40 protein-coding genes and 2 tRNA genes (2 of these 42 running past the window's edge) are annotated in these 57,671 nt (G+C 68.3%); 22 read left to right on the forward strand and 20 right to left on the reverse strand.

The features are described 5' to 3' along the window. From kdpC to ASD69_RS07265, 4 genes are all read left to right on the forward strand, one after another. Positions 1 to 303, forward strand: partial view of a potassium-transporting ATPase subunit KdpC gene (gene kdpC / locus ASD69_RS07250; protein WP_056175672.1) — the final stretch only. 303 nt of this gene lie to the left of the window's left edge; only the last 303 of its 606 coding nucleotides appear in the window; its start codon lies off the left edge, out of view; the stop codon is at positions 301 to 303. Positions 304 to 440: 137 nt separating this feature from the next. Beyond that, positions 441 to 3,092: a sensor histidine kinase KdpD gene (locus ASD69_RS07255; protein ID WP_056175675.1), complete on the forward strand. Its 2,652-nt coding sequence runs from the start codon at positions 441 to 443 to the stop codon at positions 3,090 to 3,092. Continuing rightward, positions 3,089 to 3,808: a response regulator gene (locus ASD69_RS07260; RefSeq protein ID WP_056175678.1), complete on the forward strand. Its 720-nt coding sequence runs from the start codon at positions 3,089 to 3,091 to the stop codon at positions 3,806 to 3,808. The genes ASD69_RS07255 and ASD69_RS07260 overlap by 4 nt, the downstream gene beginning before the upstream one ends. A 53-nt stretch (positions 3,809 to 3,861) precedes the next feature. After that, positions 3,862 to 4,704, forward strand: coding sequence for a YwqG family protein (locus ASD69_RS07265; protein ID WP_082576318.1), 843 nt, complete (start codon positions 3,862 to 3,864; stop codon positions 4,702 to 4,704). A 132-nt stretch (positions 4,705 to 4,836) separates the two neighbouring features. On the opposite strand, the gene ASD69_RS07270 is transcribed toward ASD69_RS07265, so the two are convergent. The 8 genes from ASD69_RS07270 to lexA form a co-directional block, all read right to left on the reverse strand. Next, positions 4,837 to 4,913: transfer RNA gene (locus tag ASD69_RS07270), tRNA-Arg, on the reverse strand. 142 nt (positions 4,914 to 5,055) lie between these two features. After that, positions 5,056 to 5,148 (reverse strand) — tRNA-Ser (locus tag ASD69_RS07275). 69 nt (positions 5,149 to 5,217) lie between these two features. Beyond that, entirely contained in the window at positions 5,218 to 5,421 is a 204-nt protein-coding gene (gene csrA, locus ASD69_RS07280; protein WP_055899964.1) for a carbon storage regulator CsrA, read from the reverse strand. A 155-nt stretch (positions 5,422 to 5,576) separates the two neighbouring features. Next, positions 5,577 to 8,210 (reverse strand): alanine--tRNA ligase, encoded by a 2,634-nt coding sequence (alaS, locus tag ASD69_RS07285; protein ID WP_056175684.1) that lies wholly within the window; start codon positions 8,208 to 8,210, stop codon positions 5,577 to 5,579. A 166-nt stretch (positions 8,211 to 8,376) separates the two neighbouring features. Beyond that, positions 8,377 to 8,934, reverse strand: a complete 558-nt coding sequence (recX, locus tag ASD69_RS07290) for a recombination regulator RecX (RefSeq protein WP_082576319.1) — start codon at positions 8,932 to 8,934, stop codon at positions 8,377 to 8,379. 54 nt (positions 8,935 to 8,988) lie between these two features. Then, the gene (gene recA, locus ASD69_RS07295) at positions 8,989 to 10,026 is read right to left on the reverse strand and encodes a recombinase RecA (RefSeq protein ID WP_056175687.1); all 1,038 of its coding nucleotides are present in this window, start codon (positions 10,024 to 10,026) and stop codon (positions 8,989 to 8,991) included. Positions 10,027 to 10,199: 173 nt separating this feature from the next. After that, positions 10,200 to 10,400 carry a KTSC domain-containing protein gene (locus ASD69_RS21150; RefSeq protein WP_082576320.1) on the reverse strand — a complete coding sequence of 67 codons (201 nt, stop codon included), beginning with the start codon at positions 10,398 to 10,400 and terminating at the stop codon, positions 10,200 to 10,202. 227 nt (positions 10,401 to 10,627) lie between these two features. Further along, a complete protein-coding gene (gene lexA, locus ASD69_RS07300; RefSeq protein ID WP_056175690.1) occupies positions 10,628 to 11,275 on the reverse strand; it encodes a transcriptional repressor LexA in 648 nt (215 codons plus the stop codon). 117 nt (positions 11,276 to 11,392) lie between these two features. Here lexA and ASD69_RS07305 point away from each other — a divergent pair, with 117 nt between their 5' ends. Next, positions 11,393 to 12,334: a helix-turn-helix domain-containing GNAT family N-acetyltransferase gene (locus ASD69_RS07305; protein WP_056175693.1), complete on the forward strand. Its 942-nt coding sequence runs from the start codon at positions 11,393 to 11,395 to the stop codon at positions 12,332 to 12,334. Positions 12,335 to 12,385: 51 nt separating this feature from the next. Here ASD69_RS07305 and ASD69_RS07310 read toward each other — a convergent pair whose 3' ends face one another. The 3 genes from ASD69_RS07310 to galE form a co-directional block, all read right to left on the reverse strand. Then, positions 12,386 to 12,883 carry a CinA family protein gene (locus tag ASD69_RS07310; RefSeq protein WP_056175695.1) on the reverse strand — a complete coding sequence of 166 codons (498 nt, stop codon included), beginning with the start codon at positions 12,881 to 12,883 and terminating at the stop codon, positions 12,386 to 12,388. Between the two features lie 542 nt (positions 12,884 to 13,425). Next, on the reverse strand, positions 13,426 to 15,987 hold the full coding sequence (locus tag ASD69_RS07315; protein ID WP_056175699.1) for a TonB-dependent receptor: 2,562 nt from the start codon (positions 15,985 to 15,987) through the stop codon (positions 13,426 to 13,428). Positions 15,988 to 16,524: 537 nt separating this feature from the next. Beyond that, positions 16,525 to 17,607 carry a UDP-glucose 4-epimerase GalE gene (gene galE, locus ASD69_RS07320; protein ID WP_056175701.1) on the reverse strand — a complete coding sequence of 361 codons (1,083 nt, stop codon included), beginning with the start codon at positions 17,605 to 17,607 and terminating at the stop codon, positions 16,525 to 16,527. Between the two features lie 210 nt (positions 17,608 to 17,817). Between galE and ASD69_RS07325 the strand changes: the two genes are divergently transcribed. The 14 genes from ASD69_RS07325 (at position 17,818) to ASD69_RS07390 (ending at position 36,040) form a co-directional block, all read left to right on the forward strand. After that, a complete protein-coding gene (locus tag ASD69_RS07325; RefSeq protein ID WP_056175704.1) occupies positions 17,818 to 19,095 on the forward strand; it encodes a nucleotide sugar dehydrogenase in 1,278 nt (425 codons plus the stop codon). Between the two features lie 5 nt (positions 19,096 to 19,100). Next, a complete protein-coding gene (locus tag ASD69_RS07330) occupies positions 19,101 to 20,108 on the forward strand; it encodes an NAD-dependent epimerase (protein ID WP_056175708.1) in 1,008 nt (335 codons plus the stop codon). A gap of 84 nt (positions 20,109 to 20,192) precedes the next feature. Beyond that, positions 20,193 to 20,810, forward strand: a complete 618-nt coding sequence (locus ASD69_RS07335; RefSeq protein ID WP_056175711.1) for an XrtA/PEP-CTERM system exopolysaccharide export protein — start codon at positions 20,193 to 20,195, stop codon at positions 20,808 to 20,810. Beyond that, on the forward strand, positions 20,807 to 22,396 hold the full coding sequence (locus ASD69_RS07340; protein ID WP_056175714.1) for a hypothetical protein: 1,590 nt from the start codon (positions 20,807 to 20,809) through the stop codon (positions 22,394 to 22,396). Before ASD69_RS07335 ends, ASD69_RS07340 begins: the two co-directional genes overlap by 4 nt. Beyond that, the gene (locus ASD69_RS07345) at positions 22,393 to 23,148 is read left to right on the forward strand and encodes a CpsD/CapB family tyrosine-protein kinase (protein ID WP_082576322.1); all 756 of its coding nucleotides are present in this window, start codon (positions 22,393 to 22,395) and stop codon (positions 23,146 to 23,148) included. Before ASD69_RS07340 ends, ASD69_RS07345 begins: the two co-directional genes overlap by 4 nt. Further along, a complete protein-coding gene (locus ASD69_RS07350; RefSeq protein ID WP_157499069.1) occupies positions 23,135 to 24,481 on the forward strand; it encodes an outer membrane beta-barrel protein in 1,347 nt (448 codons plus the stop codon). The genes ASD69_RS07345 and ASD69_RS07350 overlap by 14 nt, the downstream gene beginning before the upstream one ends. A gap of 16 nt (positions 24,482 to 24,497) precedes the next feature. After that, entirely contained in the window at positions 24,498 to 25,634 is a 1,137-nt protein-coding gene (locus ASD69_RS07355; protein ID WP_056175723.1) for a glycosyltransferase family 2 protein, read from the forward strand. Between the two features lie 97 nt (positions 25,635 to 25,731). Continuing rightward, complete coding sequence (locus ASD69_RS07360; RefSeq protein WP_056175727.1) at positions 25,732 to 27,054, forward strand: glycosyltransferase family 4 protein; 1,323 nt, start codon at positions 25,732 to 25,734, stop codon at positions 27,052 to 27,054. After that, a complete protein-coding gene (locus ASD69_RS07365; RefSeq protein WP_056175730.1) occupies positions 27,044 to 28,207 on the forward strand; it encodes a glycosyltransferase in 1,164 nt (387 codons plus the stop codon). The genes ASD69_RS07360 and ASD69_RS07365 overlap by 11 nt, the downstream gene beginning before the upstream one ends. Before the next feature lie 60 nt (positions 28,208 to 28,267). After that, positions 28,268 to 29,596, forward strand: coding sequence for an O-antigen ligase family protein (locus ASD69_RS07370; protein WP_056175733.1), 1,329 nt, complete (start codon positions 28,268 to 28,270; stop codon positions 29,594 to 29,596). Between the two features lie 114 nt (positions 29,597 to 29,710). After that, entirely contained in the window at positions 29,711 to 31,192 is a 1,482-nt protein-coding gene (locus tag ASD69_RS07375; protein ID WP_157499070.1) for a hypothetical protein, read from the forward strand. Positions 31,193 to 31,208: 16 nt separating this feature from the next. Further along, positions 31,209 to 32,591: a phenylacetate--CoA ligase family protein gene (locus ASD69_RS07380; protein WP_056175740.1), complete on the forward strand. Its 1,383-nt coding sequence runs from the start codon at positions 31,209 to 31,211 to the stop codon at positions 32,589 to 32,591. After that, a complete protein-coding gene (locus ASD69_RS07385) occupies positions 32,588 to 33,259 on the forward strand; it encodes a serine acetyltransferase (RefSeq protein WP_082576323.1) in 672 nt (223 codons plus the stop codon). Before ASD69_RS07380 ends, ASD69_RS07385 begins: the two co-directional genes overlap by 4 nt. A gap of 786 nt (positions 33,260 to 34,045) precedes the next feature. Next, positions 34,046 to 36,040: a choice-of-anchor Q domain-containing protein gene (locus ASD69_RS07390; protein WP_162250622.1), complete on the forward strand. Its 1,995-nt coding sequence runs from the start codon at positions 34,046 to 34,048 to the stop codon at positions 36,038 to 36,040. 107 nt (positions 36,041 to 36,147) lie between these two features. Here the strand turns inward: ASD69_RS07390 and ASD69_RS07395 are convergent, their stop codons facing one another. From ASD69_RS07395 to ASD69_RS07420, 6 genes are read right to left on the reverse strand one after another with little or no spacing between them, the layout of a single operon-like run. Further along, a complete protein-coding gene (locus ASD69_RS07395; RefSeq protein ID WP_056175744.1) occupies positions 36,148 to 36,909 on the reverse strand; it encodes a YdcF family protein in 762 nt (253 codons plus the stop codon). Position 36,910: 1 nt separating this feature from the next. Further along, complete coding sequence (locus ASD69_RS07400) at positions 36,911 to 38,443, reverse strand: oligosaccharide flippase family protein (protein WP_056175747.1); 1,533 nt, start codon at positions 38,441 to 38,443, stop codon at positions 36,911 to 36,913. A 38-nt stretch (positions 38,444 to 38,481) separates the two neighbouring features. Further along, positions 38,482 to 40,266: a hypothetical protein gene (locus ASD69_RS07405; protein ID WP_056175750.1), complete on the reverse strand. Its 1,785-nt coding sequence runs from the start codon at positions 40,264 to 40,266 to the stop codon at positions 38,482 to 38,484. Then, a complete protein-coding gene (locus ASD69_RS07410) occupies positions 40,263 to 41,105 on the reverse strand; it encodes a hypothetical protein (RefSeq protein WP_056175752.1) in 843 nt (280 codons plus the stop codon). The genes ASD69_RS07405 and ASD69_RS07410 overlap by 4 nt, the downstream gene beginning before the upstream one ends. Next, entirely contained in the window at positions 41,102 to 41,902 is an 801-nt protein-coding gene (locus ASD69_RS07415) for a hypothetical protein (RefSeq protein WP_056175755.1), read from the reverse strand. The genes ASD69_RS07410 and ASD69_RS07415 overlap by 4 nt, the downstream gene beginning before the upstream one ends. Positions 41,903 to 41,951: 49 nt before the next feature. Next, entirely contained in the window at positions 41,952 to 50,261 is an 8,310-nt protein-coding gene (locus tag ASD69_RS07420; protein ID WP_162250623.1) for a non-ribosomal peptide synthetase/type I polyketide synthase, read from the reverse strand. A 216-nt stretch (positions 50,262 to 50,477) separates the two neighbouring features. Between ASD69_RS07420 and ASD69_RS07425 the strand changes: the two genes are divergently transcribed. Next, positions 50,478 to 50,930, forward strand: coding sequence for a J domain-containing protein (locus ASD69_RS07425; RefSeq protein ID WP_056175764.1), 453 nt, complete (start codon positions 50,478 to 50,480; stop codon positions 50,928 to 50,930). A 60-nt stretch (positions 50,931 to 50,990) separates the two neighbouring features. After that, positions 50,991 to 51,824 (forward strand): hypothetical protein, encoded by an 834-nt coding sequence (locus ASD69_RS07430; protein ID WP_157499071.1) that lies wholly within the window; start codon positions 50,991 to 50,993, stop codon positions 51,822 to 51,824. A 25-nt stretch (positions 51,825 to 51,849) separates the two neighbouring features. Here the strand turns inward: ASD69_RS07430 and ASD69_RS07435 are convergent, their stop codons facing one another. From ASD69_RS07435 to ASD69_RS07445, 3 genes are all read right to left on the reverse strand, one after another. Then, positions 51,850 to 53,241, reverse strand: a complete 1,392-nt coding sequence (locus ASD69_RS07435) for a TIGR03013 family XrtA/PEP-CTERM system glycosyltransferase (protein ID WP_056175771.1) — start codon at positions 53,239 to 53,241, stop codon at positions 51,850 to 51,852. Between the two features lie 281 nt (positions 53,242 to 53,522). Further along, on the reverse strand, positions 53,523 to 54,236 hold the full coding sequence (locus ASD69_RS07440) for a hypothetical protein (RefSeq protein ID WP_056175773.1): 714 nt from the start codon (positions 54,234 to 54,236) through the stop codon (positions 53,523 to 53,525). A gap of 176 nt (positions 54,237 to 54,412) precedes the next feature. Then, positions 54,413 to 55,537 carry a M4 family metallopeptidase gene (locus tag ASD69_RS07445; protein ID WP_162250624.1) on the reverse strand — a complete coding sequence of 375 codons (1,125 nt, stop codon included), beginning with the start codon at positions 55,535 to 55,537 and terminating at the stop codon, positions 54,413 to 54,415. Between the two features lie 643 nt (positions 55,538 to 56,180). On the opposite strand from ASD69_RS07445, the gene mutS reads away from it, so the two are divergent. Continuing rightward, positions 56,181 to 57,671, forward strand: partial view of a DNA mismatch repair protein MutS gene (gene mutS, locus ASD69_RS07450; protein WP_056175779.1) — the 5' portion only. 1,110 nt of this gene lie beyond the right edge of the window; only the first 1,491 of its 2,601 coding nucleotides appear in the window; its start codon is at positions 56,181 to 56,183; the stop codon falls past the right edge of the window.

Here is a 57,671-nt window from a genome sequence, read left to right on the forward strand (position 1 = left end):
ACCAATCCGGACCTGCGCAAGCGCATGGCCGAGACCGCGCTGGCGGTCGCCGAACGCGACGGCATCGCGTTGTCCGACGTACCGGCCGAGCTGACTACCCAGTCCGGCGGCGGCCTGGACCCGCATTTGTCGCCGCGCGCGGCGCAGGTGCAGGTCGCGCGCGTCGCCAAGGCGCGCGGCCTGTCGGCCGCCGAGGTCGATGCGCTGGTGGTCGCGCACACGCAGCCGCGCCAGTTCGGCGTGCTGGGCGAACCGCGCGTCAACGTGCTGGAACTCAATCTGGCGCTGGACGCGCGGCGCTAGCCCCGGCGCCCGCGTTGCGCCCTTCGCGGCGGCGAGGGCGCAACGCGACGCAAGGCGCCCCCGCGTCGCAAGCACCGACGAGGCGCCGCCCACGTCTTCACTACGCCGCCGATAATTCGGAGCGCACAATGCCGCCCATGACCGATGCCCGCAGCGCCCAGGCCGACGCCCTGATCGGCGAACTCCAACGCCAGGGCGCCGGCCGCCTGACCGTTTTCCTCGGCGCCGCGCCCGGCGTGGGCAAGACCTACGCCATGCTCAGCCGCGCGCGCGAGTTGCAGCGCCGCGGCAGCGAAGTCGTGGTCGGCATCGTCGAGACCCACGGCCGCGCCGAGACCGGCGCCCTGGTCGAGGGCCTGGAGCTGCTGCCGCGCAAGCGCATCGACTACCAAGGCCGCACGATCGAGGAAATGGACCTCGATGCCCTGCTCGCACGCCGGCCCAAACTGGCCCTGGTCGATGAGCTCGCGCACCGCAATGCGCCCGGCAGTCGCCACGAACGACGCTGGCAGGACGTGGTGGAACTGCTGGACGCCGGCATCGACGTCTACAGCACCGTCAACATCCAACACCTGGAAAGCCTCAACGACGTCGTCCACCGCATCACCGGCGTGCGCGTCGCCGAGACCGTGCCCGATGCGCTGTTCGACCGCCTGCGCGACATCGTCCTGGTCGACCTGCCGCCGCGCGAACTGATCGAGCGCCTGCAGCAGGGCAAGGTTTACGTGCCCGAGCAGGCCGCGCATGCGCTGCAGGCCTTCTTCTCGCCCAGCAACCTCACCGCCTTGCGCGAGCTGGCGATGCAGACCGCCGCCGATCGCGTCGACAGCGACCTGCGCGAGGCCCAGACCGCGCGCGGCCTGCCCGGCGTGCCGCTGCGGCGCGGCGTGCTGGTCGCGATCGACGGCCGCGGCCAATCCGAATACCTGGTGCGGATCGCGCGCCGCCTGGCCGAACGCCGCGACGCCCCCTGGACGGTGGTGACGGTGCAGACCGGCGCCGCGCCGCAGGACGCCCAGCAGCTCGAACTCGACCGCGCCTTCGCCCTCGCGCGCCGCCTCGGCGGCGATGCGGTGGTGCTGCACGGCCCCAGCATCGTCGACGCCCTGCTCGACCACGCCGCGCGCGCCGGCGTCAGCGCGATCGTGCTCGGGCGCACGCGCGAGCGCCCGTTCGCGCGCATGTTCAACCGCACCCTTACCCAGCAGCTGATCCAGCGCGGCGCCCACTACGAGCTGACCATCGTCAGCACGCCGGAAGCGCGCGCCAAGGCGCGTCGCGCGCTGCGCCCGCTGCGCGGCCTGCTGACCCGCTCCGACGCCGGCCTGGCGGTGATCGCGGCCGCCATGGCCACCGCGCTGGCGTGGATCGCCGAACGCTGGATCGGCCTGGACGATCTGTCGCTGATCTTCATCGTCGCGGTGGTGGTGGTGGCCGCGCGCACGCGCATGACCGCGGCGGTGATCGCGGCGGTGCTGTGCTTCTTCGCCTACAACTTCTTCTTCATCGATCCGCGCTACACCCTGCTGATCGGCGCCAGCCAGGGCGTGACCACGGTGGTGCTGTTCCTGGTCGCGGCCCTGGTCGCCGGGCGCCTGGCCTCGAAACTGCGCACCCAGGTGCTGGCGCTGCGCGCGGCCAACGCGCACGCGATCGCGCTGCAGACCCTGGGCCGCCAGCTCGCCGCGGCCGCCGATCTGGGCCAGGTTACCCAGGCCGGCCGCGATGCGCTGCGGCGCTCGCTGGGCGCGGACGCGATCGTGCGCGTCGGCGATGCGAGCGCGCACGGCGCCGACCTGCCCGAGCTGAGCGACAAGGACCGCGCGGCCGCCGACTGGAGCCTGCGCCACCGCCAGCCGGCCGGGCGCTACACCGACACCCTGGCCGGCTCGGACTGGTGGTTCCTGCCGCTGGCCAGCGGCGGCGACGGCGGCGTGATCGGCCTGCGCTTTGCGCAAGGCATGGGCCGGCTTGGGCCGGAGCAGCAGCGCCTGGCCGAGGCCATGGCCGAGGACATCGCCCAGGCGGCGGTGCGCACGCGCCTGGTCGCCGACCTGGAGAACGCGCGCGTCAGCGGCGAAACCGAGCGCCTGCGCTCGGCGCTGCTGTCGTCGGTGTCGCACGACCTGCGCTCGCCGCTGGCGGCGATCATCGGCGCGGCCAGTAGCCTGGACAACTACGCCGAGGCGATGAGCCGCGAGGACCGCCACAGCCTGCTGGAGACGGTGCGCATCGAAGGCGAGCGCCTGGACCGCTACATCCAGAACCTGCTGGACATGACCCGGCTCGGCCACGGCGGGCTCACCCTCAATCGCGATTGGATCGGCGTCGACGAGCTGATCGGCTCGGCGGTCACGCGTTTGCAGCGCTACGAGCCGAACGCGCGCTTCGAACTGCGCCTGGAACCCGGGCTGGGACCGATCTGGGTGCACCCGGCGCTGGTCGAGCAGGCCTTGTTCAACGTGCTGGAGAACGCGGCCAAATTCTCCCCGCCGGGCGAGGTGGTCACGGTCGAGGCGCGCCGTGTCGACGAGCAACTGCGCATCGACGTGCGCGACCGCGGCCCCGGCATTCCCGAGGACGAGCGCAAGCGCATCTTCGACATGTTCTATAGCGTCGAGCGCGGCGATCGCGGCCGCCAGGGCACCGGCCTGGGCCTGGCGATCTGCCAGGGCATGATCGGCGCCCACGGCGGCAGCGTCGAAGCCCTGCCCGGTGCGGATGGCCGCGGCACCACGATCCGCATTACCCTGCCCCCCATCGAACCCGCCGCGCCCGCCACCGCATGACCGAGGACTCCGCCGCCAGTGCCGCCACCCAGACCGCACGCGTGCTGGTGGTCGACGACGAGCCGCAGATCCGCAAGTTCCTCGACATCAGTCTGCGCGCGCAGGGTTACGCGGTGGAAACCGCCGACACCGGCGCCGGCGGCCTGGAGGCGCTGGCCACCCACGGCGCCGATCTGGTGATCCTCGACCTGGGCCTGCCCGATCGCGACGGCCATGAGGTGTTGCGCGAGCTGCGCCAATGGTCCTCGGTGCCGGTGATCCTGCTCACCGTGCGCGCCGGCGAAGCCGAGAAGGTCGCCGCGCTCGATGCCGGCGCCAACGACTACGTGACCAAGCCCTTCGGCGTACAGGAGCTGATGGCGCGCGTGCGCGCCCTGCTGCGCTCGCACGCGACCCAGGGCGAAGCGCTGCCGGTGTTCGACGACGGCCGCCTGCGCGTCGATCTGGCGCGGCGCGAGGTCCGCCTGGACGGCGAGAGCGTCGCCCTGGCGCGCAAGGAGTACGCCTTGCTCGCCCTGCTGGTTCAGCACGCCGGCCGCGTGGTCACCCAGCCGCAGCTGCTGCGCGAGCTGTGGGGGCCTACCCATCAGCAAGACACCCACTACCTGCGCATCCTGGTCGGCAAACTGCGCCACAAGCTGGGCGACGACGCGGCGGCGCCGCGCTACATCGTTACCGAGCCGGGCGTGGGTTTGCGGTTTATCGAGCGGCGCTGACTCGGCGCGCGGCAGGCAACCGCGACTATCTCTCTCCTCCAGGAAATCGGTGCATGACCCCTGAGCAGCTGCAAGGCAAGTTTCAGGAACACGGACTCTCCGCCGTTTTCGAGCGGGCCCGGCCAAAGTTGCGCAACGGCATCGCCCTACACGGCGAGGTCGCCGCCGACGCCCTGCCCCTCGGCGTTTCGCGCGTCGGCGGGCAGCCGGACCTGCCTCCGCAGGTGGCCTGGCCGCGACGCGATGGCCGGCCCTTGGCCTTCATCGTGCAGATCGATCTGGCACAGGCCCAGCCCTACGACCGCGATGGCCGCCTGCCCGAACGCGGCTGGCTGTATCTGTTCTACGACGCACAGGAACAGCCCTGGGGCTTCGACCTCAAGGATGCCGACGGCAAGCGGTTGTTGTTCCATGAAGGCGACGCCAGCGAACTGGCGACCTGCCGCTTTCCCGACGACCTGGACGCGGAGTACCGATTCGCACCGGCCCCACTGGCGTTCGCTAGCTGCGCACAGCTACCCGACCCCGAAAGCGTGCTGGCTGATTACGACCTCGACGACAACGAGCGAGAACGTCTCTTCGAGCTTCGTGAGGAGATCGGCGACGGCGAGAGCCAGTTGCTGGGCCACTCGTACAACGTCCAAAGCGGCCAGGAGCTGGAGTGCGAGTTGGTCAGCAACGGCCTGTACTGCGGCGACAGCAGCGGCTACCAGGATCCGCGCCGCAAGGAGCTGGAGGGCAACGCGCCGCATTGGAGCCTACTCATGCAGATCGCCAGCGACGAGGAGAAGGGCATGATGTGGGGCGACTGCGGCCTGCTCTACCTGTGGATCCGCGAGCAGGATCTGCGCGAACATCGCTTCGATCGGACCTGGCTGATCCTGCAGTGCAGCTGATCGATCGGCCTTGGATGGCACCTCGAACCGGCCGGCGCATTTGTCCCTAACACCACGACAGCAACTCAGTCGCGCGTGGCGCAAAGCAAAAAGGCCGACAAGGTTCGCTTGTCGGCCTTTTTGCTTTTTATATGGTGCGCCCGGAGAGATTCGAACTCCCGACCCCCAAGTTCGTAGCCTGGTGCTCTATCCAGCTGAGCTACGGGCGCGCAGTCGAAGAATTATGACGGAACCGCTCTAAATCGTCAAACATTTCGATGCTTTTTCTACGTTCGATTTCGCTCGCATTTAACGCTTACGAGCGAAACCTTCCGCAGACAAAAGCCGCCCCAAGGCGGCCTTCGTGACAACTGGCGGAGACTGAGGGATTCGAACCCTCGATGGAGCTTTTGACCCCATACTCCCTTAGCAGGGGAGCCCCTTCGGCCTCTCGGGCAAGTCTCCGCGGAAACACGTACAGCGTTTGCGGGCGGGAAGCATAACGGCTCATCCCGCGCGCGGCAAACTTTTTTATCAGCCTGCCGCGTTTTTGCCGGAGTCGTCGGCCGGTTCTTCGCCGCGCTGGATGCGCTGGTAGATCTCTTCGCGATGCACAGCGACATCTTTCGGTGCGGTAATACCGATACGCACCTGGTTGCCCTTGACGCCGAGCACGGTGACGGTCACCGAGTCGCCGATCATCAGGGTCTCACCGACGCGACGCGTCAGGATCAGCATTGGAAAACCTCCTCGTGCCGGCAATTCGTTTGCCGGCGTTGGCGACATTCCGCATGCACCATCACGGAAATCGCTTACAGTTTTGTACACAAACGTGAACCATCTTAGCCAGCGGCCAAAATCGGCCGCAAGCGATAGAAGTCACTGTTCGCCGTTCAGATTAACCTACTCTCGACCCAGCCTGCGACACCAGCCAGGGCCTGAGACAAGGCCGGACCGTCATCTCCGCCGCCCTGCGCCATGTCGGCGCGGCCGCCGCCCTTGCCGTTGATCTGACCGGCAACGTGGGCGAGCAGTTCCCCCGCCTTGACCTTGCCGGTCGCGCTTCCATTCACTCCTGCGACCAAAGCCGCCTTCCCCTCGCTGGCGCCCGCCAGCAGGATCACCGCGTCGCCCAGCTGCTGCTTGAGGCGGTCGACCGCCTCGCGCAGGGCCTTGGCGTCGAAGCCCTCCAGGCGGGTCGCGATGATCTTGACCCCCTGGATGTCGGCCGCCGAGGCGGCCAGGTCGGAGGTGGCCCCGGAGGCCGCCTTCGCCTTGATGGCTTCGAGTTCGCGTTCGAGTTTCTTCTGCCGGTCCAACAGCGACCGCAGTTTGTCGGACAAGTCCGACGGGTTGCCGCCGAGCAGGCGAGCGGCCTCTTCCAGGCGCTGCTCCTCCTCGGTGACGTGGTCCAGAGCGCCCTGCCCGGTCACCGCCTCGATCCGGCGCACGCCGGCCTGGACGCCGCTCTCGGAGACGATCTTGAACAGGCCGATGTCGCCGGTACGCGAAACGTGGGTGCCGCCACAGAGCTCGGTGGAGGCCTCGCCCATGCGCAGGACCCGCACACGGTCGCCGTATTTCTCGCCGAACAGCGCCATCGCGCCGAAATCCAGGGCTTCCTGCATGCCCATCTGGTGGACTTCGGCCGCGTAGTTGTGGCGCACGTCGGCGTTGACCTGGCGCTCGATCTCGGCGAGCTCGGCGTCGGTCACCGGGTTGAAGTGCGAGAAATCGAAACGCAGGCGGTCCGGGGCGACCAGCGAGCCCTTCTGGGTCACATGGTCGCCGAGCAGGCGGCGCAGGGCCGCATGCAGCAGGTGGGTCGCAGAATGGTTGAGCACGGTCGCAGCGCGGCGCGCCTCGTCGACGGCGCCCAGGACGCGGTCGCCGCGCTTCAGGGTTCCGGCGGTCAGCTCGCCGAGGTGGCCATGGAACTGACCGGCGAACTTCTGGGTGTCGCGGACCAGGAAGCGGGTGCCGGCTTCGTCGAGCTCGCCGGCATCGCCGACTTGGCCGCCGCTTTCGGCATAGAACGGGGTGCGATCGAGGATCACCACCGCGGCGTCGCCGGCGGATATCTGGTCGACCGGCATGCCATCGCGCAGCAAGGCGACCACTTCCAGGCCGCCCTCGGTCAGACGGTCGTAGCCGAGGAATTCGGTCGGGGCGAGCCTGGCGGCGAGTTCCGCCGGCATCGTGGTCTTGCTGCCGAAGTCGGCGCCATCGCGGCTGTCCCGCTTCTGCTTGGCCATGGCGGCGTCGTAGCCCTCCATGTCCAGGGCCAGGCCGCGCTCGCGCGCGATGTCGGCGGTCAGGTCGGTCGGAAAACCGTAGGTGTCGTAGAGGCGGAACACGTCATTACCGGGGATCACACCGGTCGAGCGCTCGGCCACTTCGTCGAAGATGCGCATGCCCGAGTCGAGGGTCTGCGAGAAACGCTCCTCCTCGGCGAGCAGCGCGCGTTCGACGAACTCGCGCTTGGCCGCCAACTCCGGATAAGCGTCGCCCATCACTTCGACCAGCGCCGGCACCATCAGATGGAAGAACGGCCTCTTCTGCCCCAACATCCAGCCATGGCGCAGCGCGCGGCGGATGATCCGGCGCAGCACATAGCCGCGGCCGTCGTTGGACGGCAGCACGCCGTCGACGATCAGGAACGAACAGGCGCGGATGTGATCGGCGATCACCCGCAGCGACTTGTTGTCGAGATCGGCGGTGGAGGTGAATTCCGCGGCGGCCTGGATCAGGCGGCGGAACAGGTCGATTTCGTAATTGCTGTGGGCGTGCTGCAGCACCGCGGCCAGACGCTCCAGGCCCATGCCGGTGTCGACGCAGGGCGCCGGCAGCGGCATCAGGCTGCCGTCGGGCTGGCGGTCGAACTGCATGAACACCAGGTTCCAGATCTCGATGTAGCGGTCGCCGTCCTCGTCGGGCGAACCCGGCGGGCCGCCAGCGATGTGCTCGCCGTGGTCGTAGAAGATCTCGGTGCAGGGACCGCAGGGGCCGGTGTCGGCCATCTGCCAGAAATTATCCGACGCGTACGGCGCGCCCTTGTTGTCGCCGATGCGCACGATGCGATCGGCCGGCACGCCGATCTTCTTGTTCCAGATATCGAAGGCTTCGTCGTCGGTGTGGTAGACCGTGACCAGCAGGCGCTCAGGCGCCAGGCCCCACACGCCGGTCAGCAGCTCCCAGGCCCAGGCGATCGCGTCTTCCTTGAAGTAGTCGCCGAACGACCAGTTGCCCAGCATTTCGAAGAAGGTGTGGTGGCGCGCGGTGTAGCCGACCTGGTCGAGGTCGTTGTGCTTGCCGCCGGCGCGCAGGCAGCGCTGAACGTCGGCCGCACGTACGTAGCCGAGCTTCTCGCTACCGAGAAACACGTTCTTGAACTGGACCATGCCCGAGTTGGTGAACAGCAGGGTCGGGTCGTTGGCCGGCACCAGGGGCGCAGACGGAACGATGGTGTGACCCTTGCCACGGAAGAACTCGAGGAAATCGCTACGGATTTCGTTGGTGGTTTTCATGCCTGACGCGCGAACTCGATAGGACCGGGCCGGACTGGCGGTCCAGGGCCTCTGCCCTCACGATGGGGGCGTCGACTGGAACAGGCAACCCAAAACCCGAAAGCCGCGTAGCCTAACAGGCTCCGGCCCCTGTTGCGCGGAGTCCGCAAGCGTTTTCGGCTTGCGTTCAGTCGTCGGGATCGAAACGAGTCGCTTTCCGCACCCGTTCGCCGTCGAAACCCCGGCGTATCAGGAAGTCGGCGGCCTTGCGGCGCAGGGCCAGATCCTCCCCGGCAGACCCGTCGGACGGCCCGCCGAAGCGGCGTCGGACCAGGTCGCGGGCGTTCTCCAGCCAATCGCCCTCGTAGCTGTCCAGCGCGCGGGCAATGGCCTCGCTGTCCAGCCCGTGGGTGGCCAGCTCGGCGCGGACTCGGACCGGGCCGTACCCGCTGCTGGCGCGGCTGCGCACCAGACTTTCGGCGAAGCGGGCGTCGTCCTGCCAACCCAGGCCGGACAAGGCCTCGATGGCGGTCTCGACCTCGCCGGCGTCCATGCCGCGCGAGGTGAGCTTGCGTTGCAACTCCTTCCTGGAGTGCTCGCGCCGGGTCAGCAGACCCAGGGCGCGTTGGGTCGGGCTCTGCTCGCGACCGCCGCGGCGACGTCCGCTGCGCCCGCCCTCGGGGCGGTCGCCATCGGTGGAGCCGGGACTGGGCTCCGAGTCATGCAGCGGTTCGTCTTCGTGCATATCCGATCGGGCTCAAGCCAAGGGTGCCGACGTCGGCCGCCGGCACCGGCTGCCTCAGTCGTCCTGGCCTTCGGCGTCGACTTCGTCGCGCTTGACGTCGGTCGGGACGAACTTCTCGCGCAGAGCGGCCTCGAGGCGGTTGGCGACCTCGGGATTCTCCTTGAGGTACTGGCGGGCGTTTTCCTTGCCCTGACCGATACGCTCGTCGCCGCAGCTGTACCAGGCACCGGACTTTTCGACCAGCTTGGCTTCCACGCCCATGTCGATCAGTTCGCCCTCGCGCGAGATGCCCTCGCCGTAGAGGATTTCGGTGACGACCTGCTTGAACGGGGGCGCCAGCTTGTTCTTGACCACCTTGATCTTGGTCTGGTTGCCGATGATCTCGTCGCCCTTCTTGATCGCGCCGATGCGGCGGATGTCCAGGCGGATCGAGGCGTAGAACTTGAGCGCGTTGCCGCCGGTGGTGGTTTCCGGGCTCTGGCCGGGCATCATCACGCCGATCTTCATGCGCAGCTGGTTGATGAACACCACCAGGGTGCCCGAGCGCTTGATGTTGCCGGTCAGCTTGCGCAGTGCCTGGCTCATCAGACGCGCCTGCAGGCCCGGCAGCTGGTCGCCCATCTCGCCTTCGATTTCGGCCTTGGGGGTCAGCGCGGCGACCGAGTCGATCACCACGATGTCCACCGCCGCCGAGCGCACCAGCATGTCGGCGATTTCCAGCGCCTGTTCGCCGGTGTCGGGCTGCGACAGCAGCAGGTCGTCGACGTTGACGCCGAGCTTGGCGGCGTAGATCGGGTCCAGCGCATGCTCGGCGTCGATGAAGGCGGCGGTGCCGCCCTTCTTCTGGCATTCGGCGATGGCTTGCAGGGTCAGGGTGGTCTTGCCCGAGGATTCCGGACCGTAGATCTCGACCACGCGGCCCTTGGGCAGGCCGCCGATGCCCAGCGCGATGTCGAGCATCAGCGAACCGGTGCCGATGACCTCGGCCACTTCGACCGCGCGGTCGCCCATGCGCATCACCGAGCCCTTGCCGAACTGCTTCTCGATCTGGCCCAGGGCGGCCGACAGGGCGCGCTTCTTGTTCTCGTCCATCGTGGTGTCCTTAAAGAGTCGGTGTCGTGTTGGAAGGCAATGTAGAGGACGCGGGTCTCAGAGGTTGAGATCGTCGCGCCTGAAGAAAATTTATCTACCCAGCAGAGGATTTGGAGTCGGCCTACGGCTATGGGGAGGGTCAGATTTCCCCGCATAAACGTGTCAGGACCACGCTAGCCTTGATATCTATCTCTGATGTGGTCGTTGTAATAGCCGCCCTTAGACCTGGCTCGCATAAGGCCATCGTAAACATGCTGTGGAACACGATAGAAATCGTACGAGTGCCCCTCAACAAAACGAATCCGAAGCCTCATGGTGGAGGGGTCATAACCCACTGCAGAAATTGCTGACGAAGAAACACCTATCATCTGCATGAACTAGGCCCTCCAATGCCCTTCAACCCACTCGTGCCTGCCAGTAGCGTAGTCATAGCGCCAGTGGGCACGGACCCATGTCTTCTTGCCCATAGCAGGCATCGTTTGCATGTTTTGCATCCGATCAAGCGGTTTGAGAGGTTTGAGAGGTTTAAGTGGCCTGAGCGGCTTAGCGCCCCTGAACGAGCCGGATCTCTTTGTAGCCATCTGGCACCTCCTAAGCGCGCTCAACGGTTGGGCCGGACCAGACCGCAGTACAAACCCTCGATCGCGAAATCCTGATCGGGCTGGACCTCGATCGGCGCGTAATCGGGATTGCGCGGCAGCAGGCGGATGCGGTCCTTGCCGATCTTCAGCAGCTTGACCGTGATCTCGTCGTCGATGCGCGCGACCACGATCTGGCCCGAGCGCGCGTCGCCGGTGCGGTGCACGCCGATCAGGTCGCCGTCGAAAATGCCCTCGTCGCGCATCGAATCGCCCTTGACCTTGAGCAGGTAGTCGGGCGACGGGAAGAACATGTTGCGATCCAGCAGCACGTAGTTGTCGGCGTCGAGCTGGGCGCCGGAGCCGATCGGCCGCCCGGCCGCGACCTGGCCCAGCACCGGCAGGCGCAGGGCTTCGTCGTTGGCGGCCAGCAGCGCCAACCGGCCCTGCTGCGCCGGCGGCGGCTGCAGCACGCGGATGCCGCGCGCGCGGCCCGGGGTGCGTTCGATCGCACCGGCGGCCTCGAGCGCCTCCAGGTGGTACTGCGCGGCCCGCACGCCCTTGAAACCGAAGGCCTTGGCGATCTCGGTCTGCGACGGCGGGAATCCCTCGGCTTCGATCCGTTCAGCGATCAGCGCGAGCATGGCTTGCTGGGTATCGGTCAGGTCCATGGTTAGCAGTATTACTACTAACAACCCCTGCGAGCAAGACCGCTCATCCGGATTTTATTTGACTGAGTCAAACATATTGATCAGATTACAGACTCGCCCCCACCCCGCGCATCCGCCATGGCCATCGAAGTCGAAACCGCCCAAGTCGACGCCGTCCGCTCCTTCAACCGCTTCTACACGCGCCAGATCGACGTGCTGCGCGAGGACCTGCTGGACAGCCCCTATACGCTGACCCAGGCGCGCGTGCTGTTCGAACTCGCCCAGCGCGAACCGGTCGCCGCGCGCGCGATCGGCGAGGAACTGGGCCTGGACCCGGGTTACCTGAGCCGGATCCTGCAGGGCTTCGCCGAGGCCGGGCTGGTCGAGAAGACGCGCTCGCGGCAGGACGCGCGCAGCTACGAGCTCACCTTGTCGGCGCGGGGTCGCGAGACCTTCGCCCTGCTCGATCGTAATTCCCACCAAGCCACCGCGGACATGCTGGCGGCGCTGCCGCCGCTGCAGCGCGAGCGCCTGCTGCGGGCGACCGGCGACATCCAGCGCGCGCTGACCCCGCAGGCGCTGCCGCCCGCGCAGCGCGTCCTCGTCCGCGAGCATGGCATCGGCGACATCGGCTGGGCGATCGAACGCCATGCCCGCCTGTACGCCGACGAGTACGGCTGGAACGGCGAGTTCGAGGCCCTGGTGGCCAAACTGTTCGCGGCTTTCGCCGGCGAGCACGATCCCCGCTACGAGCGCTGCTGGGTCGCCGAACTCGACGGCGAGCGCATCGGCTGCGTGTTCGTGGTCCGCAACCAGGACCAGGCCGACACCGCGCAACTGCGCTGCCTGCTGGTCGATCCGCGCGCGCGCGGGCTGGGCGTCGGCCAGCGCCTGGTGGATACCTGTCTGGAATTCGCGCGTGCGGCCGGCTATGCGCGCATGCGCCTGTGGACCAACGACCTGCTGAGCGCGGCGCGCCGGATCTACGAAGCCCGCGGCTTCCAATTGATCGAGCAGTACCCGCACCACAGTTTCGGCCACGATCTGATCGGGCAGGTGTGGGAGCGCGATCTGGATTGAGCGCGACAACGGGCGATGGCGCCTGGCAGCGGGCCGGACGCCGGTGAGGAATCAGGTCGCCAGCGCCAGCATGCCCTGCAGCGACGCGGCCACGGTCTGGCGGCGCACCGCCTCGCGGTCGCCGGCGAAATGGAAGACCTCGGCCTTGGGATAGCCGCCGCGGCGCTTCCAGGCGATCCAGACCGTGCCGACCGGCTTGTCCTCGGTGCCGCCGCCGGGGCCGGCGATGCCGGTGACCGCGACCGCCAGGGTGGCGCCGGTATTGGCCAGGGCGCCGGAGACCATCTCGATCACGGTCTCGCGGCTGACCGCGCCGAACTGCTCCAGGGTCTGCGGGCGCACGCTCAGCAGCGATTGCTTGGCTTCGTAGCTGTAGGCGGCCATGCCGCATTCGAACCAGCCCGAGGAACCGGCGATGTCGGTCAGGGTCTTGGCGATCCAGCCGCCGGTGCAACTTTCGGCGGTGACCAGCATGTGGTGGTGGCTGCGGGCGGCCTCGCCTACCTGTTCGGCGAGGTCTTGCAGGGCGGCATCGGAGACGTCGGTCATGCGCGCACTATAACGGCCCGCCGCGCCGACGCTTTGCGGGATCTGGCAACGCTGGGGCGGCGCGAGTGGAACGCCGGGTCCGGGCCATCGCCACGCCAAGGACCGTCGCTTCCTGTGGGAGCGGCGTAAACCGCGATCGCGCGACTTCGGCCATCGCGAAATCGCGGCTCACGCCGCCCCCATAGAATGGCCCTGCTTTGGGGTAGGAGCGACGTAAGTCGCGACCGGGAGGCCACGAAGCGAAAGCGCCACTCGAAGCCGTCGCGGCCTGTGGGAGCGACGCAAGCCGCGATCGCGCGACTCCGGCCACCGCGAAATCGCGGCTCACGCCGCTCCCACAGAATGGCCCTGCTTTGGGGTAGGAGCGACGTAAGTCGCGACCGGGAGGCCACGAAGCAAAAGCGCCAATCCAAGCCGTCGCTGCCTGTGGGAGCGGCATCGAAGGCCATTGGAAACGACGACGCGCGGGCCTTGCGGCCCGCGCGTCGCGGTGTGCGCCCTGCTTCCGGCCGGCGTTGCGCCGATCCGCAAGCGCGATTAACTCAGTACGAGACCCGGAAGGTCACGCCGTAGGTACGCGGCGCGCCCAGGAAGGCGTTGAACGAGTTGAAAGCGTTGTTCGGCAGCGGCGACACGTTCTGCAGCGGGGCGTCGAAGCCGACCTGGGCGTATTCCTCGTCGAATAGGTTCTGGCCCCACAGCTCGACCATCCAGCGGCGGTCGCGGCGGCCGATGGCGATGCGCGCGTTGACCACGGTGAAGGCGCCCTGGTCCTTCTCCGGATCCAGATCGGAGCCGGTGTTGTAGTCGGACATGTACTTGGCGCCGACGTTGAAGCGCGCCACCAGGTCGCTGGCGAAGTTCCAGTCGTAGGTGATCGAAGCCGAGCCCGACCAGTACGGCGCGAAGCTGACCTGGCTGCCCGGCAGCTTGTACAGCGCACCGGCCGGGGCCGTGCCGCCCGGAGCGACGAAGTCGCCGCCCGGACGTTCGTCGCCGTAGCGGGTGTCGGCGTAGGTCAGGCCGCCCTGGATCATCAGGCCCTTCTGCGGCTGCCACAGGATCTCGGTGTCGATACCCTGCGAGATCACTTCCGGAATCGAGCGCACCACGAAGCTGGTGCCGAGGAAGCTGTTGAGCTGGAAGTCCGAATAGGTCTGGTGGAACAAGGTGGCGTTGAGCAGCAGGTTGCCGTCGGCCCAGGTGGTCTTGGCGCCCAGCTCGAAGCTGTTGACGAACTCGCCCGGGAACGAGGTGTCGTCGACCGGACGGATGCCCTGCCCCGCGCTGGACAGGCCGTTGGCCGACTGCACGCGATCGAGGTTGAAACCGCCGGCCTTGTAACCGCGCGCGCCCGACACATAGGTCATGACGTGGTCGTTCCAGCGGTAGGCCAGCTTGAGCGTGCCCGACCATTCCTTCTCGTCGCTCTCCTGATGGGTCGCGCGGCCGTTGTGCAGCGGATTGGCCCAGGGCAAGCAGCTGTAACCGATGATGTTGCTGATGATCGCGGCCTGCTGGGCCGGCGGCAGCGAGGCGAACGGCAATCCGCGCCCGGTCAGCGCCGCGGCGATGCGACCCTGCGCGGCCGGGCTGACCTGGCCGTTGGGACCGAAGTACGACGCGCAGCCGGGGCTGCCGTTGGGGTTGCTGTAGCGCGAATCCAGTTCCTTGTTCTCCTGGGTGTAGCGCACGCCCAGGGTGACGTCGAGCGCGTCGGTCGCATGCCAGGTGTTGTTGGTGAAGAAGGCCTTGGTCTTGGCGTTCTGGCGGTACTTGTCGTCGGCGCCGAAGCCGGCGAAGGCGGTGCCGAACGGGCGCCCGGTGGTCTGCGACAGGAAGGTCGCGGCGGTCGGCGACTGCGCCAGCGCCGGATTGATCAGCGCCAGCAACGCGGTCGACAGGTAAGGCTCGTAGGCGTTGCCGATGCGGTAGGTCTCGTTGCGGTTCAAGTCTTCGTCGGAGAAGAAGAGGCCGAACATCCAGTCGACCTTGTCGGTCGAACCGGTCAGGCGGAACTCCTGGCTGAAGGTCTTGAACTCGGTCAGCGACTCGTCTTCGTCGGCGTTGCGGTACAGCAGGTCGGCGCTGCTGAAGTCGAAGTCCAGGCCGTTGATCGCGCGCCATTCGCGCTTGGCGGTGATCGAGGTCAGGGTGGCGTTGTTGAACCAGGGCGTGATCCAGTTGACCTCGGCCGAGACGCCCTTGTCCTTCATGTCCTGCTCGGTGCTGCGGTTGCTGTAGGCGATGCGTGCGTACGGGTCGGCGACCGGGGCCACGCCGGAATCCGGCGACAGCGCGTCGATGATGGCGCCAGTGCCGCCGCGCACCGTGGTCACGCCCACGCAGCAGTTCTCTTCGCGGCTGGTGAAGTCGCCGATCAGGTTGATGTCGAGATTTTCGGTCGGCTCCAGCAGCAACTGCGCGCGCAGGGTGTGGAAGTTCTGGTCGAAGTCTTCCTTTTCCTGGCGCGGGCCGGCGCCGGTACGCACGTCGACGAAACCGTCGCGCTCGCGCTTGGCGCCATAGATGCGGAACGCGGCGTTGTCGCCGATCGGCGTGTTGAAGGCGCCGGCCAGGCCGAGCGCGCCGTAGTTGCCGATGGTGAACTCGCCCTCGACGCTGGTGTTGTAGTCCGGGCGGCGGGTGATGACGTTGATGACGCCGGCCGAGGTGTTCTTGCCGAACACCGTGCCCTGCGGGCCCTTGAGCACTTCGATGCGCTCGATCTCGCCCAGGTCGCCGAAGCCGACGCCGTTGCGCGGGCGGTAGACGCCGTCGATCACGATGCCCACCGACGATTCCAGGCCGGCGTTGTCGCCGACGGTACCGATGCCGCGGATGCGCGCGGTGGTCTGGGCCTCGCTCTGGGTGCTGGTCACGGTCAGGCCGGGCACCAGCACCTGCAAGTCCTTGACGTCGCGCACGCCGGTGTCCTGCAGCAGTTGCTGCGGCAGCGCGGTGATCGCGATCGGCACGTCCTGCAGCGCTTCCTCGCGCTTCTGCGCGGTCACGGTGAGGCCGGAGAGCGTGGTCGCCTCGTCCTCGTCCTTCGCGCTCGCGTCCGGCGGCGCCTGCTGCGCGTACAACGGCGCGGCGGTCATCGCCGCCAGCGCCGCGGCTACCGCAAAAGCGAGACGCCGACGTCCATGGTTCCGTGTTCCCTGGCTAGCCGACTTGCGTGCACTCATCGCGACCTCCCCTGACATTGTTAAACCGCCGGCACCTGCCGGCGGAGATCTGGCCCTGCGAATTGACGACCCTGACTACTGCGCGAACCGCGCAGGCACGCCCCCTAGACGCGCCCCCCGTGCGAACCACCACGTCAACGGCGTCGCGATTACGACATACGCCGGATCATTGACGCTGCGCACAAAAGCAAAGATAGCGGAAGCTAGCACGCCCGTCGCCTGCGTCATGCCGCGCAGCAGCAATCGCACGACCGTTCGTCCGAGTCGTGTGGCAGGGGGCGTAACCGTCGCCATGACGCGGGCGGTCGAACGCACGCGCGGCCAGTCGAGCGCGGCGCCGGCTCGCCGATCGGTCCCCGGATCGGTACCGACGAGGGCCCTGGCTGATCGGGCGCTGGCGCCGACGCCGGGGACCGCTCCCGAGCACAGGCCCGGTCGCGACCGCGCGGCCTAGGTCATCGTCTTGCGCGACGCCAGCGGCGAGGACTTCGTCTTTGCCGTCGGACGCTGGTAGCCGTCGGGATTCATCGACTGCCACCGCCACGCGTCGCGGCACATGGCGTGCAGGTCCAGCCGCGTCCGCCATCCGAGCAGGCGCCGCGCGAGCGAGGGATCCGCATAGACCTCGGCGACGTCGCCACGGCGCCGCGCCACGATCTCATAAGGAATGCTGCAGCCGGACGCGCGTTCGAAGGCATGCACCAGCTCCAGCACGCTGATCCCGCGACCGGTTCCCAGGTTGACGGTCAGGTTGCCATCTCCGCGCACCAGGTAGTCCAGCGCGACCACATGCGCCCGCGCCAGGTCCATGACGTGTATGTAGTCGCGGACTCCGGTGCCGTCCGGGGTCGGATAGTCGTCGCCGAAGATGCTCAGCTTGCCGCGCCGCCCCGCCGCGACCTGGCAGATGTAGGGCATCACGTTGTTGGGGATGCCCGCGGGGTCCTCGCCGATCAAGCCCGAAGGATGCGCGCCCACCGGGTTGAAGTAGCGCAGGTTGGCGGCGCGGAAGCAGCCGTCCGCGTGGCACAGGTCCTCGATCAGCTGCTCCATCACCAGCTTGGTGCGGCCATAGGGGTTGGTCACGCCCAGCCGCGCCTGCTCGTTGATCGGAACGCTCTCCGGATCGCCATACACGGTGGCCGACGAGCTGAACACCAACCGCATCACCCCCGCATCGTGCATGGCGCCGAGCAGGTTGATGGTGCCGCTGATGTTGTTGTCGAAGTAGGCCAGCGGCCGCTCGAACGACTCGCCGACGGCCTTGAGCGCGGCGAAGTGGATCACCGCGTCGAAGCGATGTCGCTTGAACAACCGGGTCACGGCCGACTTCCTGCGCAAATCCAGGCGCTCGCACTCCACTGGCGCGCCGACGATGCGCTGCAGGCGCAGCAGTACGCGCGGCGAGCTGTTGGCGAAATTGTCGGCGATGACGATGCGATGCCCCCGCTCCGCCAACGCGGTACAGGTGTGGCTGCCGATGTAGCCGGCCCCACCGCATACCAAGACGCACTTCGTAGTCTGGCCGGCCATCTGGGTACGCCGCTGCTGCCGTGGTTTCCTGGACAACGCGGAACGCGGCTGCGAGCGTCCAATCCCGCGTCCGTTCGCCCGCTTCACCGCTCCGCTCGTCGCCGGCTGTCCGCGATCGCGCCCGACTGGCGTTAACCCTTAGACCGGATACCGCACCACGGGCTCGAAAGTCGACCGTCAGGGGAGGTCTGCTTGGCAAGTAATGCCACATTGGCCTCGTTGGACGAGGCCCGTATCGCAATCCTAGGCTTGGGCTATGTGGGCCTGCCGCTCGCCGCGGCATTCGGAAAGCGCTTCCCGACCGTCGGATTCGACATCGACGCCGCGCGCGTGGCCGAACTCCAAGCGCATCGGGACCATACCCGCGAGGTCTCGGCGCAGGAGCTGCGCGAGGCGGCGCAGCTGGAGTTCAGCAGCGATCCGTCGTCGCTGGCCGGCTGCAACGTGTTCATCGTGACCGTGCCGACCCCCATCGACGAGTACAAGCGCCCCGACCTGCGCCCACTCGAGTCGGCCAGCCGCACGGTGGGCCGGGCGATCGGGCGCGGCGGCATCGTGATCTACGAGTCGACGGTGTATCCCGGCGCGACCCAGGAGATCTGCGTGCCGATCGTCGAACGCGAATCGGGCCTCACGTTCAACCAGGACTTCCATGCGGGCTACAGCCCCGAGCGCATCAACCCGGGCGACCCCAACCACCGCCTGGAAACCATCATGAAGGTCACCTCCGGCTCGACCCCGGAGGCCGCCGATCTGGTCGACGCACTGTACGGGCGGATCATCAAGGCCGGCACCCACAAGGCTTCCAGCATCCGCGTGGCCGAGGCGGCCAAGGTCATCGAGAACATCCAGCGCGACGTCAACATCGCCCTGATCAACGAACTGGCCCTGATCTTCCATCGCCTCGACATCGACACCCACGAGGTGCTCGAAGCCGCCGGCACCAAGTGGAATTTCCTGCCGTTCCGTCCGGGCCTGGTCGGCGGCCATTGCATCGGCGTGGATCCCTACTACCTCACCCACAAGGCCCAGCAGATCGGCTACCACCCGGACATGATCCTGGCCGGGCGCCGCATCAACGACGGCATGGGCAGCCATGTCGCGCGCCGGGTTGTGAAGCTGATGCGTCAGCGCAACCAGGACATGACCCAGGCGCGGGTGCTGGTGCTGGGGCTGGCGTTCAAGGAGAACTGCCCGGACCTGCGCAACACCAAGGTGGTCGACATCATTCGTGAACTCCACTGCTACAACGCCCGGGTCGACGTGCACGACCCCTGGGTCGACGCCCGGCACGCGCACGAGGAGTACGGCGTGACGCTCGTCGCCGAGCCCGAACCCGGCCGCTACGACGCCGTCGTGCTGGCGGTGGCGCATGCCGAGTTCGTCGCCATGGGCGCGGAGCGGATCCGCGGCCTGGGCGTGCCCGGGGCCGTGCTCTTCGACGTCAAGCGCGCCTTGCCGCGCGCCAGCGTCGACGGCTGCCTGTGAGCGCCATGCGCGTACTGGTCACCGGCGCGGCGGGCTTCATCGGCGCGAAGCTGAGCGAGGTGCTGCTCGCGCGCGGCGACGAAGTGCTCGGCTTCGACGACCTCAACGCCTATTACGACCCTAGCCTGAAACAGGCGCGCTTGGCGCGCCTGCTGCCGCAGCCGAACTTCCGCTTCGTACTCGGTTCGCTCGAGGACCGCGCGGCCGTGGACGACGCCTTCGCCTCGTTCGGGCCGCAGCGGGTCGTGAATCTGGCCGCGCAGGCCGGCGTGCGCTACTCGCTGGAGAACCCGCGCGCCTACGTCGATAGCAATGTGATCGGGTTCCTGAACATCCTGGAAGCCTGCCGCCACCGCGCCATCGAGCACCTCGTATACGCCTCGTCCAGTTCGGTGTACGGCGCCAATCGCAAGCTTCCGTTTTCGGTCGAGGACAACGTCGACCATCCGGTCAGCATGTACGCCGCGACCAAGAAGGCCAACGAGTTGATGGCGCATACCTACAGCCACCTGTTCGGGCTGCCGACGACGGGGCTGCGCTTCTTCACGGTCTACGGCCCCTGGGGCCGGCCCGACATGGCGCTGTTCGTCTTCACCCGCAAGATTCTCGCCGGCGAACCCATCGAGTTGTTCAATCATGGTCGCCACAGCCGCGACTTCACCTACATCGACGACATCGTCGAGGGCATCGTCCGCACGCTGGACCGCATTCCAACCGCCGATCCGGACTACACCGCGGCGGCGCCCACGCCCGCCACGTCCGGCGCGCCCTACCGGCTTTACAACATCGGCAACCACCAGCCCGTCGAACTGCTGCGCTACATCGAGGTGCTCGAGGGCTGCCTGGGACGAACGTCAGAACGCCGCCTGCTGCCCCTGCAGCCGGGCGACGTGCCCGACACCTGCGCCGACGTGACGGCGCTGCGCCGGGATGTCGGCTACTCGCCGTCGACCCCGGTGGAAGTCGGGGTCGCGCGCTTCGTCGACTGGTACCGCGACTACTACGGGGCTTGAAGGAACGGGCTTCCGATACCGCTGGATCTGGCCGGGCGCATCGGTGCTCGGCGTTGTTCAAGAGGGGTCAATCGGAGAATCGCCATGCGCGTTGCAGCCGCCCTTTGGGCCTTGTGTCTGCCCCTAATGCTTGCCGGTTGCGTCAGTTCCGGCAACCTCGCGTCGGGCGCCCCGCCGGCCGCCGCCCCGGTCGCGGACGAATACCAGATCGGCGTCGACGATCGCGTCCAGGTTTCGGTGTGGCGCAATCCCGAGCTGAGCATCGTGACGCCGGTCCGCCCCGACGGCATGATCTCGGTTCCGCTGGTCGGCGATGTCATGGCCGGCGGCCGAACGCCGGACGCCGTGGCCAAGGAGCTGCAAGGCAAGCTCGCGACCTATGTGATCGAGCCTCAGGTGACGGTAATCATCACCGAACTGCGCAGCCACGAGTATCTGTCGCGGGTGCGGGTCACCGGCGCGGTGCGCACGCCGATTTCGATTCCCTTTCGCCAGGGCATGACCGTGCTGGACGCGGTCCTCGCCGCCGGCGGCGTCACCGAGTTCGCCGCGGCCAACCGCTCCAGCCTGCACCGCAAGAGCGGCGACGGCGCGCAGGCCTATGGGGTGCAGCTCGACCACATCCTCAACGCCGGCGATCTGAGCACCAACTATAAGGTCGCCCCCGGCGACGTGATCACGGTACCGGAGCGCCTTCTGTGAACAATCCGTACGGGCAACCGCTGTTGCCGGGCTCCTCGTCGGAACGCCTGCCGACGCTGACCATGCTGTCGGTAGCGCGCAGGGAATTCCGGCGCTACCTGCTGCCGCTGGCCACCATCTTCGCCGCCATAGCACTGCTGTTCCTGGCCTGGGGCCTGGTCAATCCGTCCACGTACAAGTCGTCGGCGATGGTGCTGGTCCAGGACAACACGCCGATCGCGCCGCTGATGCAGGGGCGCACCACCGCCCCCAACGAGGTCGCCCGCGCCGTGATCTCGCGCGAGGTGCTGTTCGGCAGCCGGGTCATGGCGGACGTGCTCAAGGCAGGCGGCTGGCTGAAGTCGAATCCCAGCCCCTTGCGCAAGCAGGAGCTGATCAACTCCATCATCAACAGCACCGACATCGCGGTCACCGACCGCGCCCAGACGCGCTCGACAGATCCCAAGCTCAGCCTGGTGAAGATCACCTATTCGGACTCCGATCCCAAGCGCGCCTATGCCGTGACCAAGCGATTCTCGGAAGCGCTGATCGAACAGGTGCTGGACTCTCGGGCGCGCGCGAGCCGCTCCGCGTATCAGTTCATCGACGCGCAAGTGGACAACTACCAGCGCGCGTTCTCCGAGGCCGACCGCAAACTGCGCGAGTACCGCAGCGCGAACCCGGACGCGATGCCTGGCGTCGACACCGACGTTTCCGCACGCATCGCCGAGTTGCGCCGCGCCGCCGACAACGCCGCCATGGACCTGGCCGACGTCGGTGCGCAGGAGCGCCAAGTGATAGGCCAGCTCTCGCGCGAAAGCCAGCTCAACACCATCTCCCGCTCCACCCGGACCAACGTCCAGCTCGCCACCCTGCAGGCGGAGCAGGACCGTCTGATGCTGAGCTATACCGCCCAGCACCCGGACGTGGTGCGGGTCCGCAACCAGATCCGCGAGCTGCAGAGCAACCCCTCGGCGAACTCCGGCGGCGCCGCGGTGTTGCCCGGCGATACCGGCTCGATGAACCCGGTCTATCAGCAGCTGCGCGCCCAGCTGGCGGAAGTCCGCCGACAGGGCGCGGCCTCGGCCTCGCGGCTGGCCACCGCGCAAGCGCTGTTGCGCGAGGAGCTGGAACGCAGCCGCAGGATCATCGGCGACGAAGGCACCGTCACCGCCCTGACCCGCGTGCACGACATCAATAAGGAAATGTTCGACGACCTGCTCAAGCGACGCGAGAACGCGCGCGTTTCCATGAGCCTGGACGCCGACGGCCGCAGCCTGGGTTTCCAGATCCTCGAACCCGCCTCGATTCCGCTGCAGTCCACGGGCTTGCGCCTGATGCATTTCGCCGTGGCCGGCCTGCTGCTGGCGATCGTGATCCCGCTGGTGATGCTGTCGATGCTGGTCAAGCACGATCCGCGCGTACGCACGCCGCTGCAGATCGAACGCGATGCGGGCCTGCCGGTGCTCGGGGTCATTCCGCTGCACCTGACTTACGACCAGACCGCACAGCACGCCAAACGGATGAAGATCGGATCGATCCTGTTCGCGCTCGTGCCCCTGATCTACGGTGTCGTGTTCGTCCTGAAAATGACGGATGTCCTATGAACGACTTCAATCGCCACGCGGTGGACGCATCGGCCCATATGACCGACATCGGACCTGGAAAAAGAAGTGTCGTGCGCCGCGACGGCGGCACGGCGCTGACGCCCGAGCAGTTGGTCGAGCGCTCGATCATCCCCTTCGCCGACGGCGCCAACCGGCAACTGGTCAACGCCTTCCGCGAGCTGCGCACGCGCCTGCTGGCGACGGCGACGGACAACTTCATCACCCTGGTCACGCCGGTCGGCCCGGCCTGCGGCGGTAGCTTCGTGGCCCGCAACCTCGCGCTCACCATCACTCTCGACCAGGAGCGCAGCGCTCTGCTGATCGACTGCAACCTGCTGCATCCGGTCCAGCACGCCGTGATGAAGATCAACGACAACCGCGGCAGCCTCATCAAGTATCTGGAGGACCTGGACGCCGACGTGGACGACATGATCTACAGCACCGTCATCCCGCGCCTGAAGCTGATTCCGGCGGGGCGCTCGGCCCATAGCGAAATGGAGACCGAATACTTCTCCTCGTTCCGCATGCGCCTGTTGCTGGATTCGCTGCGCAGCAGCTACTCCGATCGCTACATCGTCCTGGACAGCCCGCCGACGCTGGGAGCGCCCGATGCGCGCATCCTGTCGGAACTGGCCGACGTGGTAGTGCTGGTCGCGGGATACGGCCGCAACACCGCCGCCGAGATCGCCGCGGCCGCCGCCAACTTCGACCCGGCCAAGTTCGCCGGCGTGATCTTCAATGAGAGCGCCTGACCACCGCGCTGCGTGCATCGCCCCGCCGCGGACGCGCGCGCGACGGACCCGGCTGCATCTGGCGATATTGGCGGCGGCGGCGTTGGCCGGCAGCGCGCACGCCGCGCGGCTCAACTACCGTATAGAAGTCGAAGCGCTGCACAGCGACAACATCAACCAAAGCGAGGACAACCAGGCCGAGGACACGGTCCTGGTCCCGCGCATCAAGTTCGACCTCAAGGAGGAAGGCGCCACGGTCGAGCTGCAGGCGCGCGGCGAGTTCGAGCGCCGCCGCTACTTCGGCAACCAGTTCGACGACGAGAGCCGCAGCGAATTCGCCGGTCAGCTCAACTGGTCGCTGCTGCCGCAGCGGATGAACCTGGTGGTCGAGGACTACCTGAGCGAGGAGCCGATCAATTTCCGCGGCGGACGCTATCCGGGCAACCTGCAGCGGGTGAACATCCTGCTCGGCGGGCCCAGCTTCTTCGCCCGGATGGGCGATGCGACCCGCTTCCAGTTGGACCTGCGAGGTGTCAGCACGCATGCCGAAGTGGCGCCCGATTTCGACGGCGAGCGCTATAGCGCGGCCGCCTCCCTGCAACGAGACCTGAGCCCCACATCGAAGGGCTCGCTCAACCTGACCTCCATGAAAGCGAGATTCGACGATGCCCCGACCGCCGTCGACTACACGCGCACCGACGCTTTCGTCCGCTATGAGGGCAGGCTGCGCAAGGTCGAGTACGAGCTGGATCTGGGCCATTCGCGCCTCAATCGCGACAGCGGCGACGACCCCACCACGACGATCGCGCGGGCGACGGTGCAGTGGCAACCCGACTCGCGCAACCGCTTCCGTCTACGCGCCCGTCATCAGTTCGCCGACCAGGTCCAGGACCTGGTGGTGCGGCTGCGCGACCCCGACGAAAGCCTGGTGCCGGATCTGGTGGATTCGTCCTCCTCGCTGGTGTCGTCCGGCGTGTACCGGCAGCGCGACGTCGAGCTCGACTACCGCCATCGGGGCGAACGCGTCGGCTTGCGCGTGCGCCCGCTGTACCGGGAACTGCGCTACATCGACCGCGGCGATGCCGATCGCCGCGAGCGCGGCGCGTTCTTCGAAGTCGACTACCGGCTGCGCCCCTTGGTCAGCCTGTTCTTCACCGGCTCGGTGCGCAACCGCGAGTTCCTGAGCCGCAACGAGGAAGATCGCGATCGCGTGTACAGCCTGGGCGTCAACTATCAGCTGACGCGGCACTGGGGTTGGCGCGCCGAGGCGGTCCGGAACCAGCGCAAATCCAACGTCGCCGATCAGGAGTACACGGAGAACGCCGTGTTCCTGACGCTGTGGTGGCAGCGCTGACGGAGGGCTTCGGAGCATGCTCGAGCTTCTGTTCTGGGCTTCGGTCGGGTTGCTGGCCTACGTCTACGCGGGCTACCCGGTCCTGGCGATCGCGATCGCGCGCGTCCGGCCGCGCGCGACGCGCAAACAGCCCATTACCCCGTCCGTCACCGTGATCATCACGGCCTACAACGAAGAGAAGGACATCGCGCTCAAGGTCCGCAACGTGCTGGCCCTGGATTACCCGCAAGGGCGGATCGACGTCATCGTGGCCTCGGATGCCTCCAGCGACGGCACCGACGACATCGTGCGCGGCCTCGGCATCGCCGGGGTCCGCCTGCTGCGCGTGGAGGGGCGCCAGGGCAAAACGACCTGCCAGAACGCGGCGGCGGCCGCCGCCTCCGGCGATATCCTGCTCTTCACCGACGCCACCACCCGGATCGCAACGGACGCCCTGCGCGCGATGGCGCGCAACTTCCATGACCCCGCGGTGGGCTGCGTCGCCGGCCGCCTCAGCTATGTCGCGCAAGGCGACGATGCCACCGGTCGCGGCGGCACCTCCTACTGGAACTACGAAATCATGCTGCGCATGGCCGAGAGCGACATCGGTTCGCTGATCGGCGTCTCCGGTTGCCTGTATGCGGTCCGCCGCAGCGCCTATCGCGACATCGCCCCGGAGCTGATCAGCGACTTCGTGGTCGCGATGCTGGTGCGCGAGCAAGGCTTGCGCACCGTGCTCGAACCCGACGCGATGTGCTACGAAACCGCCCTGGACCACCCCGATCGCGAGCTGGCCATGCGCGTGCGCGTCGGCATGCGCAGCCTCTCGGCCTTGGCGAGCCAGAAGCGCTTTCTCAACCCGTTCAGGTTCGGCGCGTTCGCCTGGCAGCTGTGGTCGCACAAGCTGCTCCGGTACCTGTCGCCGGTATTCTGGATGCTCGCCCTGCTCGCCAACGCGGCGCTCGCGCTGCAGGGACGCTACGCATGGCTGTTGGCCTTGCAGCTCGCGTTGCTGTCGGCGGGCCTGCTCGGATTCGCGTCGCCGCGTCTGCCCGGCAAATCGCGCCTGCTCGCCAAACCCTACTACTTCCTGCTGACCAACCTGGCCTCCGCCGTCAGCCTGTTCCGGTTCCTGCGCGGCGAACGCATCGTGACCTGGACGCCGCAACGCTGAGCGCACGCGTCGCGCCCCTCGGCCGTCGCCCCGCTACTGGCCGTCGACGGCGCCACGCGACGTTGTTTTTCATGAACCGGAGCCAGGTAAATCGACCATGCAGTCGCAGGCAAGCCATGTCTATGCCAGCTCCGAAGACGCCACGGCGGCGATCGCGCGCGACTCAGCCTATGCGGAGCTTGCGGCGACCACGCAACAACCATTGCAACGGGTCGTGTATGTGGTCTCGCAGTTTCCGAGCTGGTCGGAGACCTTCATCGTTCGCGAAATCGCCACCCTGATCGAGGTTGGGGTCGACGTACGCATCCTTTCCCTGAAACGTTCCGGCGAAACCATGGTTCAGGCCGACGCCGCGACCTTGCTGGATCGCGTGCGCCAGCCGCTCGGTCCGCTGCCGACCCTGTGGAACAGCCTGCGCGTGCTGTTCACGCACCCCGTGCGTATCGGCGGCGCCGTCGCCACCGTGGTCGCGGACACCTGGCGCACGCCAGCGATCCTGGCCAAATCGCTGGCGACCCTGGTCAGGAGCCTGAGCCAGATTCCGTGGCTGCAGGCCTTCGACCCGCAATTCATCCACGCCCATTGGTCCACCTATCCGACCACCGCGGCCTGGGCGCTGGCGCGCGCCATGCGGCGTCCATTCGGCTTCACCTGCCATGCGCACGACGTCTTCAGGAACCATCATCTGCTTCCGCGCAAGATCGCCGATGCGGCGCTGGCGGTCACGATTTCGCGCCACAACGTCGGCTGGCTCGATCGCAACATCTCCGCGCTGGCGCCGCGCAAACTGAAGGTCGTGCATTGCGGCGTCGATCTGCGGCAGATCTCCGCGAGGACCCGCGAGCCGTCCGGCAACAGAATCCTGGGCGTCGGCCGCCTGTCTCCGGAGAAGGGCTTCCACACGCTGATCGAGGCCCTGGCGATCCTGCGCGACGCAGGCACGCCGTTCCTGTGCACCCTGGTCGGCGAAGGTCCGGCGCGTCAGGAACTGCGGCGCCTGATCGATCGCCACGAGCTGCGGCGGTATGTGGAGTTGGCCGGAGCGCAGCCGCAGGAATATGTGCGCGCGGCATTGGAACAGTCCACGGTATTCGCCCTGCCCTGCCAGATCGCCGCCAACGGCAGCCGCGACGGCATTCCGGTGGCTCTGATGGAAGCGATGGCCGCGGGCTGCCCGGTCGTCAGCTGCCCGGTATCCGGCGTGCCGGAGCTGATCGGCAACGAAGTGCATGGGCTGCTGGCGGCCGAGCGCAACGCCGTTTCGCTGGCGCAGGCACTGCAGCGCTTGCTGGACGACGCGCCGCTGCGCAAACGACTGGCGATCGCCGCACGTCAGCGTATCGAGTTGGAATTCGATGCCCGCAAGGAAGCGCTCAAGCTGCATGATCTGATGACGAGGGCCGTCAACCATGCGGCGTGAACGGCTCCTGGTGGTGATCGACGGCATGGAAGTGGGCGGCAGCCAGCGCCAGGTTCAGCATCTGCTGATGGGCCTGGACCGGCGCCGATGGGCGCCTGAGCTGGCCTTCTTCCGCTGCGATTCCTTCCTGGCCGACGCGATCCGTCGCGACGGAGTGCCGGTGCACTACCTGCCTAAGCGTCGCCGGATCGACCCGGCGTTCCTGCTGGCTTACGCGCGCCTGCTGCGCGAGCGCGACTACGCCATCGTGCACGCTTTTTCCCTGACCGCCGAATGGGCGACGGTCCTGGCCCGTGCGCTGTCGCGGCGCCGGCCGGCGCTGGTCGCCTCCGAGCGCAGTTTCGCGCTCGACCGGCCGGCCTGGTTCTGGTGGCTCAAGCGCTACGTCCTGGGCCGCAGCGCCGCCGTCATCGCCAACTCGAACGCGGGCGCGCGCGCCACCGCCCAGCGCACCCGCGCGCCCGCGGCGAAATTCGTGACCGTCGCCAATGGCGTCGGCGTGCCAGCGGGCCTCTGCGACGAGGAGCGCAGTCGGATCCGACACGCGCTAGGGGTACCGGACGGGCGCGCGTTCGGCTTGTTCGTCGGCCGGTTGGTATCGGTCAAAAACCTGCCCTGCCTGATCCGCGCGCTGGCGACGATGCCGCCCGGCGCGCGCCCCTGGATCGCGCTGGCCGGCGACGGGCCACTGCGAACCGTCATCGAACGGCTCGCGACGGACCAGGGCGTGGCGGCGGATCTGGCCTTCCTGGGCGAGCGCTCGGATGCGACGGAACTGATGCAGGCCGCCGATTTCCTGGTGCTGCCTTCCCACTTCGAAGGCCTCTCGAACGCGCTGCTGGAGAGCATGGCCGCCGGCTGCGCGGTGATCGCCTCCGCCGTGGGGGGCAACCTCGAACTGATCGACGACCAGCGCAACGGCCTGCTGTTCCGTCCCGACGACGCCGACGCCTTGGCCGCCGCGATGTCGCGCATGGCCGACCCGCTGCTGCGCTCACGGCTCGCGCAGGCGGCCTTGCGACACGTGATCGAGCACCACAGCCAGCAAGCGCTGGGCGCCGCGACCTCGGCCGTTTACGAACGCTGCCTGCCACCGCAGGATGTCAAAGCCAGCGGCGCGCCAACGCGTCCCGCGCGCGGAGAGGCGAAATGAATACCGAATCCGCATGCGCGGCAGCCGGGGCCGACAGCGTCGGCGGGACGGGTTGAGCCGATGCGCCTGCTCTATGCCATTCCCATCGTGCTGCTGCCGAACACGGCGCACCTGCCGCCGGATGTCAGCGTCGGCACGTCGGTCGCCCTGCTGGTGATCGCGATGCTGATGGGCGGGCGCGAGCCGGCCTATCTGATGCGTCCGGCCTATCTGGTTCCGCCCTTGCTGGCCCTGTTCCTGGCCATGCTGATCGGTTTCATCGCCGCCCACTGGCACGACCTGGCCAATGCGGAAAAGGACCTGCGCGAAGCCAAGGTCGCCGTCCTGTACCCCTTGCTGTACCTCGCCTACCGCAAGTGCGGCCTGGACATGCGACAGACCCGGCAGTTGATCCTGCTGGTGCTGCTGGTCGCGGTGGGCGCGGGACTGGAAGCGGTGCTGCAGGGGCTGTCGTTCAACCTGGGAGAGTTTTCCGAAACCCAGCGCGCCACCGGTCCCTTCGGCCAGATCAAGATGGCCAACCGCGCCGGCGTGTTCTTCGCCATGTTTCTGCCGATGCTGTTCGCGCCGGTCCTGCAGTATCGGCAGCGCCGGTGGGTACGCTGGGCGGCGTTCGCGGGCGCCGCCATCCTGGCCATGGCGATCCTGCTGACGTATTCGCGCCAGTCCTACCTGATCGGCCTGTTCTCGATCATGATCCTGCTGGTATCGCGCAGCATCCCCGCCGCGATGCTCGCCGGCCTGCTGATCGTGGCGACCTCGGCGACCTTGCTGCCCAGGAGCGTCGTCGACCGCGTCCAGCAAACCCAGCAGGTCTCCGGCACCGGCTCGGTGACGCTCGATGTCAGCACCACCAGCCGCTTCTCGATCTGGAACGGCACCATCGACATGTTGCGCGACCATCCCGCCGGTGTGGGCCTGGGGCGCTTCAGCGAGCATATCGGCGACTACACCAACTACGCCGGCAAGGATGCGCACAACGGTTTTCTGCTGACGCTGGCCGAGTGCGGTCCGCTCGGCCTGTTGGCGCTGCTGTGGGTGTTCTGGCGGCTATGGCGGCTGGCGGCTTCGTTGCGCCGTTCCGCCGCGGCCGTGGCGCCGTCGCAACCACGCACGCTGGAGCTGGGATTCACGTTCGCGGTGATCTCGATGGCGCTGGGCAACCTGTACGGCAGCCCCTTCTTCGACAGCGTCGTCATGGCCAACTTCTGGATCCTGTGCGGCCTGATGGAACGCTACGGAATCATGAAGGCGCAGGCCGGCCAGATCCCCGCGGCCACTGGCGGGCCCGAGCCGGCGCCCATTCCCGCCGGCCAACGCTTCCCGCTCGCGGCGCGGGCGCTGCCGCGACTGGCTGCAACGGCGAGGTCCCGGCGTTCGTTCCGTTGAAGTTCGGACGCGGACCAGGGGAACAGCATCAGCATCTGCCGCCGCCAACTCTGCCGCACCCGCACGCATCGGCGAACGCCGCGACTGGCATTGGCGGCGTTCGCGCTCGCCTCCTTGACCGCATGCGCGGACGAAGCCGAACCCGTACCGGAACTGTGTCCCTCGGGCCGCCGCGACGCTTCCGATATCCCGATCGCGACGACGTCGGCGGGCGGAACGACCTACTACGTCCGCACCGACGGCGGCGATGCGGCCCAATGCAACGGTCGCGCCGATGCCGCCTATTCCGGCGCCGCCAACGCCGACTGCGCCTGGAACAATCCGGCCATCGCCCTGCCGGCCTCCGGCCCCGCGCGCATCGCCGGCGGCGACACCCTGCTGATCGGCGCCGGCAGCTACCGGATCGGCGACGGCGGACCTATGCAGCCCATCCCCAGCGGGCCCAGCCGCGCCCAGCCGACACGTGTGCTGGGCCGGTCCGGCGCGACGCCGACACTGGTCGGCGTCGCGGGCACGCATCGCGTGCTCAACCTGGACGCCAGTTCCAATCTGGAAGTCGGCCACCTCGAAATCACCGACGGCAGCGATTGCGTGTACCGCCACTCCGCCCCCGCCGCAGCCTGCACCGACGCCATGCCCTGGGCGCGCGTCGGGCTGTACGCGCGCGCCTCTCACAACGTCTGGCTGCACGACCTCGATATCCACGGACTGGCGGCGCGCGGCATCAATGCCGGCGGCCTGCGCGACTGGACGCTCGAACGCGTCAAGCTCAACCGCAACGGCAGCGCGGGCTGGGACGGCAACATCGGCGAGGGCGGCTCCAACGCCGGCAGGATCGTCCTGCGCAAGGTCGAGATCGCCTGGAACGGCTGCGGCGAACGCATGGCCAGCGGCGCGCCCTGGGCCTGCTGGGCGCAGCGGGGCGGCGGCTACGGCGACGGCCTGGGCACCACCGACACCGGCGGGCAATGGCTGATCGAAGACGCCTACGTCCACCACAACACCTCCGACGGACTCGATCTGCGCTACATGGACGGCGCCGACGCGACGCGGGTGACCCTGCGTCGCATCCATGCCATGGCCAATGCGGGCAATCAGGTCAAGGTGAAGGGCAACGCCCTGATCGAGAACTCGGTGCTGGTCGGCCATTGCAGCTACTTCAAGCACAAGTTCTTCATGACCGAGCAGGACCTGTGCCGCGCCGATGGCAGCACCCTGCAACTGGTGACGACCGGTCACGACACCGTCGTCGTGCGCCACAACACCCTGATCGGCGAAGGCGCGGTGCAGATCGGCCGCAGCGAGGGCAATCCGACGGACCGCATCGCGATCACGAACAATCTGGCGATCGGAGCGCCCTACTACCTGCAGCCCGACCAATTGAGCGGGTTCAGCGGCGGCAGGAGCTGGTCCATCACCCGCTACACCGGCAACCTCGGCTGGCACCTGCGCGATTGCCCCGGCGACACGATCTGCGACCGCAACCCCCGCCTCACCAATATGAGCCTGAGCGCCTTCGATGCCGTGCCGCTGGCCGGCAGCCCCGCGCGCGGCCAGGTCGGCGCGGTGACCTGCGCCCAGGCGCCGACCCATTAGCGCGACGGAATCCAGCATGGGCCTGACCGACAAGATCTACGCTCGTCTCCCGGCACGCGGCCAGGACATCGCCGCATCGGCGTTCGGCCTGTATCGCCATTGGTTGCGCGCGGGCCCCGGCTACGCCGAATTGCTGCGCGGATACCGCGATCGCGACGCCTGGCCGCTGGACAGGTTCGCCGCCTACCAGGCGGAGCAACTGAAGACCCTGCTGGGCCATGCCGCCGACCACATTCCCTACTACCGACGGACCTGGAGCGAGCAGGAAAAGGCGGCGGCGCGCGCGGGCCGCCTGGCGGAGCTGCCGCTGCTGGCCAAGGATCCGATCCGCCGCGATCCGCAGGACTTCGCCCGCGACGATGCTCGCCCGCTGCTGCGCTACCGCTTTCTCACCAGCGGCTCGACGGGCACGCCGGTGCAGACGCTGTGGACGGCCAGGGAAGCACGCGACGCCAGGGCGCTGCGCGAGGCGCGATCCGCGAACTGGGCCGGCGCGTCCTTCAACGAGGGCCGCGCGACCTTCTCCGGACGCATCGTGGTGCCCGACTCGAACAGCGACGGACCTTTCCATCGCTACAACCGGGTGGAGAACCAGATTTACTTCTCGGCCTTCCATTTGAACCGCGCGAATGCCGACCAATACGTGGCGGCGCTGTGGCGCCACAAGACCCAGTGGCTCACCGGCTACGCCGTGTCCTACTACCTGCTCGCGCGCCACATCCTGGACCGAAAGCTCAGCGTCCCCGCGTTGAAAGCCGTGATTACGACCAGCGAAAAGCTCACGCCGGACATGCGCGCGGTCATGGAGCGGGCCTACCGATGCCGGGTGTTCGAGGAGTACGGCACCGTCGAGAACGCCGTGTTCGCCAGCGAATGCGCGCACCAGCGCCTGCACCTGAGCCCGGATGCGGGCGTGCTCGAGATCCTGCGCCCCGACGGCAGCGCCTGCGATCCGGGCGAGGCCGGAGAAGTCGTGGCCACCGGCTTCGTGCGCCGCTACCAGCCCTTCATCCGCTATCGCGTCGGTGATGTCGCGGCCTGGGACCCGGCCCCCTGCGTCTGCGGACGCCAGATGCCGGTGCTGAGGGAAGTGCTGGGACGGATAGAGGACGTGGTGGTCGGCCCGGACGGGCGCCAGCTGGTCCGCTTCCACGGCATCTTCGTCGGCCAGGACCACGTCGTCGAAGGACAGGTCATCCAGGAAGCGCTGGACCGCATCCGCGTGAAGGTCGTCCCGGCCGCAGGCTTCGACCAAGCCGATGCCGACGACATAGAGCGGCGCGTGCGCCAGCGCCTGGGAAACGTCAGCGTGATCGTCGAACCCGTCGAATCGATACCGCGATCGGCGAACGGCAAGTTCAAGGCCGTGGTTTCGCAGCTCAAGGCGAACGAGCGATGAGCGACAGCGCGCCCCCATCCAAGCAGGCGACGGGGACGGAAGACGCGCCCCCGCAACGCGCGCAGCCGGCAGCGCGCATCAGCTACGCGCAGTATCGATTTCTGGTGCTGTCCGATCTGTACCGGATCACCGGCCACGCCAAGCCGAGCGCGTTGCTGCGCTACCTCTTCCACGGCGAGTCCTACCGATACAATTTCTGGATGCGCACCTGCGCGTACGCGAAGGGCCATCCCTGGCTCAGGTACACGCTGTATCCGTTCGCGCGCCTCGTGCTCGGGCACCTGGTCTACAAGCTGGGAATTTCCATCCCGTCGGGCACCGCCATCGGCAGCGGCTTCTACATCGGTCACTTCGGCGGCATCGTCGTGAGCCAGAAGGCCACGATCGGCCGCAATTGCAACATCTCCCAAGGCGTGACCATCGGACGCGCGAACCGCGGCCGCCATCGCGGCTATCCGGTCCTGGGCGACAACATCTACATCGGTCCCGGCGCGGTGATCGCCGGCAGCGTGCGCATCGGCAACAACGTGGCGATCGGCGCCAACTGCGTGGTCACGATGGATATCCCCGACGACTCGGTCGTGGTCGGCGTACCGGGCCGGATCATTTCCCGGGAAGGCTCGGCCGGCTACGTCAATCGGACCGATTACGACGGCAAGCTCGGCTAAGCGCCACCCCTTTCCGCCGCCCAAGACCGCCCTCGCCGACCTCGGCCGCGCCCGCATCGGCGCCGCGTCATTCGAGCCGTCCCACGCGCCCGCATGGGTCCTCGCTTAGAGCACGAACGTTCGTCGAGACGTCGCATTCAGTCTGCTGTCTCACCGAAAAATGCGACGCAACCGCTTTCAACGCAGTCAGATTAGTCGCTGCGGGGTGAAGACGCGTCGGGACCTTGGCACGCTCTATTCCGGGTCTATCGGTACCGGCATCTCGGCAACCCCGCCATCACGCGCTTAAGTCCGCGCCAGCCGGACACAGCCGTGAGTGGCCGCGGATTGGGCCTCAAACACCCTGTTCAGCATTTATATCCCCGAACCCCAGCTGAATATGACCAGCTGCGTCAGGTTCTGCGTCACAAAAGACACTCTTGGTCGACTTGTGACGCGTGACGATCATGTGAACTGTGATGGACAGCACAAAACATGTCCTCCCCCATCCCTAGAGTCCGCCCCCGGCCACAAAGGAGGTGCCACCACATCGCCATCCCGAACCCTACGGAGTAGCAAGTCTAAATGTCCCTATCGACCCTTCGCAGCCGCAAGCTGCCCAGAGCCCTACTTTCTTCGCTCCTGCTTCCGTCCCTTGGCCTCGCCGCTTTCGGCACCGCCCAAGCCGCAACCTTCTACGTCCGCACCGATGGTGGCGATGCCGCCCAGTGCACCGGCCGCGCCGACGCGGCTTATCCCGGCAGCGGAACCGGCCAGGCCTGCGCCTGGAAGAACCCCAACATCGCCATGCCCTCCTCCGGTAGCGCGCGCATCGCAGGTGGCGACACCCTGCTGATCGGCGCCGGCACCTTCCAGATCGGCAGCGGCGGCTACATGCAGAAGATCCCGAGCGGCCCGAACGCGTCCACGCGCACGCGCATCCTCGGCAAGACCGGCACCAAGCTGGTCGGCGTCGCCGGCACCCATCGCGTGCTCAACCTCGACGGCAGCTCCAACGTCGAAGTCGGCAATCTCGAAATCACCGACAACAGCGACTGCGTCTACAACCACTCCAACGCCGCGGCCGCCTGCACCAGCGCGATGGCCTGGGCCCGCGTGGGCGTGTACGCCACCGCTTCCAACAACGTGTGGATGCACGACGTGAACGTGCACGGCATGGCGGCGCGCGGCTTCAACGCCGGCGGCCTGTCCAACTGGACGCTCGAACGCGTCAAGATGAACAAGAACGGCAGCGCCGGCTGGGACGGCAACGTCGGCACCGGTTCGAATTCGGGCCAGATGATCCTGCGCGACATCGAGATCGGCTGGAACGGCTGCGGCGAGCGCGTCGCGACCGGCGAACCCTGGGCCTGCTGGGCGCAGACCACCGGCGGTTACGGCGACGGTTTCGGCACCGTCGACACCGGCGGCCAGTGGCTGATCGAAGACGCCTTCATCCATCACAACACCTCCGACGGCCTCGACCTGCGTTACATGGACGGCGCCGACGCGACCACCGTGACCTTGCGCCGCATCTACTCGGTCGCCAACGCCGGCAACCAGGTCAAGATCAAGGGCAACTCGCTGATCGAGAACTCGGTCCTGGTGGGCAACTGCACCTACTTCCGCGGCAAGGACTTCATGGCCTCGGGCGACCTGTGCCGCGCCTACGGCAGCACCCTGCTGCTGATCCTGACCGGCAACGACACCGCGACCGTGCGCCACAACACCATCGCCGGCGAAGGCGATGCGCAGATCGCCTACGGCGAAGGCGCGTCCAGCGACAAGGTCAACATCCAGAACAACCTGGTGATCGGCTTCCCGTACTACGCCAACACCGCCACCGCGACGCTGTTCAGCGGCGGCAGCGCCCCCGCCGCCAAATCCTTCTCAGGCAACATGGCCTGGAAGGTGCGCAGTTGCCAGACCGGAACCACCTGCACCCAGGACCCGAAGCTGACCAATATGACCCTGGCCGCCTTCGATGCCGAACCGCTCGCCGGCAGCCCGGTGACCGACAAGGCCCCGATGGTCAGCGGCGTGTCCACCGACTTCCTGCTGCAACCGCGTCCCTCGGGCGCCGCCAACGACGTGGGCGCCTACGAGGTCCAGGCCGGTGGCACTCCGCCGCCGCAGCCGCCGACTCCGACCTGCACCCGCGCAGCGCCGACCGTGAGCCTGAGCGGTCCGACCGCCGCCGTCGCCGCCGGCACGGAGAACAAGTACACGCTGAGTCTGAAGAACAACGACAGCAGCGCCTGCGCCAACACGTCGTTCGCCATCGCCCGCACCGTTCCGAGCGGCTGGACCGGCGAGTTGTCGTCGACCGCGATCACGCTGGCTCCGGGCGCCAGCGGCGCGGCAACCCTGAGCGTGATGTCTAACCTCACCGCCAGCGCCGGCAGCTACGGCATCGGCGCGGGCGTCAGCAGCAACGTCGGCGCCACTCACACCGGCAACGCCTCGATCACCTACAGCGTGGCCGCGGCCGTCGTCGGCCTGACCGAAACCGTGAGCACGAGCAAGGCCAGCTACAAAGCCGGTGAAGTCGTGTCCATCACCGCCCGTGTCCTCAAGAACGGCGTGGCGGTCTCGGGTGCCAACGTCGCGTTCGATGCGCTGAAGCCTAACGGCGTCAACCACGTCCTGCTGAGCGCCACCACCGACGCCAGCGGCTATGCGCGCGTGTCCTTCACCTCCGGCACGGGGCCCAGCTCGATCGGCACCTACAAGCTGTCGGCGGTGGCCACCTCCGGCGGCCTGAGCAAGACGGCGACCACGACCTTCGCGGTCGCCAAGTAAGCCTACGCAGCGTCGTAAGCAAGAGCCCCGGACGTCCTCCGGGGCTCTTTTTTTGCGAGACGGCAAGAACGTCGCGGGGACGCTCGCAGCCCAAGCGGGTGCGGACCTCAACGAGACGCGGGCGCCTCGCGATGATCGCGCCAGCGGTAGTACGCCAAGCCCACCCACTCGTGCAGGGCCAGCTCGGTGTTGGCGAGCGCGCTGGTTCGCGGCACCAGCGCCCACGGCAGGCGCGACGGCAGCCGGCGCGCGTCCGTGCCCAGCGGACACACCTCGAAGCCGGCACCGGCGAATGCCGCGCGCGCGCGCGGCATGTGGATGAGCGAGGTCACCAGCACGATACGCGCAGGCAGCGGCGGCGACATCCGCGCGGCGTGGCGCGCGTTGCTCCAGGTGTCGTCGGATTGGGCTTCCAAGCGCAGGGCCGCCGCCGGCACGCCCTGCATACGCGCGTACGCCGCCATCAGTTCCGCCACGGCCACCCCTCCGCGCCCGCCGCCCACCAGCACCAGTTGCCGTCCTTCGCGCGCGCGCCACCAGGCCACCGCGCGGTCCATGCGTCGCCGCGACGCCAGGTTGAGTACCGCGAAGTCGGTATCGCTGCGCGGGCGCCCGTCGCTGCCACCGCCGAGCACGACGGCGATCGCCGGCGGCGCATCGCGGCAGGCGATCGGCTCGGCGAGCGTTCGCTGCAGCGGCTTTCCGAGCAAATTGGCCGCCAGCGGCGTCATCGCCGCGAGCGCGACGGCCGCCAGCGCGACGCTCGCGACCAGGGGCCAGCGCAGACGCTGGCGACACAACCAGGCCCAGGGCAGCGCCGCCCCCGCAAGCAACAGCCATGCGAGCGGGGATAGCAGCCAGGCCGCCACGTCAACGCGACCGCGACCGCGACCGCGACATCAAGGCCATCGTCATTCCACGCAGCTTCCGATCCAAGGCCAGAACCGGAATGGCATACAGCAGCACGAACAGCAGGGCGGCCACGGACAGTCGCGCCCAGATGGCATGCAGCCCGAACAAGTCGGTGCCGCGCGCCACCGCCACCAGCACGGTCAGGCAGCCGAGCGACAGCGCGACCGCATGCAGGTCCGGCAGGCGCGCCAATCCCTTCGGGCAGATCGCGAACTGGGCGAAGGCCAGCGCGCCGTAGGCGATCGCGGTGGACCACACCGCCCCCATGTAGCCCAGGCGCGGAATCAGGATCAGGTTCATGACCACGTTCAACGCCGCCGCGCCCAGGGTGATGATCAGCACCTGCACGGTCTTCTTCTTCAACTGCAGGCCGTAGTTCGAGATGGCGAGCACGGCGTACAGCGACACGGTGATGCCGATCACGATGAACACGATGCCCGACGCGGCCTTGTCTCGACCGCTCAGCGCCACCAGCAGGTCCTGCCCCGACACCAGCAGAAACGCGATGATCGCCACTACCGCGTAGGTCATCGGCAGCAGCACCTTCTCCTTGAGCGCGCGCACGGCCTCGTTGCCGCCGGTTTCGTAGGCGCGCATGACCACCGGTGTGAACGCCTCGGACAGGGTCGCGTCTATGAACACGTTCAACTGCATCGCCAGCGAATAGCCGATGGCGTAGATGCCGACCGCGGCGAAATCACCGGTGATCTGCTTGAGCAGCACGCGATCGACATTGGCCAGGATGCTGAACGCCAACTCGTGCGCCATCAGCGGCAAGCCGTAGATCAGGCCGCTGCGCACGGCCTGCCAGTCGAGCGCGTCGCGCGCCACACTGACGTTGCGGTACATCCAATGCGCGAGCCAGGCCAGCACCAGCACGGTGGCGACGATCTTGCCGCCGTAGACCGCCAGCGCGCTTCTTTGCACCAGGATCACGGCGCCCAGAACCAACACCAGTTCGAGCATGCGCCCAATCACGCGCATGGCCATGACGATGTCCGAACGCTCGCTGGCGCGTATCACCATCTGCACGATGTTGACCGCCGCCAGCATCGGCATCATCAGCACGGCGCACCAGACCAGCGGCGAGAACGCGCCCTGCCCCAGCCAGGACCAGAGCGCGATCGCGCACAACCCAAGTAACCATAGCGTTGCGGACAGGATCAGCGGCAGCAGCACCATGTTGGTGCCGAACTCCTGCATCCGCCGCGCGCTCCCGTCGTAGGGATAAAAGCGCACGATCGCGTGCGGCGTGCCGAGCTTGATGATCGCCACGCCCAGCAGCATCAGGGTGTCGTAGTACCTCAGGATGCCGAACTGGGTATTGTCGAGAAACCGGGTCAGGATCGGGAACGAGATGAAGCCCGCCAGCATCACCAGACCGTTCGAGATCGAATAACGCAGGTAATGCGTGACGATGCCTGGTCGCTCCCGCGGCGGGGCACGCAGGCCTTCGTCCGCGCCCGTCGCGCTCTCCGTCGAACTATTCATCGCGAGCGACCGCGATCGTCATGGACGCTCATTTCGCATCACCTCGGAGGAGAGCCCGGATGGGCCGGGCCGCAGACTGGAGGCGGACCGGGCGAAGCCGCCGGATCCACCGCACCCGGGACCGGCGCGCGAGCACGCGTGTCCGTCGCGGACCGCTCATCGAGCACGCCCACGTAGGCAGTCCTGTTCGGCGGACGTCCGAGCACGTCCAGGACTTCGACGCCGCCCGCCACGTTGTAGGTATGGCAGCCATCGACGCTGCGCGTCAGATAGGGGGCCAGCCGCGACAGTTGCCGCTCGCGATAGGTCGTGGGCCCCAGCTCCAGCACTTCGTTGAACACGACGGCATTGCCGTAGCCGGGCCCGCAGTCTTGAGCCGGCCGGATCAGGCTGCCGTTGCGCTGGAACAGCCGCCCGGCCATGCGGGCGCGGCGCACATCGCAGACGATGGGCGAGGCCGGATGCGGCGTGTACGGCCCCTCCAGCCGGTCGGCGACGAACAGGAACAACTCGTCGCAGGTGTTGTTCTGGTTTTCGGCAACGTTGGCGAACAGGTACCAGTGGCCCTGATGATGGTGCAGGCTCGGATCCACACAGACGCGCCCGACCACAAGGTCGTGCACCCGCTCCCATCGCAAGGGGAAGTCGCTGGCGCGGTACAGGCTGACGCGGCGGTCGTAGCCGGACTCGACCGTCATGTGCCACTGCCCCTCCCAGGCGAACACTTGCGGGAAGGACAGATGGCCGGGCTCGTCCAGCGCGACGCCGAGCGAGCGCGCGCCTCCCGCGCCCAGCTCCACGCAGGCTATGGTCGCCTTCTTGAGCCGCGGCTCCAGCATTTCCTCCACGAACAGCAGCCTGCGTTCCTGCGCCATCACCACGAAGGGATCGCCCCACCAGCCCTTCGGCGCTTTCAGCAAGGCATGCGATCCGATCGTCGGCGAGTGCGGATCCAGCGGCGCTCCGCCCAGGCGCAGCACCAGCGTCCAGCCGACGCGGGCGTTCCTGAACCAACCGGTCATCCAGCGCGGAGAAGCGCGCAGCATCGACGCGAAGGCATGCAGCCCGGCGGCCGGTGCCAGCGGCGCCAACGGCTGCAGCTCCAGGCTCGCCATCGCAGGCGCGCCCGCGCCGAGATCTCCCTGCGCCAGCCGACGCAAGGCGCGCAACAGCAAGGCCGGCAGCTTGCGGAATGCATCCTCGCGCTGCTTGAGAAACGAAGTCGCCCGGGTCCTGCCCCAACTGGCCGCGAGGTCGACGGGCGTCTGGTTCGGCGCGTGCAGGACCAGGACCATCCGCGTCGCCGTTTCACGGCGCAGCATCGGACCGAGCAACTGCAAGCCCGCATGGCGATCGTCGAGCAGGCTGGCGTCGACCCGCCAGCATGCGCATTTCGTCTGGGCGGCCAGCGCCGACGCCCAGGATTCCGTGCCCAGCACGATCAGCAGATCCGGGCGCGCGCCAGCGATGCGCTCGACCAGGGTGGCCTCGTCTCCCGGACCGGCCGTCGCGAGAACGGCGTCCCCGTGGGGACCCGACGGCATCGGCATCGCGGTCAGGCTGCGGGTGGGGCCTAGCAAGGCGCGCTCGAACGCGATCAGGGCGCGCACGCTCGCGGGCACGCCAGCGACCTTCGCCAAGCTCGCCCCGGCCGCGCTCAGCGTGGTCAGTTCGATCCAGTCGTACCCGGCCACCAGGCCATGGAACGCGCGTACCCATCCGGGGACCTGTGGCGGCCCCACCAGCGTTACGCGCAAGGGCCGTGTGGCGCCGACCGGCGGAGCGTACAGCGGGGTTCGTTCGCGCGCGCCGACGGCTTTCATCCGGCGGGGCTCCGCGGCAAACGGCTCATCCAGCTTGCGATCGCCTCGATCAGGCGCTCGCGCTGATCCCGTCCGAAGTAGGTATGGTCGCAGTCGGGCCAGTAGTGCAGGTTCACGCGCGGATCGCGCGCCGCCGCGCCGAACGCCCATTCGAACTGGCGCGGATGCAGGAACCGATCGGCATAGCCGCCGCTGAAGATGCACAGCAGGCGGACGTCGCGCGCCAGCATCGCCGCGAACTGCTCGCGCGCTTGCGCATGGCTGGGCCAGCTGCGGAAATCGGTGGAGTCCAGGCCGGCGTTCCCGCGCATGCGCCCTCGCAGCTTGCGGGCGAAATGCCGCCATTCCCTGGGCAGGCGGCGCAGGAGTTCGAGCGCGCGCGCGTAGTAATACCAGGGGCCGGTGTAGCACAGGCCATCCAGCAGCAACACCGCCGACACCCGCGTATCGACGTTGGCGACATCCCATCCGGTGTCGGCGGCGCTGCAGATTCCGCCCACCGCGAACACGCGACAGCCGTGCAGAGCTTCGAGCTGATCCAAGGCGGCGATCGTCGCCTGGGTGGCGTCGCACTCCGGCAGGCGCGGCGCCTCTCCGACGCCGGGAATGTCGTAACGGAAGGTTCGTATCCCCAGCGCCGCGAGACGATGGGCCAGCAGCGCGTGCAAACGGAACGGTCCGGATCGCGGCTGCAAACCCGCGCTGGGCAATAGCAGCGTCGGCCCGGCGCCGGGAGCGCCGCTGAGTACGCCATGCAATCGCCCATCTGGGCCGAAGCGCACGAACACCTCGTCGGCCGCGACGGGCGCAACGGGCTTGGCATCCAACACGGCATTCATGCCCATGCTTCCTCGCGCACCGCCAGCCCCAGTTTTCCGACCACCTCGCGCACCTGGGGCGTAAGAAAGAACGCCGCGTCCATCGCCGCGCCCACGCTGAAGCTGGGGGCGCTGGCAGGCAGCGACAGGGTCCTGGCGATGCCGGTCGGCAGCGCCTCCGGATCCTTGCGAACGACCGCCCACACGGGCACCGCGCGCCCCAGGCCCTGGTCGATGCGCGTTTCTCCGAGCTCTACGCGCAGGCGCGACGGCGCGGGAAAGCCCATCAGCTGGCCGTCCGCGGGATCGGTGCTGCGGGCGACGCCGGCACGCGGCGGCGGACGCAGCGCGCGTTCGCGCGCATCGCTCTCCACCAGCTCCCGCAGCCAGGCCGCACCGTCGATTATCGGCTCCCAAAGCACGACCAGATCGGCGTCACCGCCCCGCTCCAGCCAGCCGCGCACGGCCAGCGCGCCACCGCGCCATGCGACCAGCGCCAGCCGCTTGATCGAGGTGCGCTGACGCAGCGCGGTCACCGCCGCTTCGAGATCCCGATGCATCGAGCTCAGATCCAGATCCTCGCCGGTACCCGCCGAATCGCCGGTGCCATGGAAGTCGAAACGCAGGGTCGGCAGGCCCAGGGCCGCGAGTTCGCTGGCGACCTCGGTGATGAAACGACGGCTGCGCGGCAGTTCGTGCAGCAACGGCGGTACCAGCACGACGCCGGTCGCGGGCGCGCCCGGCACGCCATGCAGCGCCGCGTACAAGCGCCGCGACGGCGTACCCAGCCAGAACGGCTCCCAACCACCCAGGCTCATTGCGATCGCCTCCGTGGAATCTCGAGACTGCGGGTGCGTGCGGCGCGGTTCATAGGCCAGACCCTTCTTTCAAACCGAACAGGCGTCGCAAGCCGCTGCTGATGCGTCCGCCCATACCGCTGGCGGGCGCGGCGTTCTGGGTGGCAACGGGCAGGCCCGCCGCGACCTGGGCCAAAGTCTCCGCGCCCAGGCGGATCAGCTTGATGCGCTTGCCGGTATCGCGCTCGACGCGATTGGCCATCTGCACCGCGAGCATCGAATGTCCGCCCAGTTCGAAGAAGTTGTCGTCCGGACCCGCGGGTAGGCCCAGCAGTTCGGACCAGATCTGCGACAGGTAACGGACGCGAGGGTCGGCTGCCGCCCCAGTCGCGCTCGGAGCAGGCACGACGGCCTGTTCCTTATCGACTGGCAGCAGCAGCGCGTTGCGGTCGATCTTGCCGTTGGGCAAGAGCGGAATCTCTTCAAGCACGACGAAGTGCTGCGGCAACATGTAGGCCGGGAGCAGTTCCCGTAGGTGCGCGCGCAACGCCGCCTCCTCGATGGTCGCGCCCGGAGCGGCCACCAGATAGGCGACCAGACGCTGGTCGTTGGCGCGATCCTCGCGCACGATCACGAGCGCGCGCGCGACTTCCTCGCGCGCGGCCAGATTGGCCTCGATCTCGCCCAGTTCGATGCGATAGCCGCGCACCTTGACCTGGTGATCCAGACGCCCCAGATGCTCGAGATTGCCGTCCGCGCGCCAGCGGCCGCGATCGCCCGTGCGGTACAACAGGGCTGCGCCGTCCGCCTGCGCTGCATCGGCGAACGCCGCCGTGTAGCGATCGACCACGAAGCGTTCGGCGGTCAGCTCGGGGCGTTCCAGATAGCCCTTGGTGACGCCTTCGCCGCCTATGCAGATCTCGCCCGGCACGCCGTAGGGGCACAGCTCGCCATGCGCGTCCACGATCCACACGCTGGTGTTGCCTATCGGCCGCCCGATATGGATGTCGGGCGCTTGCCCGGCGGGGGCCGGGACGATGCGCGCGCAGGTGGACCACACGGTGGTCTCGGTGGGCCCGTAGACGTTCCACAAGGATCCGCAGCGCGCCAACAGCGACCTGGCCAGATCCAGGCCCATCGGTTCGCCACCGCACAGCGCCTTGAACCCCGGCGCGCCGCGCCAGCCCGCATCGATCAGCAGGCGCCAGCTCGACGGCGTGCCCTGCATCACCGTCGCGGCGCTGCTTTCCAACAGCGCGCGCAAGGCGACGCCGTCGCCGGCGGTTTCGCGATCCGCCAGCACGATCTGCGCGCCCACCGCCAACGGCAGCAGCAATTCCAGCACCGCGATGTCGAACGACAGCGTGGTCACCGCCAACAGCCGGTCCTGCGCGTCCAGTCCGGGTTCGCGACGCATGCTGTCGAGGAAGTTGGACACGGCCCGATGCGGCACGATGACGCCCTTGGGACGGCCGGTGGATCCCGAGGTGTAGATCACGTAGGCCGGATCCTCGGGCTGCGCGGTGTGCTCGTCGCGACCCGGCCGCGTCGCCTCCGCCGTCGCGAACAGGGACGCATGCTCGTCGAACAGCAGCACCGGCCTGCCGCGCAAATCGAAGCGGGCGGCGTGCTCGCGCGTGGTCAGGAGCAGCGCCAGTCCGGCGTCGGCGGCCATGTAGGCCAGGCGCTCTGCGGGGAACTGCGGATCCAGGGGCACATAGCCCGCGCCGGCCTTGAGGATGCCCAGCAGCGCCGCCAGCATGTCCGGGCCGCGATCCAGGGCCAGACCCACCAGCGCGCCGCGACGGACGCCATGCCCGCGCAGCACCTGGGCGATGCGATTCGAGCGCGTCTCCAACTCGGCATAGCGCAACGACACCGGACCTGCGCGCAACGCGACCCGGTCCGGCGTGCGCTCGCATTGGGCCTCGAAGTATTCGTGCATCCTGCAGGCGCGGTCGTAGGCGATCGCCGTTGGCTGCAACGAGGCCAACTCCGTACGCGCCTGCGCGTCGACCAGCGGCAGGCTCGCCAGATCCGCCGTCTCCCGCTCCACCGCGGCGCGCAGCAGGGTTTCGTAGGCGCTTAGCCAGCGCTGGATGGTTGTCGCGTCGAACAGGTCGCGGTTGTATTGGCATTCGAGCCGCAAGCGACCGTGGACCTGCACGGCGTTCACGAACAGCTCGAAGGTTTCGAAGCTGCGCGTATTGCTGTCGAACTCCATGGATACACCGTGAAACGAAGCGCATTCCTGGTCCATGGCCTGGTCGAGGTTGAACAGCACGCTGACCAGCGGTATCCGCGCCGGATCCCGCCGCAGCCGCAGCTTCCTGAGCAGCGTGCCAAAGGTGTAGCGCTGGTGCTCCAAGGCATCGAGCAACATGGCCTGCGCGTCGTCGATCGCCTGCGCGAACGACTGTGCGGATTCGAGCTCGAAGCGCAGCGGCAGCAGATTGACGCAATGCCCAACCAGGTGGTCGGCGCCGCAGACCGCCTGCCCCGCGGCGGGAATCCCGACCACCACTTCCGATTGCGACGACAGGCGCGACAGCAGCGCGGAAAAACCCGCAAGCAGCGTGGCGAACATGCCGACGCCACGGGCCGCGCCGGTCCGCCGCAGCGCATCGAGCAAATCGGCATCGAGCACGTGATCCAGTCGGGCCGAGGCGAAGCTGCGGCTCGGCGGCCGCGGCCGATCGGTGGGCAGCTCCAGCACCGGCGCACCCTTGGCGTAGCGCGAGAGCCAGTAGGCCTCGTCGGCGAGCTGCGCCGCGTCGCCCTGATGCTCGGCTTCCGCCAATGCGTAAGCGACGAACGAGGAGGCTTCGGGCAGGCTCGACGCCGGCGTTCCGAAACGCTTTCCGTACAGGGCGCCCAGCTCGCGCACGATCGCCCACCACGACCATCCGTCGCAGACGATGTGATGGGCGGTCAGCAGCAGCAGATGCTCGTCCGCCGCGAGGCGCAGCAGCTGCGCGCGAAACAGCGGCCCCTGGTCCAGCACGAACGGCGTTTCCACCGCGAGCCGGATGCGCTCGTCGACGGCCGTCCGTCGCGCGATCGGGTTCAGCGACGCCAGGTCTTCGACCGGTAACGGCAAGGCATGGCGCTCCAGCACCCGGAAGCTTGCGCCGTCCGGCCCGATGCTTGCGCGCAGGGATTCGTGCCGGTCCACCAGTTCCTGCAGCGCCTCGCGCATGAATTCCAGATTCAGCGCGCCGCGGAACTGCAGCGATACCGAAAGATTGAAGGCCAGCGACGCTTCCCGCCCGAGCTGGTCGGCCAGCCAGATCTCGCGCTGCGGCTCCGTGGTCGGCGCCACGCGCGCGCGGATGCCGCCGCCGAACGGCTCGTAGCCGGCTCGCGACGCCTGCGCGACTTCGTCGCCGGGCACCACGGATGCGGGCAGGTCCCTCACAGCGGCAAGCTCGGCAAGCCGCGATGGCGGCGAAGGCATCGGCGCCTTCGCGGTTTCCGCCTCGGAGGCCGCGGCCGGCGGCACCGGCGTGCCCGCCGGCTCCGCCGGCAACTGCGCGTCCAGCATCGTCGCCAGGCGACCCAGGCTGCTGCATTCGCTCATCAGCTGCCGGAACGTCAGTTTGACCGCGTAGGCCTTCTGCAGACGCAGCGCGACCTGGGTCAGCATCAGGCTGTCCAGACCGAGCTCCATGAAATTGGCTTCGTCGTCGGCCTCGGACAGGTCGAATCCGACCACGTCCTCGAACAGGGTCGAGAGCTGCGCGACCAGCCGCGCATGGCGATCCGGTAGGGCCGCGGTCGCCCGCACGGTCGCGGCCTCGGCGGCGGGTACGGACGCAAGCGCCTGCGCGAGATTCGCGCCTGGGAGCGCGACGACATTCGAGGCCGCCGCGGCCTCGACCCAGTAGCGCTGCCGTTCGAACGGATAAGTGGGCAGCAATACGCGCCGGCGTGTAGGCCGACGGTCGAACGCCGCCAGGTCGATCGCGATACCGCGGCACCACAACTGGCCCGCCGCGGCGAGGATGCTGGCGACCTCGGTCGCGGGGTCGTCGGCCAGCGACGGCACCGCCGTGGCCTGCTGCTTCGACATGGCCGGATGTTGACGCGACAAGGCGCACAGGGTGGCGCGCGGGCCGGCTTCCAGCAGCACCTGCGACGGCGTGTCCAGCACCCTGCCCACCGCCGCGGCGAAGCGAACCGGCTCGCGCAGGTGCGAGGCCCAGTAATCGGGGGACGTGGCGGATGCGGCGTCCAGCCAATCGCCGGTCGCGGTCGAGACGATCGGGATCAGCGGCGCCGACAGCGTCAGGGCGGCGACTTCGGCGCGGAACGGCGCCACCACCGGCTCCATCATCCGCGAATGGAAGGCGTGCGAGGTGCGCAGAGCACGGCAGGCCACGCCCTGCGCTTCGAGTTCGAGCTGGAAGCGCGCGATCGCGTCGAGGGCGCCCGATACCACCACGCTGCCAGGCGCGTTCTCGGCGGCCAGCGACAGATCGGCGGGCAGCCTGGCCAGCAATGCGTCCAAGGGCAGCCGGACCGACAGCATGGCGCCTGGCGGCCGCGCCTGCATCAGCGCGCCGCGCCGCGCGACCAGGTTCAGCGCATCGGCCAAGCCGAACACGCCGGCCAGCGTCGCGGCGACGAATTCTCCGACGCTGTGTCCGATCATCGCCGTCGGCACGATGCCGTGGCTCATCCACCACTGCGCGATCGAGTACTCGATCGCGAACGTCGCCGGCTGCATAATCGCGGTCGGCAGCAGCGCCTCGGGGTCGTTCGAGAACACGCGCTCGCGCAGGTCGAAGCCGAGCTGCGCGAGCAAGGCGTCCGCGCAGGCGTCGAATGCCGCCTGGAACGCCGGCTGGGTGTCGTACAGGCCGCGCCCCATGCCTGGATAGGTCGCGCCCTGTCCAGGGAACAGGAACACGACCTCGCCCTGCCGCGCCGGCTTGGCGCGCGCGGCGGCGACGGCGATGTCGGGGCCGCGCAGTTGCGCCACCGCGGCGGCGGCGTCCTCGGCGACCACCGCGATGCGATGCGCGAAGGCTTTGCGGCCCAGCGCGAGCGTCCACGCCGCGTCGGCCAGGTTCAGGCCAGGCGCGCCGTCGAGATGGTCGGCCAGGCGCGTCGTCGCGCGCGCCAGCGCCGTCGGCGTGCGTGCGGACAGCGCCAGCAGTTGCGGCCCTCGCGCCGGGTCCGACGGCGGCCGGCTCGGCGCCTCCTCCAGCACGACGTGCGCATTGGTGCCGCCGACGCCGAACGAACTCACGCCTGCGCGACGCGGCGTGGCGCCGGCCGGCCAGTCCGTCAGGGCGTCGTTGACGACGAAGGGCGAACCGGCGAAATCGATGACTGGATTGGGCGACTTGAAATGCGCGGTCGCCGGTATGCGCTGCTCGGCCAATGCCAGCGCGGTCTTGATCACGCCGGCCGCTCCCGCGGCGATAACCAGATGGCCGACGTTGCTCTTCACCGATCCGATCCGACAGAAGCCGCGCTCGTCGGTGCCCCGGCGGAATGCGCGGGTCAGGCCCTCGATTTCGATCGGGTCGCCCACCGGCGTGGCGGTGCCATGGGTTTCGACATAGCCGATGCTGCGCGGATCCACCCGCGCCCGATCGTGGGCCATGGCGATGACCGCCGCCTGGCCTTCGCTGCTCGGCGCGGTGAAGCTGGCCTTGCCGGCGCCGTCGTTGTTGACCGCGCCGGCGCGGATCACCGCGACTATGGGGTTGCCGTCCGCCTGTGCATCGGACAGTCGCTTGAGCAGCACGATCGCCGCGCCATCGCTGAACACGGTGCCCTGTGCGCTCGCATCGAACGGCCGGGTGTGGCCGTCGGGCGAGAGCATCGATCCTTCCTGATAGAAGTAGCCGCTGCGCGGCGGGCAGGTGACGCTGATGCCGCCGGCCAGGGCCATGTCGCAATGGCCTAGCGTCAGACTGTCGACGGCCTGGCAGATCGCCACCAGCGAAGTCGAACAAGCGGTGTGCACGCTGACCGCCGGGCCGGTCAGGTTGAGCTTGTGCGCGACCCGGGTGGCGATGAAATCCTTTTCGTTGTTCAGCATCACCTGGAAGGCGCCGACCTTGTCGACCAGTTCCGGGTGCGCGGACACATGCCGCTGGAAATAGCTGGCATTGAACATGCCGCCGAACACGCCGACCGGCGCCGCGGTCGCGTCGGGCACGTGGCCGGCGCGTTCCAGACATTCCCATGCCAGCTCGAGGAAGATCCGCTGCTGCGGGTCCATCAACTCGGCTTCCTTGGGGCCGATACCGAAGAACGCCGCGTCGAACTGCTCGACGCCGTCGATCACGCCGCGCGCCGGCACGTACGCCGGATCGTCGCGATCCTGCGCGCTGACGGCGGGATCCAGTTCCTCCGGGGCGAAGACGGTAATCGAATCGCGCCCCTCGCAGAGGTTGCGCCAGAACGCCTCGACGTCCGCGGCGCCGGGGAAGCGTCCGGCCATGGCCACGATCGCGATGGGCTCGGCGGCGTCCCCATGCGCCTGCATGCGACGGGCCGACGCATAGCGCGCCGGAGCGATGTCCGTCGCGTCGCCGCTTGCAAGCGACGCGGCCAGCAGGGCCGGCGTCGGATAGCGGAACAGTTGCGCGGTCGGGATGGCGACGGCCGGCGTGCCGGCCTGCTTGAGCCGCTGCAACAGCCTGGCCGCCGACAGCGAATCGCCGCCCAGCTCGAAGAAGTTGTCGTGGCGCCCGACCTGATCGACGGCGAGAGTGTCGCCGAATGCGGCGCACAGCGCAGCCTCGAGCGCGCCGATCGCGGGCTCGAACGCATGCGCGAGCTCGGGGCGCTGCCGAGCCGGCGCCGGCAGCGCGCGACGATCGAGCTTGCCGTTCTCGGTCAAGGGCAACGCCGCGAGTTCGACGAATACGCTGGGGACCATGTAGTCCGGCAAGGCCGTCGCGAGATGGGCGCGCAGGGACGCCTGGCTAGCGCGCGCCTCGGCGGGCACGACATAGGCCACCAGCCGCGCCTCGCCGCCGGCGCGATCGTCGGCTGCGATCACGGCGCAGGCGCGGACGCACTCGTGCCTCGCCAGCACGCTCTCGATTTCGCCGGTCTCGATGCGAAAGCCGCGGATTTTGACTTGATGGTCGCTGCGACCCAGGTACTCCAGATCGCCGTCGGCGAGCGGACGGGCCAGATCGCCGGTCTTGTACAGGCGTACGCGCTCGCCTTCGGGCGAGGTCCAGTCGAAAAACCGCTCGGCGGTCAACGCCGGGCGATTGAGATAGCCGCGGCTCACGCCGGCGCCCGCGACATGGATCTCGCCGACTTCGCCGACGGCGACCTGTGCGAGTGCGGGATCGAGCACATACAGATGCAGGTCGGGAATGGGCTCGCCGATCACGCTGCCTGCGCTGCGCTCCAGATCCGCGCGGGTTATCGGCCGGTAGGTGACGTGCACCGTGGTTTCGGTGATGCCGTACATGTTGATCAGGCGTGGCGACCGGTCGCCGTGACGCTCGAACCACGGCCGCAGCATCTGCAGTTCCAAGGCTTCGCCGCCGAACACCACATAGCGCAGCGCCAAGCCGGAAGGCTCGGTCGCCGACGCGAGATCGGCATGGATGAGGCCGCGGAACGCCGCCGGCGTCTGGTTGAGCACGGTCACGCGCTCGCGCAGCATCAGCGCATGGAACGCCTCCGGCGATCGGCTGGTCAGGAACGGCACGACCACGACGCGGCCGCCGTGGATCAGCGCGCCCCATATCTCCCACACCGAGAAGTCGAAGGCGTGGGAATGGAAGAAGGTCCACACATCGTCGGGGCCGAACTCGAACCAGGGCCGGGTCGCCAGGAACAGGCGCGCGACGTTGGCATGGGTGACCTGACAGCCCTTGGGCAGGCCGGTCGAGCCGGACGTGTAGATGACGTAGGCCAGATGCTCGGGCCGCGCCAACGGCTCGGGATCGTGCACGGGTTCGGCGGCGAATTCGGACCAGTCGCCGTCCAGCATCAAGGTCGTCGCGTCGGTCGCGGGCAAGGTCAGTCTCTGTGCCGACGAGCTCAGCAGCACGGCGGGACGCGCGTCCTCGAACATGAACTGCACGCGATCGCGCGGATAGGAGGCATCGATCGGCAGATAGGCCCCGCCCGACTTCAGGATGGCGAGCAGCCCCACCACCATCTCCAGCGAACGTTCCAAGCCGATCGCCACCAGCGTCTCCGGCCCCACCCCGAGGGAGCGCAGGCGATGGGCGAGCTGGTTGGCGCGATGGTTCAGTTCGCGATAGCTCAGGCTGGCGCCGTCGCAGCTGACCGCGATGGCGTCCGGGCGCGCGGCAGCCTGCTGTTCGATCAGTTGCGGTATGCAGACGAGCGGGCGGGAGGGCGCAGAACCATCGGATAGCTTGTTCATACCCATGTTTTCCCTGCCCGCGCTCGCGGCACCTGGCGATCCCACCGTGATGACATCCCAGTCGTATCCCCTGACCTCGGCACCCGGCAGGCAAGGATCGCGCGTCGATGTCATGACAAACGCCGTGAGGGTGGTCATGCGGCCATGCGCGAATCGCAGGCAAATCGCCACCCACGCCCGCTGCGCGCGTTACGATAGGAAGATGGGAGGTCTCCGATGAAAGCCGACCTGACACTGCTGTACTCCGAGTTGGGGCTGAGGCCCAACTGCAGTCTGGAGGAGCTCCAGCTCGCCTATCGCAGGCGGATTTCCGAGCTGCACCCCAGGCGTCCGGGCGCCAAGCCGCCATTGCAGGATTCGGCTTACCTGTGCGACCTGATCGGTCTGTACACCACGGCCACGCGCTTCCATCGCCGCTACGGACGTCTGCCGGGAGAAGCCCCGCATCGGATCGGCGGCGGCCCGGCGCATGGCGGCTTGTCGCGGGCCCATGCAGCCGGCAGCCCGCGCCCTTTCGAACATCGGCCTTCCGAGTTCCGTCGTTCCGAGCACCACTATTCCGAGCAGGGTCCGCCCGCGCCGGCGCGGTTCGCCCTGGTGCTGGCCATCGCCTTGCTGATTCTCCTGTTCGCCGTGTTGGCGCTCGCCTCGGGAGAATGGCTGAGGTAGCGGGCCCGGCCGCGCGTCCGCGCCCGCTCGCGTCGATGCGCACCAAACGCGGCGGCGGCCGTGCTGTCCGCAGGCACCGCCCGGGCCCGTTTTCCAGGAGGTGGGCGCACCGGCACCCGTCACGTACAGGCGACTGATCAGACGATGGACGCCAGCAAGATCCCGCTCACCCCCAGTGCCATCGCCTGGCCGCTGGCCGCCGCCACCGCTCTGCTCGTGGCCGCCAATCTGGGCCTGCAGGCCTATCGGCTGATCGCGCACCAGGAACATGTCGTCGGCCTGGCGATGCTCAGCATGGACGGAGAAAACAATCTTCCGGCCTTGTTCTCGACCCTGCTGCTGTTCGGCGCCGCGCTGATCCTGACGCTGATCGCCGTGCTGGAACGACGCCACCAGGGCGCCGATGTGTCGAAATGGGCCCTCCTCGCCGCCGGCTTCGCGCTGATGTCCCTGGACGAGGCCCTGTCCTTCCACGAAAGAACGATCGCGCCCTTGCGCGCGCTGCTGGGCGGCCAGCACCTGGGCATCTTCTTCTTCGCCTGGGTGATACCCGGCATCGCCCTGGTCTGCGTGCTCGGCGCCTACTTCCTGCGCTTCCTGCTGCGCCTGCCGCGCAGGACGGCGATCGCCTTCGTGATCTCCGCCGCGATCTATCTGGGCGGCGCCCTGGGCGTCGAACTGGTCGAGGGATGGTGGCGCGAGGGACACGGGCACAGGAACCTCGTCTATCACGCACTGGTCAGCCTGGAGGAAGGCATGGAGATGGCGGGCGTCATCGCTTTCATCCACGCGCTGCTGAGCTATATCTCGCAACGCTACGGCGAGGTGAGGTTCGTTTTCGCCGGTGCGCGCCACCACGCGGCCGCATCCGGGCCTGCGAGCCGATCACGGTAATCTGCGCCGGCACAGGCCGCAGGCGTCAGCGCGAGCCGCGGCGGAACAGCACCACCTCGACCGTCTGCAGCAGGATCAGCAGGTCGAATACCAATCCGTGGTTCTTCACGTAGAACAGATCGAAGGTCAGCTTCTCCTCGGCGTCCCGTACCGATGCGCCGTAGGGATAACGCAGCTGCGCCCAGCCGGTCAGGCCCGGTTTCACGCAGTGGCGCACGTTGTAGTAGCGCACTTCCTGGTTGAGCATGTCGACGAACTGCGGCCGCTCGGGCCGAGGGCCGACGAAGCTCATTTCCCCGAGCAGGATGTTGAACAGTTGCGGAAGCTCGTCCAGGCGCGACAGGCGGATGATCCGACCGACCCGGGTGGTGCGATCGTCGTTCTGGGTCGCCCACTTCGCCACGCCGTCGGCCTCGGCGTCCACGCGCATGCTGCGGAACTTGATCAGCTCGAAGCTGCGACCGTTCTCACCGATGCGCGTCTGCCGGTACAGCACCGGACCGCGCGACTCCAGGCTGACGCACGCCGCCACCAGCAGCATGAAGGGCCAGGCCACCAGCAACAGGGCGCATGCGGCGGCCAGGTCGAAGAAGCGCTTGTTGAGGCGGCGCGGCATGGAATGATCGAAACCGCCCGAAAACGCCAGCCACGACGGGTCGGCCACGTTCAGCTTGACCATGCCGGCCTCGCGCTCGAAGAACGTCGACAGATCGGTCACGGTGACTCCGCGCTGCGCGCAGGTCAGCATTTCCTCCATCGGCAGCGCGCCGCGCCGCTCGTCGGGCGCGACCACGATCTCGTAGACGTGCAGCCACTCGGCGATCTCGGACAGTGCGAAATCCGTGCTGAGCAGCAACTTCTCGGGCACCAGCACGGGCTGCCCCGGCACCGGCACGAACCCCACCACCACGAAGGATCTGCGGTCGGCTCCCCGCCGCATGCGACTGTTGATGAGATCGGCGTTCTTGCCCGCGCCGAACACCAGTACCCGACGCCGGAACACATCGGTCTTGAACACCCGCTCGACGATCAGGCGCAGCGCGATCACCGCGACCAGGCCGATCGCCAGCGCCATCGCCAGCACGCCGCGGCCGATGTAGGCGGCGGGCATCAGGTAGTACAGCACCAGCAGGGCGATGCCGCCGAACGCGAAGGACAACACCAGCCGGAGCAGGAACTCCATCCGGTTGTGGCGCACGTGCACCTGGTACAGGCCGAAGGCCACCATCGACACCGTGATGAAGGCGGCGAACACGAACGCGCGTACCGGCGCCCATTGGAAGGAACTGAGCAGCCCCTGCGACCCCATGAAGCGCAGCCACGCCGCGATGGTCACCGACAGGATCAGCAGCCAGGTCTCGCCCAGCCATAGCAGCAGCAGTGCGCGGCTTTTGCGACTGGCCAATGCGATGCTCATGGCGCCACCCGCCTTCCGTGCGGCGCACGCGACGACGAATGCCCCCTGTCTGGTTCTCGCGCTGGACTAGGATCGAAGCGAGGAAACGCTACCGGGTGATCCTTCATTACGCTGTACCTGCCGATGCGTAGCCCCCACTCCTGGCTACCCCGTTTCCGGGCAAAGGACGCTCGCTCTCCAAACGGGCTGGCTTGACCGAGACAACGAAGGAATCGCGGCGTTCCGGCCGTCGCGGGCGCGCGGAGCTTCGATTCGACGCGAGCGCTGCGAGCCTGGGCGCATCAACGCGCCGACGTTCGCCGGTCCTGGGAGCCGCTTGCGGCATCGTCGCCCGGGCGGTACTCGAGCCGCAGCCAGGCATGGCTGGGACGATCGTAGAGCGCGGTGACGGCCAAGGGCGTGCCGGGGCCATAAGGGTCGGGGTAGACCGTGCCCAGCGCATCGATCCGCAGCCGCTGGCCGTCGTCTTCGACGCTGGAAACCCGGTCGAGCCGGAGCTGGGCCGACGGCTTGCGCAGCGCCTGGGCCAGATCCGCGCTCAGCATGATCTCGAGTTGCCGCACCAGACGCGGGTCGTTGGGAACATCGCGCTCTCCCGCCGCGACCGGGTCGATGCCGATATCGGGGCGTCCCAACCTGCGCAGGCGGGCGTCGTAACGCACGCCGAACCGAAAGCCGATCCAATCCTGTCGCCCGACGATCTGGGCGGCGCCGCTGCCGCGAATGGCACGCTGATCGACGTCGATCGCCCGGACCTCGACGAGGTCCAAACGCAGTTCGACGGCGCGCCCGCCCAACCGCAGCGAGATCGCGTCGATCAAGGGACCGGCGATCGCGTCGCGGATGCCCTCGGTCGCGGCCGTCGTAGCGGAACCGCCCAGCGCAGGCGTCGACGGGTCCGGTCGGCCCGCCGCTTGCGATGCCGGCTGCGCAGCCAGACTGCCGCCGGCCCAGGAGCAGGCCAGGAGCGCGGCGGCAGCGAATTTCTGATGCATGACTTCAACCACAACGCGATCCCGCGGCGCTTACGGCCCCCGGAATGCCGCGGAATGCGGCGAGCGTCGGCAGTGCGAGGCTTGCACCCCAGGCCTGCGAAGTTGGGTCGCGCGGCCGCTGCAGGGCTGCGCGCCCGTGGTTTGCGGCACTGCCCGCAAGCGCAGTGTCGCCGCGCTTACTTCACCCCGGCCGCCGACCATGCGCGCGCGACCGCGCGCGCTTCGGCCGATTTGACGCCATACAGCGCCTCGGCGGCGCGGATCGTGGCCGCACGCGCCTGCGGATAGGTCAGCTGCGAGGTTTTCTCGGTGGTGGCCAGCCGATACCAGATCGCGCCGGCCTTCGCGCGGCCGATGCCCACGATCGCGGTGTCGCCGTTGCAGACCAACTGATCCGCACTGAGGCCGGAGCCGGCCGGCGCCGTGGCACCCTCGGCCAGCAGGTAGAACGCCCGATTGCCGATGCCCGAGGTGTACTCGCCCGAGTAGGCCGGGGATTCGTCGTTCGGATCGAAACCTCGCGCCGGGTAGCAGACGAAGGATTTCCCGTCCAGGTTCTGGCGGTACATGTGGCGCAGGCCGCCCGGATAAGCCAGCTCGCCGATCACGTAATCGCCCGGATCGTTGGGGTGAGCGGCATGGAATTCGATCAGGGTGCCGAAGACGTCGGCGATCGAGCTGCGCACGCCTTGGCTGTCGCCCCTGCCGGGATCGGGATCGGTGTTGTAGACGATATTGGCCGCGTACATGCTGCCGACGATGTCCAGGGTCGCCAAGGGTTCGATGCCGGCGGCCGCATCGCCGATGCCTAGCAGCACGGTGGTGCCCGACCAGTACGAGTAGCCGGTCGTCTTGCGCCCCGGTGCCAGGTCGACGACATGGCTGTACACGGTGGCTCTGCGGTTGCGCGCGTCCAGGCCGTTGCGTGCGTGGACGAGCTTGAAGTAGTCCCAGCTGCGCTGCATCGCGTAGTAGGCGTCGACGCCCATGCTGGACAGGCTGGCCGCGCTGCCGTCGCCGAAGCTGGTGGTGGGGCTGACGAACTGCTGCGGCCCGCGATAGGTCGCGTAGTACCGGTTGAAGCCGCCGCCGTCGGAGCTGCTGATGCCGTTGCGGGTGTTGTCGATGAGCTCGTAGCCGACGCCAGCAGTGTACTGCACGGGAATGGGCAGCGTGCCGTAATGGACACCGTGACCGGTGCCGGACACCACCGAGCCGTTCGGCTGACTGGCGTTCGATGTCGCCGGCATCAGCGCGGCGAGGGAGAGCGAAACAGCGATCGCGACAAAGCTAGGGCGCATGACCGTTATCCTCGAAATGGTGGGAAGAAGTGCCTTCCGCGTGCCGCCGTGCAAGCCCGGCGGAGCCATCTGCCGGCAGGTGGATACGGCGGTTCGAAAGCGACGCCACCCTAGGTGTCGATCCCGCGCCGGGCCGCGCGCACTGCGCACATTCGGGCGGTCGCGCGTCACAGATGAGCGAGCCGCGCCGAAGCGGCATCACAGTTCGCGATGCGCGTATCCGGACAATCGATCGACGACGCGTCGCTGCGCCCTCCAGGGCGATCAGTGTTTTTTGTGACGCGAAACGCGACGAACCTGCAGGCCGGACTGCGCGTGGACGTATGCGGCGCTGTCGGTCGGTCAGTGGGCGCGCAGCGCGCGCACTCGCCGCGACTTCGGCAAGCTGCAGCGTGTGCCGCAAACCGCCCCTGCCCCGCGGTCGCTCGCATCGCAGCTATGCCGCACCGCCGGCCCGACCCCAAGCCCACGCCGCGCAAGGCCGGTGCTTCGCGGCCGCTCCCGCCCGCGCAGGCCCGGATTCGCACCCGATTCATGCCCGAAGCCCCCACCACGCCCCCATTCGGCGATCATGTCGCTTTGGGCCGCCCGCCGCGACGCCGTGCGCCGCCGCGCCGGCCAGAATAAAACTCCAGGATTTTCAATGCGTTCCAGCGACAAAGCCGTCGATAGCAAGGCCGTGGACGGCCACACCCCGTTGATGAAGCAGTTCTTCGCCGCCAAGGCCGAGCACCCGGACGTGCTGCTGTTCTTCCGCATGGGCGACTTCTACGAGCTGTTCTACGACGACGCCCGCAAGGCCGCGCGCCTGCTCGACATCACCCTGACCCAGCGCGGCAACTCGGCCGGCCAGCCGATCCCGATGGCGGGCGTGCCGCACCACTCGGCCGAGGGCTATCTGGCGCGCCTGGTCGCGCTGGGCGAATCGGTGGCGATCTGCGAGCAGATCGGCGACCCGGCCCTGGCCAAGGGCATCGTCGAGCGCAAGGTGGTGCGCATCGTCACCCCGGGCACGGTCACCGACGAGGCCCTGCTGCACGAACGCCGCGACACCCTGCTGCTGACCATCGCGCGCGGCAAGCACGGCTACGGCATCGCCTGGGCCGATTTGGCCGGCGGACGCTTCCTGGTCAACGAAGTGGCCAGCGAGGACGCGCTGGAAGCCGAGCTCGCGCGCCTGGAGCCGGCCGAGACCCTGATCGCCGACGAAGACGGCTGGGCGCCGTTCGTGTCCGAGCGCAGCGGCCTGCGCCGGCGCGCGCCCTGGCTGTTCGACGTCGACAGCGGCCGCCGCCAGCTGCTGCGTTTCTTCGGTCTGCACGATCTCAGCGGCTTCGGCCTGGAAGACCGCCCGCTGGCGATCGCCGCGGCGGCCGCGTTGTTGGGCTACGTCGAGGAAACCCAGAAGCAGCGCCTGCCGCACCTGACCTCGATCGCGGTCGAATCCGGCGACGGCGCGATCGCGATGAACGCCGCGACCCGCCGCCACCTCGAACTCGACAGCCGCATCGACGGCGACAGCCGCACCACCCTGCTGGGCGTGCTCGACAGCACGGTCACGCCGATGGGCGGGCGCTTGCTGCGGCGCTGGCTGCACCGCCCGCTGCGCGACCGCCCCACCCTGCGCCTGCGCCACCAGGCGGTGGCGACCCTGATCGATTCGCGCGCCGGCGACGGCGTGCGCGAACGCTTCCGCGCCCTCGGCGACCTCGAGCGCATCCTCTCGCGCATCGCCCTGCGCAGCGCGCGCCCGCGCGATCTGTCGACCCTGCGCGACGGCCTGGCCCTGCTGCCCGACGTGCGCGCCCTGCTGGCGCCGCTGGACGCGCCGCTGCTGGCCGAACTGGCCGCCGAACTGGGCGAGCACGCCGAGCACGCCCATCTGCTGGCCGCAGCGATCGTGCCGCAGCCGCCGGTGCTGGCGCGCGACGGCGGCGTGTTCGCCACCGGCTACGACGCCGAACTCGACGAACTGCGCACGCTGTCGACCAACGCCGACCAGTTCCTGGTCGACCTGGAAGCGCGCGAGCGCATCGCCAGCGGCATCCCCACCCTCAAGGTGGGCTACAACCGCGTCCACGGCTACTACCTGGAAGTCAGCAAGGCCCAGGCCGAGAAGGCGCCGACCCACTAC

The sequence above is a fragment of the Lysobacter sp. Root604 genome, from assembly GCF_001427505.1.
Classification (GTDB): domain Bacteria; phylum Pseudomonadota; class Gammaproteobacteria; order Xanthomonadales; family Xanthomonadaceae; genus Lysobacter.

What these genes read in the sequence shown, in the direction of transcription:
- ASD69_RS07255 (WP_056175675.1), top strand. Translation starts at nt 441, where the DNA reads ATGACCGATGCCCGCAGCGCCCAGGCCGACGCCCTGATCGGCGAACTC.
- ASD69_RS07260 (WP_056175678.1), top strand. Translation starts at nt 3,089, where the DNA reads ATGACCGAGGACTCCGCCGCCAGTGCCGCCACCCAGACCGCACGCGTG.
- ASD69_RS07265 (WP_082576318.1), top strand. Translation starts at nt 3,862, where the DNA reads ATGACCCCTGAGCAGCTGCAAGGCAAGTTTCAGGAACACGGACTCTCC.
- csrA (WP_055899964.1), bottom strand. Translation starts at nt 5,421, where the DNA reads ATGCTGATCCTGACGCGTCGCGTCGGTGAGACCCTGATGATCGGCGAC.
- alaS (WP_056175684.1), bottom strand. Translation starts at nt 8,210, where the DNA reads ATGAAAACCACCAACGAAATCCGTAGCGATTTCCTCGAGTTCTTCCGT.
- recX (WP_082576319.1), bottom strand. Translation starts at nt 8,934, where the DNA reads ATGCACGAAGACGAACCGCTGCATGACTCGGAGCCCAGTCCCGGCTCC.
- recA (WP_056175687.1), bottom strand. Translation starts at nt 10,026, where the DNA reads ATGGACGAGAACAAGAAGCGCGCCCTGTCGGCCGCCCTGGGCCAGATC.
- ASD69_RS21150 (WP_082576320.1), bottom strand. Translation starts at nt 10,400, where the DNA reads ATGCAGATGATAGGTGTTTCTTCGTCAGCAATTTCTGCAGTGGGTTAT.
- lexA (WP_056175690.1), bottom strand. Translation starts at nt 11,275, where the DNA reads ATGGACCTGACCGATACCCAGCAAGCCATGCTCGCGCTGATCGCTGAA.
- ASD69_RS07305 (WP_056175693.1), top strand. Translation starts at nt 11,393, where the DNA reads ATGGCCATCGAAGTCGAAACCGCCCAAGTCGACGCCGTCCGCTCCTTC.
- ASD69_RS07310 (WP_056175695.1), bottom strand. Translation starts at nt 12,883, where the DNA reads ATGACCGACGTCTCCGATGCCGCCCTGCAAGACCTCGCCGAACAGGTA.
- ASD69_RS07315 (WP_056175699.1), bottom strand. Translation starts at nt 15,987, where the DNA reads ATGACCGCCGCGCCGTTGTACGCGCAGCAGGCGCCGCCGGACGCGAGC.
- galE (WP_056175701.1), bottom strand. Translation starts at nt 17,607, where the DNA reads ATGGCCGGCCAGACTACGAAGTGCGTCTTGGTATGCGGTGGGGCCGGC.
- ASD69_RS07330 (WP_056175708.1), top strand. Translation starts at nt 19,101, where the DNA reads ATGCGCGTACTGGTCACCGGCGCGGCGGGCTTCATCGGCGCGAAGCTG.
- ASD69_RS07335 (WP_056175711.1), top strand. Translation starts at nt 20,193, where the DNA reads ATGCGCGTTGCAGCCGCCCTTTGGGCCTTGTGTCTGCCCCTAATGCTT.
- ASD69_RS07345 (WP_082576322.1), top strand. Translation starts at nt 22,393, where the DNA reads ATGAACGACTTCAATCGCCACGCGGTGGACGCATCGGCCCATATGACC.
- ASD69_RS07350 (WP_157499069.1), top strand. Translation starts at nt 23,135, where the DNA reads ATGAGAGCGCCTGACCACCGCGCTGCGTGCATCGCCCCGCCGCGGACG.
- ASD69_RS07355 (WP_056175723.1), top strand. Translation starts at nt 24,498, where the DNA reads ATGCTCGAGCTTCTGTTCTGGGCTTCGGTCGGGTTGCTGGCCTACGTC.
- ASD69_RS07360 (WP_056175727.1), top strand. Translation starts at nt 25,732, where the DNA reads ATGCAGTCGCAGGCAAGCCATGTCTATGCCAGCTCCGAAGACGCCACG.
- ASD69_RS07365 (WP_056175730.1), top strand. Translation starts at nt 27,044, where the DNA reads ATGCGGCGTGAACGGCTCCTGGTGGTGATCGACGGCATGGAAGTGGGC.
- ASD69_RS07370 (WP_056175733.1), top strand. Translation starts at nt 28,268, where the DNA reads ATGCGCCTGCTCTATGCCATTCCCATCGTGCTGCTGCCGAACACGGCG.
- ASD69_RS07380 (WP_056175740.1), top strand. Translation starts at nt 31,209, where the DNA reads ATGGGCCTGACCGACAAGATCTACGCTCGTCTCCCGGCACGCGGCCAG.
- ASD69_RS07385 (WP_082576323.1), top strand. Translation starts at nt 32,588, where the DNA reads ATGAGCGACAGCGCGCCCCCATCCAAGCAGGCGACGGGGACGGAAGAC.
- ASD69_RS07390 (WP_162250622.1), top strand. Translation starts at nt 34,046, where the DNA reads ATGCCCTCCTCCGGTAGCGCGCGCATCGCAGGTGGCGACACCCTGCTG.
- ASD69_RS07400 (WP_056175747.1), bottom strand. Translation starts at nt 38,443, where the DNA reads ATGAATAGTTCGACGGAGAGCGCGACGGGCGCGGACGAAGGCCTGCGT.
- ASD69_RS07405 (WP_056175750.1), bottom strand. Translation starts at nt 40,266, where the DNA reads ATGAAAGCCGTCGGCGCGCGCGAACGAACCCCGCTGTACGCTCCGCCG.
- ASD69_RS07410 (WP_056175752.1), bottom strand. Translation starts at nt 41,105, where the DNA reads ATGAATGCCGTGTTGGATGCCAAGCCCGTTGCGCCCGTCGCGGCCGAC.
- ASD69_RS07415 (WP_056175755.1), bottom strand. Translation starts at nt 41,902, where the DNA reads ATGAGCCTGGGTGGTTGGGAGCCGTTCTGGCTGGGTACGCCGTCGCGG.
- ASD69_RS07420 (WP_162250623.1), bottom strand. Translation starts at nt 50,261, where the DNA reads ATGAACAAGCTATCCGATGGTTCTGCGCCCTCCCGCCCGCTCGTCTGC.
- ASD69_RS07425 (WP_056175764.1), top strand. Translation starts at nt 50,478, where the DNA reads ATGAAAGCCGACCTGACACTGCTGTACTCCGAGTTGGGGCTGAGGCCC.
- ASD69_RS07435 (WP_056175771.1), bottom strand. Translation starts at nt 53,241, where the DNA reads ATGAGCATCGCATTGGCCAGTCGCAAAAGCCGCGCACTGCTGCTGCTA.
- ASD69_RS07440 (WP_056175773.1), bottom strand. Translation starts at nt 54,236, where the DNA reads ATGCATCAGAAATTCGCTGCCGCCGCGCTCCTGGCCTGCTCCTGGGCC.
- ASD69_RS07445 (WP_162250624.1), bottom strand. Translation starts at nt 55,537, where the DNA reads ATGCGCCCTAGCTTTGTCGCGATCGCTGTTTCGCTCTCCCTCGCCGCG.